This window comes from Streptomyces sp. NPDC107581, assembly GCF_055657175.1.
Window position 1 is genome coordinate 226129 of sequence record NZ_JBVKBH010000014.1, and the last position, 52448, is coordinate 278576.

General features: G+C 72.3%; 46 protein-coding genes and 1 rRNA gene (1 of these 47 running past the window's edge). 14 read left to right on the forward strand and 33 right to left on the reverse strand.

Features of this window, described 5'->3' with window-relative positions:
• A protein-coding gene (locus ACZ7P3_RS31440; RefSeq protein ID WP_472086796.1) for an ABC transporter substrate-binding protein crosses the window boundary here: on the forward strand, positions 1–660 show its 3' portion. Its footprint begins 288 nt before the window's first position; 660 of the gene's 948 nt are visible here — the last part of the coding sequence; its start codon lies beyond the left edge, outside the window; the stop codon is at positions 658–660.
• 130 nt (positions 661–790) lie between these two features.
• Here the strand turns inward: ACZ7P3_RS31440 and ACZ7P3_RS31445 are convergent, their stop codons facing one another.
• Positions 791–1972 (reverse strand): DUF5685 family protein, encoded by a 1182-nt coding sequence (locus ACZ7P3_RS31445; RefSeq protein WP_472086798.1) that lies wholly within the window; start codon positions 1970–1972, stop codon positions 791–793.
• Positions 1973–2283: 311 nt separating this feature from the next.
• Here ACZ7P3_RS31445 and ACZ7P3_RS31450 point away from each other — a divergent pair, with 311 nt between their 5' ends.
• Positions 2284–2721, forward strand: a complete 438-nt coding sequence (locus ACZ7P3_RS31450; RefSeq protein WP_472086799.1) for a cell division protein SepF — start codon at positions 2284–2286, stop codon at positions 2719–2721.
• A gap of 46 nt (positions 2722–2767) precedes the next feature.
• Here the strand turns inward: ACZ7P3_RS31450 and ACZ7P3_RS31455 are convergent, their stop codons facing one another.
• The gene (locus ACZ7P3_RS31455) at positions 2768–3958 is read right to left on the reverse strand and encodes an acyl-CoA dehydrogenase family protein (protein ID WP_472086800.1); all 1191 of its coding nucleotides are present in this window, start codon (positions 3956–3958) and stop codon (positions 2768–2770) included.
• A gap of 103 nt (positions 3959–4061) precedes the next feature.
• Complete coding sequence (locus ACZ7P3_RS31460; RefSeq protein ID WP_472086802.1) at positions 4062–5681, reverse strand: MFS transporter; 1620 nt, start codon at positions 5679–5681, stop codon at positions 4062–4064.
• Positions 5682–5941: 260 nt separating this feature from the next.
• Here ACZ7P3_RS31460 and ACZ7P3_RS31465 point away from each other — a divergent pair, with 260 nt between their 5' ends.
• Both ACZ7P3_RS31465 and ACZ7P3_RS31470 read left to right on the forward strand, forming a co-directional pair.
• Positions 5942–7210, forward strand: a complete 1269-nt coding sequence (locus tag ACZ7P3_RS31465) for a mannosyltransferase family protein (protein ID WP_472086804.1) — start codon at positions 5942–5944, stop codon at positions 7208–7210.
• 239 nt (positions 7211–7449) lie between these two features.
• On the forward strand, positions 7450–8481 hold the full coding sequence (locus ACZ7P3_RS31470; protein WP_472086806.1) for a phosphatase PAP2 family protein: 1032 nt from the start codon (positions 7450–7452) through the stop codon (positions 8479–8481).
• Between the two features lie 110 nt (positions 8482–8591).
• Here the strand turns inward: ACZ7P3_RS31470 and ACZ7P3_RS31475 are convergent, their stop codons facing one another.
• Positions 8592–8807, reverse strand: a complete 216-nt coding sequence (locus ACZ7P3_RS31475) for an I78 family peptidase inhibitor (RefSeq protein ID WP_472086808.1) — start codon at positions 8805–8807, stop codon at positions 8592–8594.
• Positions 8808–9527: 720 nt separating this feature from the next.
• On the reverse strand, positions 9528–10229 hold the full coding sequence (locus ACZ7P3_RS31480; protein WP_472086809.1) for a transglycosylase family protein: 702 nt from the start codon (positions 10227–10229) through the stop codon (positions 9528–9530).
• A gap of 537 nt (positions 10230–10766) precedes the next feature.
• Between ACZ7P3_RS31480 and ACZ7P3_RS31485 the strand changes: the two genes are divergently transcribed.
• Together ACZ7P3_RS31485 and ACZ7P3_RS31490 are read left to right on the forward strand one after the other, a co-directional pair.
• Positions 10767–11561: a hypothetical protein gene (locus ACZ7P3_RS31485; RefSeq protein ID WP_472086810.1), complete on the forward strand. Its 795-nt coding sequence runs from the start codon at positions 10767–10769 to the stop codon at positions 11559–11561.
• Positions 11562–11713: 152 nt separating this feature from the next.
• Entirely contained in the window at positions 11714–12118 is a 405-nt protein-coding gene (locus ACZ7P3_RS31490) for a hypothetical protein (protein WP_472086812.1), read from the forward strand.
• Between the two features lie 167 nt (positions 12119–12285).
• Here the strand turns inward: ACZ7P3_RS31490 and der are convergent, their stop codons facing one another.
• The 5 genes from der to aroH form a co-directional block, all read right to left on the reverse strand.
• Positions 12286–13767, reverse strand: a complete 1482-nt coding sequence (gene der, locus ACZ7P3_RS31495; RefSeq protein ID WP_472086813.1) for a ribosome biogenesis GTPase Der — start codon at positions 13765–13767, stop codon at positions 12286–12288.
• A gap of 77 nt (positions 13768–13844) precedes the next feature.
• Positions 13845–14432 (reverse strand): lysophospholipid acyltransferase family protein, encoded by a 588-nt coding sequence (locus ACZ7P3_RS31500; protein ID WP_472086874.1) that lies wholly within the window; start codon positions 14430–14432, stop codon positions 13845–13847.
• Between the two features lie 53 nt (positions 14433–14485).
• On the reverse strand, positions 14486–15178 hold the full coding sequence (cmk, locus tag ACZ7P3_RS31505) for a (d)CMP kinase (RefSeq protein ID WP_472086815.1): 693 nt from the start codon (positions 15176–15178) through the stop codon (positions 14486–14488).
• 548 nt (positions 15179–15726) lie between these two features.
• Positions 15727–16812, reverse strand: coding sequence for a prephenate dehydrogenase (locus ACZ7P3_RS31510; RefSeq protein WP_472086817.1), 1086 nt, complete (start codon positions 16810–16812; stop codon positions 15727–15729).
• Positions 16809–17171, reverse strand: coding sequence for a chorismate mutase (gene aroH, locus ACZ7P3_RS31515; RefSeq protein WP_472086819.1), 363 nt, complete (start codon positions 17169–17171; stop codon positions 16809–16811). Before aroH ends, ACZ7P3_RS31510 begins: the two co-directional genes overlap by 4 nt.
• A gap of 148 nt (positions 17172–17319) precedes the next feature.
• On the opposite strand from aroH, the gene ACZ7P3_RS31520 reads away from it, so the two are divergent.
• On the forward strand, positions 17320–17718 hold the full coding sequence (locus ACZ7P3_RS31520; protein ID WP_472086821.1) for a Rieske (2Fe-2S) protein: 399 nt from the start codon (positions 17320–17322) through the stop codon (positions 17716–17718).
• 22 nt (positions 17719–17740) lie between these two features.
• Complete coding sequence (locus ACZ7P3_RS31525) at positions 17741–18529, forward strand: nucleotidyltransferase domain-containing protein (protein WP_472086823.1); 789 nt, start codon at positions 17741–17743, stop codon at positions 18527–18529.
• Here ACZ7P3_RS31525 and ACZ7P3_RS31530 read toward each other — a convergent pair.
• The 12 genes from ACZ7P3_RS31530 to ACZ7P3_RS31585 form a co-directional block, all read right to left on the reverse strand.
• Complete coding sequence (locus tag ACZ7P3_RS31530) at positions 18455–19204, reverse strand: nucleotidyltransferase domain-containing protein (protein WP_472086824.1); 750 nt, start codon at positions 19202–19204, stop codon at positions 18455–18457. The two genes, ACZ7P3_RS31525 and ACZ7P3_RS31530, sit on opposite strands and share 75 nt — an antisense overlap.
• A 4-nt stretch (positions 19205–19208) precedes the next feature.
• Positions 19209–20252 (reverse strand): ADP-ribosylglycohydrolase family protein, encoded by a 1044-nt coding sequence (locus ACZ7P3_RS31535; protein ID WP_472086825.1) that lies wholly within the window; start codon positions 20250–20252, stop codon positions 19209–19211.
• Positions 20249–20968, reverse strand: a complete 720-nt coding sequence (locus tag ACZ7P3_RS31540; RefSeq protein ID WP_472086826.1) for an NUDIX hydrolase — start codon at positions 20966–20968, stop codon at positions 20249–20251. Before ACZ7P3_RS31540 ends, ACZ7P3_RS31535 begins: the two co-directional genes overlap by 4 nt.
• A gap of 202 nt (positions 20969–21170) precedes the next feature.
• Complete coding sequence (locus ACZ7P3_RS31545) at positions 21171–22241, reverse strand: pseudouridine synthase (protein ID WP_472086828.1); 1071 nt, start codon at positions 22239–22241, stop codon at positions 21171–21173.
• A 12-nt stretch (positions 22242–22253) separates the two neighbouring features.
• Positions 22254–22904 carry an SMC-Scp complex subunit ScpB gene (gene scpB, locus ACZ7P3_RS31550; protein WP_472086830.1) on the reverse strand — a complete coding sequence of 217 codons (651 nt, stop codon included), beginning with the start codon at positions 22902–22904 and terminating at the stop codon, positions 22254–22256.
• Positions 22901–24250 carry a segregation and condensation protein A gene (locus ACZ7P3_RS31555; RefSeq protein WP_472086832.1) on the reverse strand — a complete coding sequence of 450 codons (1350 nt, stop codon included), beginning with the start codon at positions 24248–24250 and terminating at the stop codon, positions 22901–22903. Before ACZ7P3_RS31555 ends, scpB begins: the two co-directional genes overlap by 4 nt.
• 38 nt (positions 24251–24288) lie before the next feature.
• On the reverse strand, positions 24289–24861 hold the full coding sequence (locus tag ACZ7P3_RS31560) for a hypothetical protein (RefSeq protein WP_472086833.1): 573 nt from the start codon (positions 24859–24861) through the stop codon (positions 24289–24291).
• Positions 24846–25979 carry a ParA family protein gene (locus ACZ7P3_RS31565; RefSeq protein WP_472086835.1) on the reverse strand — a complete coding sequence of 378 codons (1134 nt, stop codon included), beginning with the start codon at positions 25977–25979 and terminating at the stop codon, positions 24846–24848. Before ACZ7P3_RS31565 ends, ACZ7P3_RS31560 begins: the two co-directional genes overlap by 16 nt.
• A 414-nt stretch (positions 25980–26393) precedes the next feature.
• On the reverse strand, positions 26394–27518 hold the full coding sequence (gene ald, locus ACZ7P3_RS31570; RefSeq protein WP_472086837.1) for an alanine dehydrogenase: 1125 nt from the start codon (positions 27516–27518) through the stop codon (positions 26394–26396).
• Positions 27519–27657: 139 nt separating this feature from the next.
• Positions 27658–29754 (reverse strand): tetratricopeptide repeat protein, encoded by a 2097-nt coding sequence (locus tag ACZ7P3_RS31575; RefSeq protein ID WP_472086839.1) that lies wholly within the window; start codon positions 29752–29754, stop codon positions 27658–27660.
• A 163-nt stretch (positions 29755–29917) separates the two neighbouring features.
• A complete protein-coding gene (locus tag ACZ7P3_RS31580; protein ID WP_472086840.1) occupies positions 29918–30544 on the reverse strand; it encodes an NUDIX domain-containing protein in 627 nt (208 codons plus the stop codon).
• Between the two features lie 117 nt (positions 30545–30661).
• On the reverse strand, positions 30662–32326 hold the full coding sequence (locus tag ACZ7P3_RS31585) for a CTP synthase (RefSeq protein ID WP_472086841.1): 1665 nt from the start codon (positions 32324–32326) through the stop codon (positions 30662–30664).
• A gap of 553 nt (positions 32327–32879) precedes the next feature.
• Here ACZ7P3_RS31585 and ACZ7P3_RS31590 point away from each other — a divergent pair.
• The 3 genes from ACZ7P3_RS31590 (at position 32880) to ACZ7P3_RS31600 (ending at position 38161) form a co-directional block, all read left to right on the forward strand.
• The gene (locus tag ACZ7P3_RS31590; RefSeq protein WP_472086875.1) at positions 32880–34682 is read left to right on the forward strand and encodes a glycoside hydrolase family 15 protein; all 1803 of its coding nucleotides are present in this window, start codon (positions 32880–32882) and stop codon (positions 34680–34682) included.
• 324 nt (positions 34683–35006) lie between these two features.
• Positions 35007–36425 carry an FAD-binding oxidoreductase gene (locus tag ACZ7P3_RS31595; RefSeq protein WP_472086842.1) on the forward strand — a complete coding sequence of 473 codons (1419 nt, stop codon included), beginning with the start codon at positions 35007–35009 and terminating at the stop codon, positions 36423–36425.
• Positions 36426–36475: 50 nt separating this feature from the next.
• Positions 36476–38161: a PucR family transcriptional regulator gene (locus ACZ7P3_RS31600; protein ID WP_472086844.1), complete on the forward strand. Its 1686-nt coding sequence runs from the start codon at positions 36476–36478 to the stop codon at positions 38159–38161.
• Between the two features lie 116 nt (positions 38162–38277).
• Here ACZ7P3_RS31600 and ACZ7P3_RS31605 read toward each other — a convergent pair whose 3' ends face one another.
• The 5 genes from ACZ7P3_RS31605 to ACZ7P3_RS31625 form a co-directional block, all read right to left on the reverse strand.
• A complete protein-coding gene (locus tag ACZ7P3_RS31605) occupies positions 38278–39414 on the reverse strand; it encodes a glycosyltransferase family 4 protein (protein WP_472086845.1) in 1137 nt (378 codons plus the stop codon).
• A gap of 516 nt (positions 39415–39930) precedes the next feature.
• Positions 39931–41673 carry a DNA repair protein RecN gene (gene recN, locus ACZ7P3_RS31610; protein WP_472086847.1) on the reverse strand — a complete coding sequence of 581 codons (1743 nt, stop codon included), beginning with the start codon at positions 41671–41673 and terminating at the stop codon, positions 39931–39933.
• Positions 41674–41712: 39 nt separating this feature from the next.
• The gene (locus ACZ7P3_RS31615) at positions 41713–42630 is read right to left on the reverse strand and encodes an NAD kinase (protein WP_472086849.1); all 918 of its coding nucleotides are present in this window, start codon (positions 42628–42630) and stop codon (positions 41713–41715) included.
• Positions 42627–43442, reverse strand: coding sequence for a TlyA family RNA methyltransferase (locus tag ACZ7P3_RS31620; protein ID WP_472086851.1), 816 nt, complete (start codon positions 43440–43442; stop codon positions 42627–42629). Before ACZ7P3_RS31620 ends, ACZ7P3_RS31615 begins: the two co-directional genes overlap by 4 nt.
• 7 nt (positions 43443–43449) lie before the next feature.
• Complete coding sequence (locus ACZ7P3_RS31625) at positions 43450–43725, reverse strand: hypothetical protein (RefSeq protein WP_472086853.1); 276 nt, start codon at positions 43723–43725, stop codon at positions 43450–43452.
• 42 nt (positions 43726–43767) lie between these two features.
• Between ACZ7P3_RS31625 and ACZ7P3_RS31630 the strand changes: the two genes are divergently transcribed.
• Complete coding sequence (locus ACZ7P3_RS31630) at positions 43768–44115, forward strand: SCP2 sterol-binding domain-containing protein (RefSeq protein ID WP_472086854.1); 348 nt, start codon at positions 43768–43770, stop codon at positions 44113–44115.
• Here the strand turns inward: ACZ7P3_RS31630 and ACZ7P3_RS31635 are convergent.
• From ACZ7P3_RS31635 to ACZ7P3_RS31650, 4 genes are all read right to left on the reverse strand, one after another.
• Positions 44099–44986 carry an ABC transporter ATP-binding protein gene (locus ACZ7P3_RS31635; protein WP_472086856.1) on the reverse strand — a complete coding sequence of 296 codons (888 nt, stop codon included), beginning with the start codon at positions 44984–44986 and terminating at the stop codon, positions 44099–44101. The two genes, ACZ7P3_RS31630 and ACZ7P3_RS31635, sit on opposite strands and share 17 nt — an antisense overlap.
• The gene (locus ACZ7P3_RS31640; RefSeq protein ID WP_472086858.1) at positions 44983–46029 is read right to left on the reverse strand and encodes a FecCD family ABC transporter permease; all 1047 of its coding nucleotides are present in this window, start codon (positions 46027–46029) and stop codon (positions 44983–44985) included. The genes ACZ7P3_RS31635 and ACZ7P3_RS31640 overlap by 4 nt, the downstream gene beginning before the upstream one ends.
• Complete coding sequence (locus ACZ7P3_RS31645; RefSeq protein WP_472086860.1) at positions 46026–47069, reverse strand: FecCD family ABC transporter permease; 1044 nt, start codon at positions 47067–47069, stop codon at positions 46026–46028. Before ACZ7P3_RS31645 ends, ACZ7P3_RS31640 begins: the two co-directional genes overlap by 4 nt.
• Before the next feature lie 425 nt (positions 47070–47494).
• Positions 47495–48523: an HAD hydrolase-like protein gene (locus tag ACZ7P3_RS31650; RefSeq protein ID WP_472086862.1), complete on the reverse strand. Its 1029-nt coding sequence runs from the start codon at positions 48521–48523 to the stop codon at positions 47495–47497.
• 73 nt (positions 48524–48596) lie between these two features.
• Between ACZ7P3_RS31650 and ACZ7P3_RS31655 the strand changes: the two genes are divergently transcribed.
• Positions 48597–49880: a DUF1015 domain-containing protein gene (locus ACZ7P3_RS31655; RefSeq protein ID WP_472086864.1), complete on the forward strand. Its 1284-nt coding sequence runs from the start codon at positions 48597–48599 to the stop codon at positions 49878–49880.
• Between the two features lie 93 nt (positions 49881–49973).
• Here ACZ7P3_RS31655 and ACZ7P3_RS31660 read toward each other — a convergent pair whose 3' ends face one another.
• The gene (locus tag ACZ7P3_RS31660; protein ID WP_472086877.1) at positions 49974–50948 is read right to left on the reverse strand and encodes a tetratricopeptide repeat protein; all 975 of its coding nucleotides are present in this window, start codon (positions 50946–50948) and stop codon (positions 49974–49976) included.
• Positions 50949–51077: 129 nt separating this feature from the next.
• Between ACZ7P3_RS31660 and ACZ7P3_RS31665 the strand changes: the two genes are divergently transcribed.
• Complete coding sequence (locus ACZ7P3_RS31665; protein WP_472086878.1) at positions 51078–52268, forward strand: hypothetical protein; 1191 nt, start codon at positions 51078–51080, stop codon at positions 52266–52268.
• A gap of 87 nt (positions 52269–52355) precedes the next feature.
• On the opposite strand, the gene rrf is transcribed toward ACZ7P3_RS31665, so the two are convergent.
• Positions 52356–52448, reverse strand: a 5S ribosomal RNA gene (gene rrf, locus ACZ7P3_RS31670); the annotation flags it as partial.

Sequence of the window (52448 nt, forward strand, 5' to 3'; positions counted from 1 at the left end):
GGCCAGGACGTCGACTTCACCCGGGCGGTCGGCAGGGTGCTCGGCCTCCGGCTGAAGGTGGAGCAGGCGAGCTTCGAGGCGATCCTGCCCGCCCTGGACAGCGGCAAGTACGACGTCGGCGCCAGCAACTTCGGCGTCACCGACGAGCGCCGCAGGACGATCGACTTCGTCACCTACGTCAACGACGGACAGGGCTTCGTCACCCGCAAGGACAGCAAGCTGTCCCGGATCACCGATCTGAGGCAGCTGTGCGGTCTGAACGTCGCGACCGGCGCCGGCACGACCTTCGAGGCCACCCTGGAGGAGAACAAGCACGTGTGCACCGAGGCCGGCAAGAAGGCGTACCGGGTGCAGACCTACGCCGAGTCGAGCGCGATCTGGTCCTCGGTGCAGCAGGGCCGCAGCGATGTCGTGATGTCCACGATCAACGGGCTGCGCTACGCGGTCGCCCACCAGCAGGGCCTGAAGTTCCTCGGCGCATACCACCGTCTGGACGTCGGCTTCGCCTTCAAGAAGGGCACCGAGCTGGCCCCGGCCTTCCAGGCGGCGGTGAACAGGCTGATCGCCGACGGCACGTACGACCGGATCCTGAAGAAGTGGGGCACGACGGGCTCGGCCGTCACCGAGTCCCGGATCTCTCCGCCCGAACGGAAGAACTGAGGAGCGCGGTCACAGCCCGCACGGCCGCAAACCCGCGTAATCACCGCCCGCACGGCCACAACCCTCGCGGTCACCGCTCGCACGGCCACAACCCTCGCGGTCACCGCTCGCACGGCCACCACCCGCGCGGTCACAGACCGCAGTCGCAGCACGAGCAGCATTCACAGCACTCGCAGCACTCGCAGGCCTCGCAGCACGACCAGTCGCAGTTGCAGTCACAGGTGCCGCAGCAGCCCTCGCGCTTCTTGCGCGACCAGGGGCCCTCGAACTCGTCGGCACAGCACACCTTGCAGGTGCAGCACAGGCCGAGGGCGGCGGCGCAGCCGGCCCAGAAGCCCCGCTTGTCCGGGTGCGGCGGCTTGACGTCGAAGGGGGTGCCGTACGGGTGCCCCGGCGCCCCCGGTGCGTGCTGCCCCGGGGGCGGCCCGAAGGAGGCCTCGGGCGCGTGTCCGCACGAGCGTGTGCCGAACGCCCGGTCCACGGAACGCCCCAGCTCGTGCACGAGCAGCAGATGGGTGAGCCTGCCGTCGGCGAACTCGGCCTCCCGCAGGGCGAGCCGGATGCCGTGCAGGGCGTCGTCGGCGAGCCTGCGGGCCTGCGCGAGGGAGGTGCCCGTGGCGGTGAGCGGGTTCCAGGCGCCCGACAGGGCATCGGCCTGCTGGTCCTCGACGGCGTCCAGGAGGTGCGCGAGCCGGCCGAAGAGACGGCCCGCCTCGGCCAGCGGCTCGGCGTTGCCCGGCCGCCCGGCCAGCACCGCGGTGTGCGCGAAGGCGGCCGCGGTGGCCGTCTCGGTCGGCTCGGTGACCGTCAGGATCGGCGTGCCGGGCCCGGCGAGGGTCTCGATGCCGGTCTGCCGGTCGACGGCGTCCACCAGGACGGCGGTGTCGAACCCGACCGCCGATCCGCTGTGGGCCCCGGCCCGGCCCCAGCTCGCGGCGACGCGGCGCGCCGCGGCCGCGACCGGCCGGTGGGCCAGCAGCCCGTCCCGGTCGGCGACATGGTCGCGCACCTTGGCGGAGGCGAGCACCAGTGAGACGGCGGCGGCGAGGCGCGCGCCCTCGCCCTGGGCGACGGACGCCGTCCGCATCCCGCGCAGCGCGCACGGACCGGCCGTCCGCCGGGATCCGCCCGTCGTGCCGAGCTGAGCATCCGTCAGAACCGATATGAGCAGCCCGTCATAGTTCGTCACGATGCGCGCGAACTGTCCGTGATCCCGGCGCAACGCGAGACACAACCCGCACAAGTGCGCCATCCACTCGGTCTTGAGACCCTCGGTGAGCCGGTGGGTGCACGGCCTGACGATTCCGAACATGATGATCCCCCGTGGAGTGCCGCGACGTTGAGCTGCGGCATCGTATCGGCCGACTGTCAGCTCGTATCAGCCCGTGCGTTCACCCGGACGCACCGTGCATCACCCATCCGCCAACGACAATCATATTTCACTCACAGTCAGCAGCCGTATGAGTCACGACCCTTGGGGCACAAGGACTCTCGACGGATCGTCTGTGCACCAGTACCGTCACAAACCCCCCGCGCGGCGTCTATCCGCTTGGCGCGCCGTCCGCATCATGGATGACCATAGGGATGCGGAAGCAAGAAGGACCGCTGTGAGAGGAGGCGTCCATGGGATCGGTACGCAAGGCGAGTGCGTGGCTCGGCCTCGTCGACGACAACGACGACGAGCGCTACTACGACGACGACTACTCCGAGGGCACCGAGTCCGGGAACGCATGGGTCACCGACCCCCGGGTGAAGGTGGCCACGGACACGGCCGAGGAGAAGGGTCACCGGATCGGCACGGTCACCCCGGACAGTTTCCGGGACGCCCGCGCCATCGGCGAGCTGTTCCGGGACGGTGTCCCGGTCATCATGAACCTCACGGCGATGGAGCCCTCCGACGCCAAGCGCGTGGTGGACTTCGCCGCCGGACTGACCTTCGGCCTGCGGGGCACGATCGAGCGGGTCGCGAACCGTGTCTTCCTGCTGACGCCCTCGAACACGGAGATCGTCAGCGGTGAGCCGGCGGCCCACCGCGAGGGCGGCTTCTTCAACCAGAGCTGAGGCAGGGCCGCTCGCCGGCCCTGCCCCGCTCATGAGCGGTGAGCGGTCAGCGGAAGGCGTCGAGCCCGGTGAGCGCCTTGCCCAGCACGAGCTGGTGCATCTCGACGGTGCCCTCGTAGGTGAGCACCGACTCCAGGTTGGTCGCGTGCCGCATGACGGGGTATTCGAGGGAGATCCCATTGGCACCGAGGATCGTCCGCGCCGTACGGCAGATCTCGATGGCCTCGCGGACGTTGTTGAGCTTGCCGAAGCTGACCTGCTCGGGGCGCAGGCGGCCGGCGTCCATCCGCCGCCCCAGATGGTGGGCGAGCAGGATCCCCTTGTGCAGTTCGACCGCCATGTCGGCGAGCTTGGCCTGGGTGAGCTGGAAGCCGCCGATGGGCCGCCCGAACTGCTCCCGCGTCCTCGCGTACTCCAGGGCCGTCTCGAAGCTGCTGCGCGCCGCGCCCATCGAGCCCCAGACGATGCCGTAGCGGGCGTGCGAGAGACAGCTGAGCGGTCCGCGCAGACCGGTGACCCCGGGAAGGACGGCGGCGGCGGGCAGCCGTACGTCGTCCAGGACGAGTTCGCTGGTCACGGAGGCGCGCAGGGACCACTTGTGCTTGATCTCGGGCGCCGAGAAGCCGGGCAGGCCGGTCGGTACGACGAACCCGCGGATCCCGTCCTCGGTCTGCGCCCAGACGACGGCCACCCCGGCCACCGACCCGTTGGTGATCCACATCTTGCGGCCGTTCAGCACCCAGTCGTCGCCGTCGCGCTTGGCGTGGGTGCGCATGGCGGCGGGGTCCGAGCCGTGGTCGGGCTCGGTGAGCCCGAAGCAGCCGATCACCTCGCCGGCGGCCATGCGGGGCAGCCACTCCCGCTTCTGCTCCTCGCTGCCGAACCGGTGGATCGCGTACATGGCGAGAGAGCCCTGCACGGAGACCAGGGAGCGGATGCCCGAGTCGGCGGCCTCCAGCTCGAGACAGGCGAGGCCGTACTGAACGGCCGTGGCACCGGCGCAGCCGTACCCGGTGAGGGACATGCCGAGCGCGCCGATGGCGCCCAGTTCACGCGCGAGTTCCCTGATGCCGGGCAGCTCGCCCTTCTCGTACCAGTCGGCGACGTACGGCAGGACGCGGTCGGCCGCCCAGCTGCGGACGGTGTCCCGGACGGCAAGGTCCTCGGGGTCCAGCAGGTCGTCGATCCCGAGCGGATCGGCGGCATCGAACGGGGGCAACTTCGCGGACGCGGACATGGAACACCCTCCGGCACACTGAGGCACAGTGAAAACTAGCAACGCTAGTTACGACTCTGCCGCCGACGTTACGGCGCAGTGTCCCGCACGTCCAGAGCCGGAGTCAGGCCGACACCCTCGGCTTGGCGGCCTCCCGCGGGGACGGCAGATCCACTTCGGTGCCCCGCTCCGCGCTCTCCTCGCCGCACTGCATCACCCGGGGCAGCCGCAGCGCCATCACGGCACCGAGCAGCAGCAGACCCGCGCTCACCAGCAGCGTGATGTGGAGCCCGTGCACGAAGGAGTCCCGCGCCGCCCGGCGCAGGGCGTCCCCGACGGGCCCGCCGAGCCGCCCGGCGACCTCGTAGGCCTCGCCGAGCGAATGCCCCGCCTCGTCCGACGCGCGCGAGGGCACACCCGGCACCGACGCGAGACCGGGCGCATAGGCCGCGTTCATCACGCTGCCGAGCAGCGCGATCCCGATGCCGGCGCCCAGCTGGTACGACGTCTCGCCGATCGCCGCCGCCCCGCCGGCCTGCTCGGCCGGAGCCTCGCTCAGCATCGACTCGTACGCCCCGAAGAGCGTGGTCTCCAGACCGAAGCCGAGCAGTACGAAGCCGAACAGCAGCAGGCCCGCGTCGTCGGTGCCGCCCATCGCCGTCAGGGTGACGACCGCCGCGGCCGTGAGACAGAAGCCGAAGCACACCATGCGGCGCGGTCCGAAGCGGCGCAGCATCCGCGCACCGGCCAGGCCGGCCGCCATCGCCGCGACGGTCAGGGGCAGCAGCCTCAGGCCCGTCGCCAGCGGCGACAGCCCGAGCACCAGCTGCAGGTACTGCGCCGCTATCAGCTCCAGGCCCACCAGCGCGAGCATCGCCAGCACGATGCAGCCCACCGAGGTGCTGAACGCCGGCCGCCGGAACATCCGCAGATCCACCAGCGGATGCGGGCGCCGCCTCTGGCGCCGTACGAAGAAGAGGAGCAGCGCCGCGCCCGCCAGCAGCGGCACCAGGGTGAACGGGCTCGCCACCGGCTCCCCGCCGCCGAGCCGCTTCACCCCGAGGACGACTCCGAACAGGCCGGCCGCCGCCGTCAGCGCGCCGATCACGTCCCACGGGCCGTCGCCGTCGCCGCGCGACTCGGGCAGCAGCATCCGCCCCACCGGCAGGCTGACCAGCATCAGGGGGATGTTGACCAAAAAGACCGCGCCCCACCAGAAGTGCTCCAGCAGGAAACCGCCGAGCAGCGGTCCGACCGCCGCGCCGACGGCGGCGACCGCGCTCCAGACACCGATGGCCAGCGCGCGCTCGCGCCGGTCCGGGAAGACCTGGCGGAGGATCGACAGGGTCGCGGGCATGATCATCGCGCCGCCGACGCCGAGCAGTGCGCGGGCGAGGATCAGCATCTCGGCGGTCTGCGAGAAAGCGGCCGCGGCGGAGGCGACACCGAAGAGGGCGTAGCCGAGCAGCAGGATGCGGCGGCGGCCGACCCGGTCGCCCAGCGTGCCGAAGAGGATCAGCAGCGAGGCGCAGACCAGCGGGTAGACGTCGACGATCCAGAGCAGTTCCATGGCGCCGGGCCTGAGGTCCTCGGTGACGGCGGGGACCGCCACGTGCAGCACGGTCGCGTCGAGGGCGACGAGCAGCAGACTCACACAGAGCACGACGAGGACGACCCAGCGGTTGGCACCGGCCCCGGCCGCCCGACGGCGCGGCCGAACGGCAGCCGTGGTCGTCCCGGACATGTACGTACCTCCCAGATGGTCCCTCGCGTGCAGCGGATCGGCGGGGTGGGGATTCCCCGTCGTACGGCCGGAGAGGAGCGGTGTCCCCGGCCCGCGCAAAGCCACGTGAGTGACTCGTCAGCGTACGCGAGTCCGTCGCGCGGACGCGTGGCGGACCTCTCACACGCAGGACCGAACCCGTGTGGCGTACGCCACTTCACCTGCTCTTGACCACGCCCCGGCCGGCGGTCCGGTTCCCCGCTCGGTCAATAATCGAGCCCGTGACCGATCTTGAAGCGCGCGTGGCCCCGCTCCGCGCCCCGACGCTGCGCCGGGCGGCTCCGGCCCTCCTCGGGTACGTGGCCGTCCGCGCCCTGGGCCTGGTCGTGCTGGCCGGGTGGAGCGCCGCGCGCGGCAGGAGCGCGTACACACTGCTGACCGCACGCTGGGACTCCCTCTGGTACACGCGGGTCGCCGAACTGGGCTACGGCTACGAGGTGCGGCTGCCGAACGGCGACGTCCATTCCAACCTGGCGTTCTTTCCGCTGCTGCCCTGGCTGGAGCGGCTGATGCACGCGGTCGCGCCGTTGTCGTACGCGGACGCCGGCTTCGTCGTCGCTCTGCTCGCCGCACTGGCGGCGGCCTGGGGGATCTTCGCGGTCGCGGACCACGTCCACGGCCGGCGGGCGGGGGTCTGCGCGGTGCTGCTGTGGGCGGTGCTGCCGGTCGGGATCGTGCAGTCGATGGCGTACAGCGAGTCCTTGTTCACGGCCCTGGCCGCGTGGTCGCTGTACGCGGTGCTGACCGGCCGGTGGGTGAGCGCAGGCGTTCTGGCGGCACTGGCCGGGCTGACCCGGCCCGTGGGGCTCGCCGTGGTCGCCGCGGTGTGGGTGGCGGGCATGACCTCGTTCGTGCGAGACAGAAGCACGCGGGGCGCGCACGCCGAGCGCGCCGTGGATACGAACGGCGCGCAAGAGACAACGAGCGCCTCTTCCTCGCCGCGAGGCGCACATGGAGCAACACGCGCCCCCTGGCTCACCACCAGCGCACCCGCCTGGCGCCGCGCCCTCGGCATGCTCCTCGCCCCCCTGGGCACCGCCGGCTATGTGCTCTGGGTGGGCCACCGCACCGGCAAGGGCCCGCTCGGGTATCTGGACGTACAGGCCGGCTGGCGCAACGGGTTCGACGGCGGATATGCCTTCGCCCGCTTCGTGGCCGACAAGTTCACGTCATTTCCGTCGGCCCTGGCCGGCGCGGGCCTGGTCGTCGGCGTCGCCCTGCTGATCTGGCTCTATGTGACCGGCGTGCGCCAGCATCAGCCCGTCGCGCTGCTGGTGTACACGGGCGTCGTACTCGCCCTCGCCCTGTGCGCGTCGAGCTACTTCGGATCGAAGCCGCGGCTGATGATGCCCGCCTTCCCGGTACTGTTCCCCCTCGCGCGCGCCCTCGCCCGGCTGCGGACGTCCAGATCAGTGCTGGTCACAGTGGGTGTGGCGGTGGCGACGGCGGCCTACGGGGCCTTCTGGCTGAACGGCTCCGGCCCCCCATGATCAACTCCGGCGCACCGGTGAGCACCCTCTGAATTCCGCCCCATGGTCCGGTGAACGAATTCATAAGTGCCATTAAACTGCCCCCACAACATGATCAAAGGAATTGCAGGAAGCAGGCTCACAGGATTGCGGAATCCCAGGAATTCGGACCGCGCCTGAGAGGTTTCCCACATCACATCGTCATCACAAAGCCGCTGTATCGACCGGGAACAGAGCTCACTCGCTGTAACGTCGATTGGGTGCGTACCGAACGAAACCTCACCCGGAGTCTGGACCGGGTGTTCGCCAGGCTGGACCGTGAGCCGGAACGACCGGCTCACATCGATGTGCCGCGGATGAGCCGGCACCGGGTCGTGCTGTTCACCGCGACCCTCGCCTTTTACCTGGCGATCGTCTGGTCCGTGGTGATCACCTCCTGGCTGGTCCGGCTCGACTGGCAGGTCATGTTCTTCCGGCCCTACCAGCAGTGGCCGGAGATCCACGCCTTCCTCGACTACTACGTGGTGCTCGGCCAGCGCGGCCCCACCGCCGTCATGGTCGCCGCCTGGCTCGGCTGGCGCTCCTGGCGGCAGCACACGCTCCGCCCGATGCTGACCCTGGCCACGTCACTGCTGCTGCTGAACATCACCGTCGGCGCCGCCAAGCTCGGCATGGGGCGGCTCGGTCCGCACTACGCGACCGTGATCGGCTCGAACGAGATGGGCCTGGGCGGCGATATATTTCCCAGCGGCCACACCGCCAACGCCGTGGTGACCTGGGGAATCCTGGCATATCTGGCCTCCACCCCGAGGGCGCGCCGCTGGCTGTCCGCGCTGTCCGCGCTCACCGCGCTCGGCGTCGGCCTGACCACCGTCTACCTCGGTACGCACTGGCTGAGCGATGTACTGCTGGGCTGGGCCGCGGGCCTGCTGATCCTGCTCGCCCTGCCCTGGTTCGAGCCGCTGATCGCCATGACCGAGACCGCGCTCTTCGACCTGCGCGACCGCTGGCGTGCCCGCCGCGGCCGTACGGTGCCGGCGCCGGCCGTCCCGGTCACCCCCGCACCGGTGCTGCTCAAGCCGCGTCCCGCGACCGCGGAGCGGTCCGCCCCGGCGCGCGAGCCGGTGTCGACGGTGCGCGCTTCGCGGCCCCCGATCCATCTGGCCCCGGGCCCGCACACGGCCCGTTCGGAGCGCACCCCGGTCACCCCGGCGGGCAGCCGGCGCCCGCCGCACGCCGACCGCCTGCCGCGCGGCACCTCCCAGCCGGCCCGTCCCCTGACGGGCGGCTGACGCTCCACCACGAACAGCGGGGTCCGGTACGCACAGCCCACCCCCGCAGCCACGGCGAAGGCCCCGCTCCCTCTTCCGGAGCGGGGCCTTCGCCGTCCACGCGTCGGGGCTCAGCCCTTCCAGGCGCGGGCCACCCGGCCGTCGCGCACCTCGAAGTTGAGCCGCCCGACCCGGTACTCCATGGTGATGATCGTGCCCGGCGGCAGCGACCGGACGGCCGACCACCCCCGCTGACGGGCGAGCCGCTCGGCGCTCGGCGCATCGAGGCCGACGTACCCGTCCGGACTGTCGTTGGGCTCCGCTGGCGGAGTGGGAATCGGTGCCATGCGGCCACGCTAGGCCGCATCGGGCGGCGACGGAAGCCGTAACCGGCCGCAGCCGCGGCCGGTCCCTCTCCGGTCACACTTCTGTCACAGGTTCCCGACACCTGTTTCCGGCTAACTCCCTCACACGTACGGGGGTTTCCGTACCGCTTGCCGGGGTAATCGAACAGCATTCCCGCGTGTCTGATTACCCCTCCGAATTACCCGGCCGAAAGCACCGGAGTGTCGATCGGTTCGAGCCGTGGGAGCGATTCCCGGCGGAATCCGGCACAGCGCCGCACGAGCTGACGACGCATAGGAATTTCACGGATTCTGCACACAACCGCCGTAGGTTCTCGGCCGGAGCACCCGCCCGGCACGCCGCACGACGCCGCGGGCCCCGCGGCCCGGGCCGGAGCGGCGTCGCGCCGCTCCCGCACCCCCCTATGACCTCGCTCGGTCCGGCGGGCTCCAGCACCTCTAAGGGGACGGCTGTCCTCTAAGGGGACGGCCGTCATCGCGACAGCACCTCGAAAGGGACGGCCGTCATCACGATGTGAACGGCCATCACCTCCAGGTCCGGCGCGCCGCCGCGCAGGATGCACGCCTGCACGCCGTCGGCCTCCCGCGTTCCCGAGGTCTCCGCCGCGGGGCCGAGCGCACCGGCGGACGCGGACAGCCGCTGTCCCTCGACGGGGACAGCGGCTGTGCGCTTCAGTCAGGTGACCGGCACCCGGAGCCCGCTCAGAGCACGAGGCGCTGGCCTGGCACGATCAGGTCCGGATCGTCGCCGATGACCTTCTTGTTGACGGCGTAGATCCGCTGCCAGGTGGTCCCGTGCCGGGCGGCGATGACGCTCAGGGTGTCGCCCTCGCGGACGGTGTAGTCGCCGCGGGACGCACTGCGGCCGGAGTGGGCGGCCGGGCGCTCCGGCGCCTTCGCCGGGGCGGACTTCTCCACAGCGGACTTCGCCGGAGCCGGCTTCGCCGGGGCGGACTTCGTCGTCACGCCGCCCTTCGCGGCGGTCGTACCGGACGAGCCGGCCGCCGGTGCGCCGCCGGAGGCTCCGGCGCGGGCCGAGCAGACCGGCCAGGCGCCCCAGCCCTGGGCGCCCTGGACCTTGGTGGCGACGGCGATCTGGGCGCTCCTGGAGGCCTGGGCGGCCGTCGGGGCGTAGGCGGTGCCGCCGTACGCGCGCCAGGTGCCGGCGGAGAACTGGAGCCCGCCGTAGTAGCCGTTGCCGGTGTTGATGTGCCAGTTGCCGCCGCTCTCGCACTGGGCGATGCGGTCCCACACTCCGTTGTCCGCCGCGGCGGCGTTGCCGCTCACGGCCAGCAGGCCCAGCGGGGCCAGCAGCGCCGCCCCGGCGAGGGCGGCCGTCGTACGGCCCTTGCGGGCGCCGTCCTGACGAGCGGTGTTGCGGGTGGTATCGGCACACTCGGACATGTAATTCCCTCTCCACGAACCCGGGCTCCCCCGGGCGAGGCGCGTTCCGCCGCGGATGACCGCGGTTCCTCGCGCCCGCCCCGTCCACCACGGCCGGTGCGGCGATCGTGCTGCCTGTGCCGGCCGGCGGACGTACCCGAGCGGTGCTCGTTGCACACGGCGGAGGAATGTAGAGAGGTCGAGCCGTCGATATCAACCAACTCGCCTTCGCTCCAGGCCAGTTAGCCGTTACCCGGGGTATCGTCGATTTTCGGACACCCCTTTCATGCATTGATTTCCTGATTTATCGACCACCCGCTGAGTCGATCTGTGACCCACTTCACCCATTCAAGTTCCTTGACAGCGTGCAGAGTTGACAGTGAGTGTCCGATTCCGTACCGGAGGTGACCGTGTGCGGTGGATGGTTCGATTCCGTTCCTCCCGGGGCGTGACCCCCACCACAGGACGCCCGTTGTCTTCTTCATGAGCCCGGAACCCCGGGGCTCAGGCGCCGGGAGCCACCCGGCCGACCCAGTACCGCATCCCGAGGGAGCCACCGTGCCGCGCATGCTCGACGTCAGTGACGCCGTACGCGCCGAGATCGGCGACGAAGAAGCCGACCGGCTGCTCGCCGGAGAGAACGCACCGGGCAGTTACGACTGCACCTCCTGCCGCACCCCGGGCGACTCCGAGCAGGAGCGCACCAGCACCGTCCTGTTCGTCGGCGACGAGACCGCCGTGCTCGCCTTCGCCCACGCCAGCTGCCTGCCCTCGCAGGTCGTCCAGGTCACCGAGGAGCAGTTGCAGGGCGCCGTCCGCTCCATCGGCGGCACCGGTGCCGACATGGCCGCCGGCGGCGAGCCGCACAAGGCCGTGCCCGAGCAGGCCGTGCTCGGTGTGACCAGCGGACTCGTCCTGGTCGAGGGTGAGCTGCACCCCGCGCTCGTCGTCGAGCCGACCGCGCCGATCGTGCGCCCGGGCTCCACCGGCACCGGCGACGACTTCCTTCCGCTGCTCATCGAGCAGGGCTTCATGCCGGTGCCCGAGCTGGCGTCCGTTCCGCCGGTGCTGCACGGCTGGTCGGTACTGGTCGCCATGGGCCAGCTGCACGCGGTGCTCCAGCCCGGCCCGGGCGGCGGTCAGCCGGTGGCCTGGTGGCAGGCGCACCAGCCGCTCCAGGTGACCGACAGCTGGCGGTCGGCGGCCAACAAGCACCAGCAGGTGCTGATGTTCGCGGCGCCGGTGGGGTCCATCGGACGCCAGCCCCGGGAGGACCTGCTCCGGGATGCGCTGGACAAGGCCGCGGCGAACGGGAAGCTGGTCGCGGCGGCGCTGCCGCTCGCGGGTACCTGAGACCGCCCGGGAGACGGGGACCGCGGACTGTCCGGCGGCCGTAGGGCGTGCATGGTGCGGCGCGCCCACACGGCGGAGCCGGACGGTGCTGCGGTCCTGCGCCCCTGCTCGTCCGACCGCATCCCTTTAAGGTTCCGGTCGTTTGGACATACGTGCACGCATACGACACTCCTGCCCGCCGGTCCGCCTTCTCCTCCGTTCCGTCCGCGCGGTCGGGGCAGGAGGGTGCCGGTGGGCCATCGGCCACGCCGATCTACGACATGCTCTACGCGGAGTGGGTCAGGACCTTCCGTACGCTGCCGGGCGACCGCAGCGGTGAGGAGGATATGGGCTTCACCGCCTTCGGAAGCCTCGGGAGCCTGTCCGACGGCACGGGCTCGTACGGCGGCCACCGTCCGGGTTCGTTCAGCAGCTCGTACAGCGCCTACAGCGCCGGGGCCTACAGCGCACGGCAGCAGTCGCAGTGGCAGCGGATCGGCACGCTCGGGCGCCACCACGAGACCGGGATGCACTACGTCCCGGCTGCGCTGCCGCCCGGTCCGCGCCGGGGCATGTGACCTACGGCGAAGGGCGGCCCCGTACCCCGGGGCCGCCCTTCGCCGTACAGCGACGACCGCGCTCTGCCGCCGCGCCGAGGCCCGCTGCTTCGCGCGTCCGCCTCTTGCGTCTGCTTCCTGCGTCCGCTTTCTTGCGTCCGCTTCCTGCGTCCGCCTTCTTGCGTCTACTACTTCTTCTTCGCGCCGCGCTTCTCGCGCACCCGCACCGAGATGTGGATCGGGGTGCCGTCGAAGCTGAACTCCTCGCGCAGGCGGCGCTCGATGAAGCGCCGGTAGCCCGCCTCGATGAAGCCGGAGGCGAAGAGGACGAACCGCGGGGGCTTGGTGCCGGCCTGGGTGCCGAAGAGGATGCGCGGCTGCTTGCCGCCCCGGACCGGGTGCGGGTGCGCCGAGACCAGCTCGCCGAGGAAGGCGTTCAGACGGCCCGTGGGGACACGCGTCTCCCAGCCCGCCAGCGCCGTCTCGATGGCCGGGACCAGCTTCTCCATGTGCCGCCCGGTCTGGGCCGAGACGTTGACACGGGGTGCCCAGGCGACCTGGCCCAGCTCGGTCTCGATCTCCCGCTCCAGGTAGTAGCGGCGCTCCTCGTCGAGGGTGTCCCACTTGTTGTAGGCGATGACCATCGCGCGGCCCGCCTCCACGGCCATGCTGATGATCCGCTGGTCCTGCACGGAGATGTTCTCGGAGGCGTCGATCAGGACGACCGCGACCTCGGCCTTCTCCACCGCGGCCGCGGTGCGCAGGGAGGCGTAGTAGTCGGCGCCCTGCTGGAGGTGGACGCGCTTGCGGATGCCGGCCGTGTCGACGAACTTCCACGTCACGCCGCCCAGCTCGATCAGCTCGTCGACCGGGTCGCGGGTGGTGCCCGCCAGCTCGTTGACGACCACGCGCTCCTCGCCTGCCACCTTGTTCAGCAGCGAGGACTTGCCGACGTTCGGGCGGCCGATGAGCGCGATGCGGCGCGGGCCGCCGACGGCGGTGCCGAAGGTCTGCTCGGGGGCGTCCGGCAGCGCCTCCAGGACGGCGTCGAGCATGTCGCCCGTGCCGCGGCCGTGCAGCGCCGACACCGGGTGGGGCTCGCCGAGGCCGAGGGACCACAGGTAGGCCGCGTCGGCCTCGCCGCTCGGGCCGTCGACCTTGTTGGCGGCCAGCACCACGGGCTTGCCGGCCTTGCGCAGCAGTCGTACGACCGCCTCGTCGGTGTCGGTGGCGCCGACCTTGGCGTCCACGACGAAGACGACCGCGTCGGCCGCCTCGATCGCGTACTCGGCCTGGGCGGCCACGGAGGCGTCGATACCGAGGACGTCCTGCTCCCAGCCGCCGGTGTCGACGACCTTGAAGCGGCGGCCCGCCCACTCGGCCTCGTAGGTGACGCGGTCGCGGGTGACGCCCGGCTTGTCCTCCACGACGGCCTCGCGGCGGCCGATGATGCGGTTCACGAGGGTCGACTTGCCGACATTGGGGCGGCCGACGACGGCGAGCACGGGCAGCGGACCGTGGCCCGCCGCCTCGATGGCGCCCTCGACGTCCTCGATGTCGAAGCCCTCTTCCGCGGCGAGCTCCATGAACTCCGCGTACTCGGCGTCGCCGAGCGCCCCGTGCTCGTGCTCGTGCGCGGCCGAGCCGTCGGGCTGGATGTGGTCGTTCATGAAGTCCGTACCTCGTCGTTCATTGTGGTGATCGGTGGAACGGCCCGCCGTGGGCTGATCCACTACTCAAGTGTCGCCTAGCGCCCGGTCAGGCGCCTGGCGTTTTCCAGGTGGCTGGCGAGCTGCTTCTGGATGCGCTCGGTCGCCTCGTCCAGCGCCCGGCGCGTACGCCGCCCGCTCCCGTCGCCCGCCTCGAACGGGTCGCCGAAGACGACGTCGACGCGGGAGCGCAGCGGAGGCAGCGCCTTTATCAACCGTCCCGGCCTGCCTGAGCTTCCCAGCACGGCCACGGGCACGATCGGCGCCCCGCTGCGGACCGCGAAGTAGGCGAGCCCGGCCCGCAGGGAGGCGAAGTCGCCCTCGCCCCGGGTGCCCTCCGGGAAGATGCCGAGCACTCCCCCGTCGTCCAGGATGCCGAGGGCCTCGGTGATCGCCGCGCGGTCGGCGGTCGTACGGTCCACCTTCAGCTGGCCGATGCCGGTCAGGAAGGCGCCCAGCGGGCCGATGAACGCCTCCTTCTTGATCAGGAAGTGCGTCGGCCGGGGTGACACGCCCATGACCATCGGGCCGTCGATGTTGTGCGAGTGGTTCACGGCGAGGATCGCCGGGCCGCTCGCGGGCAGCCTCCAGGCACCGAGCACGCGTGGCTTCCACAGCCCGTGCATCAGGCCGACACCGATGCGCCGCCCGACCTCGGCGCCCCGCTCGGACGGAAGGCTCACTTCCCGGCCCGCTTCTCCTCGACCAGGGTGACGACGCACTCGATGACCTGGGCGAGGGTGAGGTCGCTGGTGTCCACCTCGACCGCGTCGCCGGCCTTGGCGAGCGGGGAGGTCTTGCGGCTGGAGTCCGCCGCGTCCCGCTTGATCAGCGCCTCCCGGGTGGCGTGCACGTCCGCACCCTTCAGCTCGGCGCTGCGGCGGGCCGCACGGGCCTCCGGGGAGGCGGTGAGGAAGATCTTCAGGTCGGCGTCGGGCAGCACGGTCGTGCCGATGTCGCGGCCCTCGACCACGATGCCCTGCTCCGCGGCGGCGGCCAGCGAGCGCTGCAGCTCGGTGATCCGGGTGCGCACCTCGGGCACGGCGCTGACCGCGCTGACCTTGGAGGTGACGTCCTGGGTACGGATCGGGCCGGCCACGTCGACGCCGTCGACCACGATGGTCGGGCCGGACGGGTCGGTGCCGGAGACGATCTCCGGCTTGCCGGCGACGGCGGCCACGGCGGTCGGGTCCTCCAGGTCGATGCCGTTGGTGACCATCCACCAGGTGATCGCCCGGTACTGGGCTCCGGTGTCCAGGTAGCTCAGGCCGAGCTGCGCGGCCACGGCCTTCGACGTGCTCGACTTGCCCGTGCCGGAGGGGCCGTCGATCGCGACGATCACGGGCTTGACGGTCGGGTCGCCGTTTTCCACGGGGGGACACCTTCCTGGTGCGGTGCGGGGAGCGGGGTGCGGGGAGCGAGAGCGCCCTGCACAAGGTTACTGGGTACGGGTCACTCGTCCGGACGCGCCGGACCGGCAGCCCACCCGGCCCCCGAGGACGGGTCCCCAGAGAATCCAGCCCACCCGGCACCCGAGCACAGGTCCCAGAGAGTCCAGCCCGCCCGGCGTTCGAGGACGAGACCCGGAAGATCCAGCCCACCCCAGCGTGCGAGGGCAGGTCCTGGAAAAGCCGGCCTGCCCCAGCGTGCGAGGACAGGCCCCGGAAAATCCAGCCTGCCCCAGCGTGCGAGGACAGGCCCCGGAAAATCCAGCCCGCCCGGCGTTCCAGGCCAGGGCCGGGAAAATCCAGCCCGCCCGACGTTTGAGGACCAGGCCCCGGAAAATCCAGCCCGCCCGGCGTTCCAGGCCGGGGCCCGGAAAATCCAGCCCGTCCGGCGTTTGAGGACGAGGCCCGCAGGGCCGATGCGGGGGGCCGGGGGCGGCAGCCCCCGGGACGGCCACGGCAGCGCGCGGGGGCTCTACTGCCGCAGCGCCCACCCCCGCTCCCGCAGCGCAGCACCCAGCACCGGCACCGCCTTCGGCTCCACCATCAACTGCACCAGACCGGCCTGCTGCCCCGTCGCATGCTCGATGCGCACGTCCTCGATGTTGACCCCGGCCTGTCCCGCGTCCGCGAAGATCCGGGCCAGCTGTCCGGGCTGGTCGTCGATCAGGACCGCCACGACCTCGTAGGCCCGCGGTGCGGACCCGTGCTTGCCGGGCACCCGCACTTGTCCCGCGTTCCCGCGCCGCAGCACGTCCTCGATGCCGACGCCGCCCTCGCGCCGCTTGTCCTCGTCGGCGGACTGCAGGGCGCGCAGGGCGCGCACGGTCTCGTCCAGGTCCGCGGAGACGTCCGTGAGGAGGTCGGCGACCGGGCCGGGGTTGGCGGAGAGGATGTCGATCCACATGCCCGGTTCGGAGGCGGCGATCCGGGTCACGTCCCGGATGCCCTGCCCGCACAGCCGTACGGCGGCCTCCTCGGCGTTCTCCAGGCGGGCGGCGACCATGCTGGAGACCAGGTGGGGCATGTGCGAGACGAGGGCCACGGCACGGTCGTGGGCGTCGGCGTCCATGACGACCGGCACGGCCCGGCAGTGCGAGACCAGTTCCAGGGCGAGATTGAGCACCTCGGTGTCGGTGTCCCGGGTCGGGGTGAGCACCCAGGGGCGGCCCTCGAAGAGGTCGCCGGTGGCGGCCAGCGGGCCGGACTTCTCGCGGCCGGACATGGGGTGGCTGCCGATGTAGCAGGACAGGTCCAGGCCGCGGGCCTCCAGCTCGCGGCGCGGGCCGCCCTTGACGCTGGCCACGTCGACGTAGCCGCGGGCCACGCCCCGGGCCATGGCGTCCGCGAGGAGGGCGGCCACGTGGGCGGGCGGGGCCGCGACGATCGCGAGGTCCACCGGGCCCCCGGGGGCCTCGTCGGTGCCGGCGCCGAGCGCGGCGGCCGTACGGGCCTGTGCGGGGTCGTGGTCGCTGAGGTGGACGGTGACGCCGCGCTGGGACAGGGCGAGCGCGGCGGAGGTGCCGATGAGCCCGGTGCCGATGACGAGTGCGGTCCTCACTGGGCGATGTCCTTGCGCAGGGCGGCGGCGGCGCCGAGGTAGACGTGGGCGATCTCGGCGCGCGGCCGGTCCGACTCGATGTGGGCGAGGACCCGGACGACCCGGGGCATCGCGCCCGCGATGTCCAGCTCCTGGGCGCAGATCAGGGGTACGTCGACGATGCCGAGCTTGCGCGCGGCGGCCGCCGGGAAGTCGCTGTGCAGGTCGGGGGTGGCCGTGAACCAGATGCTGATCAGGTCGTCCGCGGTGAGCCCGTTCCGCTCCAGGACGGCGGTGAGCAGGGCGCCCACCTGCTCGTCCATGTGACCGGCCTCGTCCCGCTCCAGTTGGACGGCCCCCCGGACCGCTCGTACCGCCACGGCGCTGCTCCTTGCTGAGATGCGTATCGGCTTGGTCCGTCCAGCGTAGTCAGCCCGCGCCGTCCGGGCGTGCGGCGCCCGACCGCTGAGACAGTACACAGATTCTGGTATTTCCCCTTTGGCCACCATGTGCGTTCGGAGTGATGACATGACCCGGAACTCGACACGCCGCACGGTTCTCGCGACGGGCGCGGCCGCGCTCGCCGTCGGATGCGTGGGCTGCGGCGCCGGCGAGAGCGGGGCCGCTCCCGCCTCGGGCGGGAAGGAACTGGCGAAGACCGGCGACATCCCGGAGGGCGGCGGCAAGGTCTTCCCGGCGCAGAAGGTCGTGGTCACCCAGCCGAAGAAGGGCGACTTCAAGGCCTTCTCGGCGATCTGCACGCACCAGGGGTGCACGGTGAGCCGGGTGGCGGACGGCACCATCGACTGTCCGTGCCACGGCAGCAGGTACCGCATCGCGGACGGCTCCGTCGCGCGCGGTCCGGCGCCCAGGCCGCTGCCCCCCGAGACGATCGAGGTGAAGGGAAATTCGATCCGCCTGGCGTGAGCGGCCCGCGTACGCTCCGGGCATGCAGCCCGGGACCCTTGAGAGTTCGGCGAATCCGGAGAATCCGGCCGATCCGGCGCATCTCGTACGCGACCACACGGTCTACGCCTGCGTCATGGGCTCGCGGGCGTTCGGCCTGGCCACGGAGACCAGCGACACCGACCGGCGGGGCGTCTTCCTCGCCCCCACTCCCCTGTTCTGGCGGTTCGAGAAGCCGCCGACGCATGTGGAGGGTCCGGGCGAGGAGCGGTTCTCCTGGGAGCTGGAGCGGTTCTGCGAGCTGGCGCTGCGCGGCAACCCGAACATCCTGGAGTGTCTGCACTCCCCGCTGGTGGAGCACATGGACGGGACCGGGCGCGAGCTGCTGTCCCTGCGGGCCTCGTTCCTGTCCCGGCAGGTCCACGGCACCTTCACCCGCTACGCCCTCGGCCAGCGCCGCAAGCTCGACGCCGATGTCCGTACGACGGGTGCCCCGCGCTGGAAGCACGCGATGCACCTGCTGCGTCTGCTGATGAGCGCCCGGGATCTGCTGCGCACCGGGGAGCTGCGGATCGACGTCGGCGACCAGCGGGAGCCGCTGCTGGCGGTGAAGCGGGGCGAGGTCTCCTGGACGCGGGCCGAGGCGTGGATGGCCCGTCTCGCGGCCGAGACCGAGGAGGCACTGCGCCGCACCCCGCTGCCGCCGGAACCGGACCACGCGGGCGTGGCCGACTTCGTCTTCCGGACGCGGCGCGCCTCAGCCCTCCAGTCGGAGCCGGACCACCAGGTCGTGCAGGGCGTCGTGGGCGGTGGGCGCCTCGGGCAGGGCTGAGGCGGCCTGCGCCTCGTCGAGCTGGGCGTGCAGCCGCTCCACGTCGGCCTCCGCGCGCGCGTGGTCGAGGTCGGCGGTGCCGTGCTCGCGCTCCGCCTTGGCGGCTATCAGCTCGGGCAGATAGCCGGGCGCGGCCACCTGGTCCAGGAGCGTGGGCAGATGGGCCTGGACCTCGCCGCTGCGCATGAGGTGGATGCCGGTGAGCAGCACACGGAACGTGTAGAGCAGCGGCTTGAGTTCGCCGGTCTTCTCGAACAGCCGCCACTGGGTCACCGCGAAGCCCCGGTAGTGGTGGGCGTGGTGGCCGGTGAGGACGCCCGGCACGAGCGCGGTCAGCTCCCGGTGCGCGTCGGTGGTGTGCGCGACCAGCGGGGAGAGCAGCTGCTCCAGCACATAGCCGTTGCGCCGGAGCATCAGCCGTACGAACTTGCGCAGGTCGTGGGTGACGAGGTCCATCTCGACGCCGAACCGCACCCAGGCCCGCGACCGCGTCTCCTCCGGCTCGTGCAGCCCGAGCAGGTCGGCGGCGGGCAGCAGGTGGACGCCGCGCAGGTCCAGGTCGGAGTCCTCGGAGGGAAAGCCGTACAGGTGGGCTCCGGAGACGGTGGCGAACAGCAGGGGGTGGGGCTGTTCGGCGATCACGGGGGCCAGGTCCAGGTCGAGGTCGTCGATCATGCGCCTAAGCGTCCCAGAGCGCTCCCAGCGTCAACAGGTCCCCCCGGTACTCGATCCGGTCGGCCCACTCGGCCGGCCAGGCGTCCGCGCCGTGCCGGGCGCCCGCGAAGGCCCCGGTGAGGCAGGCGATCGAGTCCGAGTCGCCCGAGGAGCAGGCGGCGCGGCGCAGGGCGGTGACGGGCTCGTCGGGCAGGAGCAGGAAGCACAGCAGTCCGGTGGCGAAGGCCTCCTCGGCGATCCAGCCCTCGCCCGTGGCCAGGCAGGGGTCGCTCTCCGCGGAGACGGTGCGCACGGCCTCCTGCAGGCGGCCGAGGATCTCCAGGCACTCGTCCCAGCCGCGTGCGATGAAGTGCTCCGGGCCGGGGTCCTGGGAGCGGGTCCACAGGTCGCCGAGCCAGGTGTGGTGGTAGCGGGTGCGGTTGTCGTGGGCGTACGCGCGCAGCTGTCCGACGAGTGCGGCCGGATCGGTGCCCTGGGCGAGCAGGCGGACGGCGCGGGCGGTGAGGTCGGAGGCGGCCAGCGCGGTGGGGTGTCCATGGGTGAGCGCGGACTGCAACTGGGCGGCGCCGGCGCGCTGTTCGTCGCTCAGGCCGGGCGCGAGCCCGATGGGGGCGACGCGCATGTTGGCGCCGCAGCCCTTGGAGCCGACCTGGCTGGCGTCCTGCCAGCTCCGGCCCTCGTCCTGGAGCAGGTCGCAGGCGGTCAGGCAGGTGCGGCCGGGGGCGCGGTTGTTCTCGGGCGACCGGTACCAGTCCACGAACTCCTCGCGCAGCGGCCGGGCCAGCGGACTCGGCGCGAGTGACCCGCGGTCCATGGCCGTCCGCAGCGCACGGCCGACGGCGAGGGTCATCTGCGTGTCGTCGGAGACGAAGGCGCGCGCGGGCAGCTCCATCTCCCGCCAGGGCCCGCACTTGGCGAGGATCGAGGGCACGTCGTTGAACTCGGTGGGGAAGCCCAGGGCGTCCCCGAGGGCCAGGCCGATGAGGGTTCCGGTGGCGGCGCGCTTGCTCGTGCCGACGGTGGTCGTGCGGGGCTGGATGACGGTCATGCGGGGCGTCCTTCCCGGGACGGGCGGAGCAGGGGCGGGTGCAGGGCGGTGGCGGTGCCCGCACGGTAGAGCGCGGCCGGCTTGCCGCGGCCGCCGGTGAGCCGGGCGGCGCCGGGAACGGGTTCCACGAAGCCGGGCGTGGCGAGCACTTTGCGGCGGAAGTTGGGGCGGTCCAGGGCCCTGCCCCACACGGTCTCGTAGACCCGCTGGAGCTCACCGAGGGTGAACTCGGGCGGGCAGAAGGCCGTGGCCGCACAGCCGTTCTCCAGCTGGGCGCCGATCCGGTCGTGGGCGTCGGCGAGGATCCGGTCGTGGTCGAAGGCGAGCGGTCCGGCGGAGCCGTACGGCAGCCAGCGGGCCTGGGCCGCGTCACCGCCGCCGCGCGGCTCGGGGGGCTCGGGAAGCAGCGCGGTGAAGGCGACGGAGACGACCCGCATCCGGGGGTCGCGGTCCGGTCCGCTGTAGGTGCGCAGCTGCTCCAGGTGCAGTCCGGAGACGTCGGCCAGGCCGGTCTCCTCGGCGAGTTCGCGCCGGGCTGCCGTCTCCGCCGACTCGTCGGGCAGCAGGAAGCCGCCGGGCAGCGCCCAGTGGCCGGCGTACGGCTCCTGCCCGCGCTCGACCAGCAGCACGTGCAGGGCGTCCGCGCGCAGGGTGAGGACGGCGAGGTCGACGGTGACGGCGAAGGGTTCGTACGCGTACTTGTCGTAGCCCTGCACCTCCGGCCGCCCCCTTCATGTCCCCGACGCCCTCATGGGCTCGCCGTCCAGCCGCCCACTCGACTAATAGTCACTACGACTATAAAGAGCGGGATCGTGGTCCGCAAGCCCTCAGCGGCCCCTGGAGTGCCGTTCCCGCAGACGACGACGGCCGGCCCCGGGACACCCGGGACCGGCCGTCAGAGCGGCGTACAGACCTCTCCTAGAGGTCGACCTCCTGCATCAGCATCCCGACCTCGGTGTTGGACAGGCGGCGCAGCCAGCCCGACTTCTGGTCGCCCAGGGTGATCGGGCCGAAGGAGGTGCGCACCAGCTTCTCGACCGGGAAGCCGGCCTCGGCGAGCATGCGGCGCACGATGTGCTTGCGGCCCTCGTGCAGGGTCACCTCGACCAGGTAGTTCTTGCCGGTCTGCTCGACCACCCGGAAGTGGTCCGCGCGCGCGTAGCCGTCCTCCAGCTGGATGCCGTCCTTGAGGCGCTTGCCGAGATCGCGCGGGATCGGGCCCACGATGGCGGCGAGGTAGGTCTTCTTCACGCCGTACTTGGGGTGCGTGAGGCGGTGCGCCAGCTCACCGTGGTTGGTGAGCAGGATGACGCCCTCGGTCTCGGTGTCGAGCCGGCCCACGTGGAAGAGCCGGGTCTCGCGGTTGGTGACGTAGTCGCCGAGGCACTGGCGCCCGTCGGGGTCCTCCATCGTGGAGACGACTCCGGCGGGCTTGTTGAGCGAGAAGAACTGGTACGACTGCGTCGCGACCGTCAGGCCGTCGACCTTGACCTCGTCCTTCTCCGGGTCGACGCGCCGGCCCTGCTCCAGCACGATCTCGCCGTTGATCTCGACGCGGGCCTGCTCGATCAGCTCCTCGCAGGCGCGCCGGGAGCCGTAGCCCGCGCGCGCGAGGACCTTCTGCAGCCGCTCGCCCTCCTGCTCGGCACCCGGGAAGGTCTTGGGGAGCTTGACGTCCTTCTTCCCGGCGTACCGCTCGCGGTTGCGCTCCTCGGCCCGGGCCTCGTACTCACGCGAGCGGGCAGGGGCGGTACGGCCGCGCCCGGTGCCCTGCTGGGGCTGCTTGGGGCCCCCCTTGGCGCCGCCGCGGGCCGCGCCGCCGCGCCCGGACTTGGGGCCGTCCTTGGTCGCGCCGGGGCCCACGTCGTAGCGGCGCTCCTCGGGGCGGGGCTTGCTGGGACGGCCCTGCCCCTGGCGCTCGTCCCTGTTGTTGCCTGCGCCGCGGTGGTTACCGCGCCCGCCGCTCTTTCCGCTGCCGCTGCTTCGCATCAAAGTTCCGTCTTAGTCGTCTGCGTCCTGCCCGCCGGGCGCGTCGGGCGCGTCCGGGTCGAACGACGGGACTCCCTCCTGGGTCTCCGCCTCGATCGCCTCCGCCTCCGGGAGGAAGGGCGCGAGCTCCGGAAGCTCGTCCAGGCCCCGCAGGCCCATCCGCTCCAGGAAGTAGTTCGTCGTCCTGTACAGGATCGCACCTGTTTCGGGTTCCGCGCCCGCCTCCTCGACCAGACCGCGCTGCAGCAGGGTGCGCATCACACCGTCACAGTTGACTCCGCGCACGGCGGAGACGCGGCTGCGGCTGACCGGCTGGCGGTAGGCGACGACCGCGAGGGTCTCCAGCGCCGCCTGGGTGAGGCGGGCGGTCTGGCCGTCCAGCACGAGCCGCTCGACGGCGGGCGCGTACTCGGCACGGGTGTAGAAGCGCCAGCCGCCCGCGACGAAGCGCAGCTCGAAGCCGCGCCCCTGCACGGTGTACTCGTCGGCCAGCTCGCGCAGCGCGTCCGCGATCTGCCGCTTCGGCCGCTCCAGGATCTTGGCCAGGTGCTCTTCCGTCGCGGGCTCGTCCACGACCATGAGGACCGCTTCCAGGGCGGGCTTGAGGTCCAGGCCGGCCACGGTACGGAGCCCCGCCGGGAGTTCCGCGGTCTCCTCGCTCATACCGTCTCCTCCTCCTTCTCGGGCCCCTCGGGCTTTTCGGGCTTCCCGGCCTTTTCAGGCAGCTCGGGCGGCCGGTCGAACTCGTCGGTGACCATGGGCGCCGCGTCCCCGTCCCCGCCGGTCCAGCGCACGAGCAGCTCCCCGAGCGCGGTCTCCTGCTCCAGGGCCACGGCCTTCTCGCGGTACAGCTCCAGCAGGGCGAGGAAACGGGCCACGACGGTGAGGGTGTCGTCGGTGTCCTCGACGAGCGCGCTGAAGGCGGCCTCGCCGAGCTCCTTGAGGCGCCGGACCACGATCTGCGCCTGCTCCTGCACGCTGACCAGTGGTGCGTGGATGTGGTCGACGTACACCTGCGGCTTGGCCCTGGGCTGCATCGCCTTGACGGCGAGCTTGGCGAACCCCTCGGGGCCGATGCTGATGACGACCTCGGGCAGCAGCTCGGCATGGTGGGGTTCGAGGCCGACGGTACGGGGGTAACGGCGGGCCTCGTCGTCGAGGCGCCGGGTGAAGATGTCGGCGATCTGCTTGTACGCGCGGTACTGGAGCAGCCGCGCGAACAGCAGGTCACGGGCCTCCAGCAGGGCCAGGTCGGCCTCGTCCTCGACCTCGGCGGTGGGCAGCAGCCGGGCCGCCTTGAGGTCGAGCAGGGTGGCGGCGACGACCAGGAACTCGGTCGTCTGGTCCAGGTCCCAGTCCGGCCCCATGGCCCGGATGTGCGCCATGAACTCGTCGGTGACCTTGGAGAGGGCGACCTCGGTGACGTCCAGCTTGTGCTTCGAGATCAGCTGGAGGAGCAGGTCGAAGGGTCCTTCGAAGTTGGCGAGCCGGACCTTGAAGACGCCGTCGGCGGGTGACTCGGCCGCACCGCCGGACTCGGTACCGGGGGCGGGGGCGTGTGCGGCAGCCGACCGACGGGACTCGCCGGGGGGCTCCGGCTCCACGGCGGCAGACGGCGGCAGGTCGCCCGGGACTTCCGGGTCCACAGCGGCAGACCGAGGGAGGCCGCCCGGCACTTCCGGTTCCGCGGGTCCGGGCCCGACGGGCCCGGGTTCGGCGGACTCCGGCTCCTCGGGCTCCGGCTCGGCGGACTCCGGCGCCACACGCTCGGGTTCGGCGGACTCCGGCTCCTCGGGCTCCGGCTCCGCGAGTTCGGGCTCCGCGGGCTCCGGGTCGGCAGGTGGCGGCTCGGCATACGGCGGCTCGGCAGGCCCGCGCTCGGCAGGCCCGCGCTCGGCAAGCACAGCGTCGGCCTGCACGGGACCGGCCGGCGCAGCCCCTGGTCCCCGTCCCAGCGCACGTCTGCGGCCGGCGCCTGGGCCGGGGACGGGAGCGTCGTTCGAGGTCATCGCCGTCGCAGGCTACCGCTTACCGCCCGCGAGGCCGGCTAGCGACCCCGCAGCCGCCGTACCAGGATGCTCGCGTCCCCACGGGACTCCAGGTCGGCCAGGACCACGGCGACCGCCTCGCGGACGATGCGGCCGCGGTCGACGGCGAGCCCGTGCTCGCCTCTCAGGACCAGCCGAGCGTGCTCGAGGTCCATGAGTTCCTCGGCGGACACGTACACCGTGATCTTCTCGTCGTGCCGCTCGCGCCCGCTGGGCCGCCGGGCCGCGGCCCGTCCGCGCTTGCGCGGCTGCGCGGCCGCCTCGGAGGCGGCAGAACCTTCCTGCGCCGCCTGGCGCCGTGCCGGGCGCGTGCGGGACTCACCGGCCTCGGCCGGCTCCGTCCCGACCGCCGCCGCATGCTCCGCACCCTCGCCGTCCCCGCCCTGGGCGGGTACCGACGGCGGCGCGTCCTCCGCCGCGGCGGCCGCGGCCGCCGGGTCGCTCTCTCCCGCGGGAGCCGGCACCCGGGCCTCACCGTTGGCCGGGCGCCGGGGCGTGGACGGCTGGAGCGCCATCCCCCCCGTCGTACGGAACAGTTCGTCGGCCCCGGGCAGACTCACTCGGCGTGACACCGGGCGAGCACCTCCCTGGCGAGCTGGCGATAGGCGGCGGCACCGACGGAGTTGGAGGCGTACGTGGTGATCGGCTCACCGGCGACCGTGGTCTCCGGGAAGCGGACCGTGCGCCCGATGACCGTGTGGTAGACGTGGTCGTCGAACGCCTCGACGACACGCGCGAGCACCTCACGGCTGTGCACGGTGCGCGAGTCGTACATCGTGGCGAGGATGCCGTCCAGTTCCAGCTCGGGGTTGAGCCGCTCCTGGACCTTCTCGATGGTCTCGGTCAGCAGGGCCACACCGCGCAGGGCGAAGAACTCGCACTCCAGCGGCACGATCACCTTGTGCGCGGCCGTCAGCGCGTTGACGGTGAGCAGGCCGAGCGAGGGCTGACAGTCGATCACGATGTAGTCGTAGTCGGGCAGCAGCGGCTTGAGCGCCCGCTGGAGCGTCGACTCGCGCGCGACCTCGGAGACCAGCTGGACCTCGGCGGCCGACAGGTCGATGTTGGAGGGCAGCAGGTCCATGTTGGGGACCGCCGTCTTCAGCAGGACCTCGTCCGCGGACATGCCCCGCTCCATGAGCAGGTTGTAGACGGTGAGGTCGAGCTCCATCGGGTTGACGCCGAGACCCACCGACAGCGCGCCCTGCGGGTCGAAGTCCACGAGCAGTACGCGCCGGCCGTACTCCGCGAGGGCGGCACCCAGGTTGATGGTCGACGTCGTCTTGCCGACGCCGCCCTTCTGGTTGCACATCGCGATGATCGTCGCGGGGCCGTGACTGGTCAGCGGACCCGGGATCGGGAAGTACGGCAGCGGGCGTCCGGTCGGGCCGATGCGCTCACGGCGCTGGCGTGCAGCGTCGGGGGCGAGCGTGGCCGCGTACTCCGGGTCGGGCTCGTATTCGGCGTCGGGGTCGTAGAAGTGCCCCTCGGGCAGTTCGTCGTAGTCGGCGAAGTGGTTGTGGGGCGCGCCACTTCCGTCGCCGGCCATGGCGTTCACGTGATGGCCATCCATGCTCTGGTGTGCTGTCCGGGCGGTCTGCGGTCCCGGACTCTGGTGGGCTGCGAAGGTGCGCACAGCTACGGAGCCGACAGCCTCGAATCCCGCGGGGCCATGGCCCCGTACAGGCATTCCTGGTTGACCACCCCCGGGAGAAAATGTCGACTCATTCACAAGTCGTCTTACCTCCTTGGTGACCAGGGAACTTCTAGACAAGGTCAGCGTGGCACCATGCCGACGGTTGGCGACTCTATGGCGTGTCGGCGGTCCGCAGCAACACAATCCGCCGGACCCGGCAGGATGTGTCGGCAATGAAACATCCCTCTGTCAAGGGCGTACGGCCGTCGCACAGCAGGTTTCACCGGTGTGCGAATCGGTCGAAGGGTTACGTTCGAGGCGAGTTGACCGAGAGTCGCAAAGTGACCATACACACATCCGGCCGGACCTTGTCGGGCAAGGTCCGGCCGGATGTGTGCTGTTGACGATCTGTGTTGACGTATCGCCTTTTACCTGTCGGTGACTTAGCGACACGCCAGGCCGGAGGGGTCAGCCGAGCAGGGACTCCAGCTCCACGCTCTCCAGACCGTGGGCCTCGGCGACCTCCTTGTAAACGACCTTGCCGTCGTGGGTGTTGAGACCCTTGGCGAGCGAGGCGTCGCGGCGCAGCGCCTCGACCCAGCCGTTGTTGGCCAGCGAGACGATGTACGGCAGCGTGGCGTTGGTGAGCGCGTTGGTGGAGGTGTTCGGCACCGCACCCGGCATGTTGGCGACGCAGTAGAAGACCGAGTTGTGGACCCGGAAGGTCGGCTCGGCGTGCGTGGTGGGACGCGAGTCCTCGAAGCAGCCGCCCTGGTCGATCGCGATGTCGACAAGAACACTTCCGGGCTTCATGCGGGACACCAGCTCGTTGGTGACCAGCTTGGGGGCCTTGGCGCCCGGGATGAGGACGGCGCCGATGACGAGGTCGGCGTCGAGGACGGCCTTCTCCAGCTCGAAGGAGTTGGACATGATGGCCTTGACCTTGCTGCCGAAGACCTTGTCGGCCTCGCGCAGCTTGTTGATGTCGCGGTCGAGCAGGGTCACGTCGAAGCCCATGCCGACGGCGATCTGGGTGGCGTTCCAGCCGGAGACGCCGCCGCCGATGACGACGACCTTGGCCGGGGTCACACCCGGGACGCCGCCCGGCAGCACGCCTCGGCCGCCGGCCGGACGCATCAGGTGGTAGGCGCCGACCTGCGGGGCCAGACGGCCCGCGACCTCGGACATCGGGGCGAGCAGCGGCAGCGCGCGGTTCGGCAGCTCGACGGTCTCGTAGGCGATGGCCGTGGTGCCGGACTCGATGAGCGCGTCCGTGCACTCCTTGGACGCGGCCAGGTGCAGGTAGGTGAAGAGGATCTGGTCCTTGCGGAGGCGGTGGTACTCCTCCGCGATGGGTTCCTTGACCTTCAGCAGCAGGTCGGCGGCGGCCCAGACCTCGTCCGCGGTCTCCAGGATCTGGGCACCGGCGGCCACGTACTCGTTGTCCGTGATCGAGGAGCCGAGACCAGCGGCCCGCTCGACGACGACCTGGTGGCCGTTGCGCACCAGCTCATGCACACCGGCGGGGGTGATGGCCACCCGGAACTCGTTGTTCTTGACCTCGCGGGGGATGCCGACCTTCACGTCGATCACGGTCCTTGGCTCAGAGGGTATGGGGGGTGCAATACAAGACATACCCAGGCATGCGGGGGCATACCGGGAGACACCGCAGGAGAATGTGCGGCAGAGCCAGTTTAATGAAGGTGTTCCGACTGTCTAGCCTTTCATTGCATCAATCTTCGTCGGATGCACTACGGATTTCGCAGGCGTCGGGGTCGGATTCCGGACCGGATCCCTCCTCCGGGGCCTCCGCGACCCCCTCATCCCCCTCGTCGTCCTCCTCGCGCAGCATGCGCTCCGCCACCGAGCGGTGCAGGTGGGCGGACGTGGGATCGCCGAGCCGTTCCAGGGTGTCGGCGAGCCGGAGCTGCAGCGCGGCCTGCAGTCTGACCTCCTCGGCGCGCCGGGCCCACTCCACCGCCTCCTGGCAGGTGCGCAGCGATTCCTCGGGCCGTCCCGCGTACTCCTGGACCCGGGCCACTTCGCTCAACGCCCGCGCATGGGCGGGGACATCACCGTTCTTGCGGTACCCGGCGGCGGCCGCCCGCCAGTTCCTGAGCGCCTCGCCGTAGCGGCCCGCGTAGGTGTGCGCGGTGGCGATGCGGCCGTAGAGCCGGGCGGCCTCCGCGCGCTCGCCCCGGGCCAGCCGCTCGGCGAGGGCCCGGCCGAACCAGTCCGCGGCCCGGTCGTAGTCCCCCAGCTCCTGGTGGGCACCGCCTACGGATTCCATCGCGCGGCGGGTCGCATAGGGGTCGTTCGCTTCGCGTGCGGCGTCCAGGGCGGTCCGGTAGCGGGCCAGCGCGGCCCGGGTGCGGCCGGTCTGCGCGTCCAGATCGCCCAGGTTCAGCAGCGCCGCGGCCTTCTCCCGGTGCAGTCCGCGCCGCTCGGCGACGTCGAGGACCAGGCCGTGGACGCCGTACAGGTCGGGGGCGGCCGCCTGGGTGCCGAAGTGCGCCGCCATGGCCCTGACCAGCTGGGACATCAGCCGGCGGGCGAGGGTGTCCAGCTCCCCGTCGGCCACGGCCAGACGGACGGCGGCGAGCAGGGCGGGCCTGCGCACCCGCAGCCACTCGGCGGCCGCGCGCGGGGTGGGGAAGCGCAGCGCCGGCGGCGTCTCCTGCAGCTTCTCCCGGGCCTGCGGGCTGTCCGTCTCGGTGATGGCCCGGCAGGACTGCAGCAGCCGTACGGTCCGCTCCAGCATGCGGGCCCGGGCCAGCTGCAGCTCGGCCGGGCGTTCCTGGCTCTCTGCACGGGCGTGCAGCAGCGGGTGCAGACAGCCGGGGACGTCGTACTCGGGCAGCGGGGAGTCCACGGCACGCAGCAGACCGAGGGCGACGAACTCGTCCAGCGCGCCGCGGGCGGCATCCACCGAGCAGCCGGCCAGGGCCGAGGCGGTGTGCGGGTCGATCAGGCCGGCCGGGGCGAGGGCGAGCAGTCGCAGTATCCGGGCGGCGGGGCCGGGCAGCTCGTCGTAGACGAGCCGGAAGACGCGGGCGAGAGGTGTGCCGTCGGCGCCCTCGTCGGTGTCCGAGCGCAGCCGCTTGGCGAGGTCGGAGACGGCCGCCTGGGGCCGGGAGGCGAGCCAGCCGCCGGCCAGGGTGAGCGCGGCCGGATGCCCCTGGCAGGCCTCGGCCAGGCTCTCGGCGGCGCGCGGGTCGACGGTGATGCGCACGGAGCCGGTGTAGCGGGTGAGGAGTTCCAGCGCCGACTTGGTGTCGAGGCCGCCCAGGGTGCAGGGGCGGACGTCGGCGATGCCGGTGAGCGGACCGTCGGAGACCGCGACCACCAGGCAGTCCGGGGCCTGCGGCAGCAGCGCGTCGACCTGCTCGGCGCCGGCCGCGTCGTCCAGCAGGAGCAGGATGCGCCGCTCGGCGAGAGCCGCGCGCAGCGCCTCGGTCAGGTCGTCCTCGCCGGCTCCGGCGGCAGCCTGCACCTCCAGCGCCGACAGCAGCTCCCGGGCGGCGCGCTCGATCGGCACCGGGGTGCCGTCGGGTTCGCTGAGCCGGGCCCGCAGCACCCCGTCGGGGTAACGCTCGGCGACCTGACGTACGAGTTCCCGGGCGAGGGCGGTCCGGCCGGAACCGGGGCGGCCCGCGATGAGGAGCACGCGCGCGCGGGGGGCCTTGCGGCCGGAGAGGGTGTCCAGGCCCGCGCGCTCGATGTCGGCGCGCAGCTCCTTCAACTCCCGTGTGCGGCCGAGGAAATGGGCCTGTACGGCTGGAGACGCCGACAGCCGCAGGTCGTCTGTGTCCACCACCTGATCCGTCACGGGCCACACTCCCGTCCCACCGCACGCGCGAGCCCGCCGGGTCCTTCCGGTACGGGCGTTCCCAGAGCCTAGTTCACGCTCTGCGACGTTCCGTGAGGAGCGCGGCGGGCACATCCCCCGATCGGATCAGGCGATCGTCACACCAATGTGCGAACGGATGGGTTCAGGACGTGAACGGACGCGCGGGCCAGGGCGCGTCGGCCGGGCGCAGGGAGTCCAGGCCGTCCCCGCCGCGCGCGGCGACCAGGGAGAGGACGCCCACGACGAGGCAGTTGTTGTGCACATCACCGGCGAGCACCCGGCGCACCAGGTCGCCGACCGGCACGCGCGCGTACTCCATGTCGGTCTCCTCGTGCTCCGTCTCGAAGCGCTCGCCCTCCGCCTCGGAGAGATCCCGGGCGAGGAAGATCCGGACGGCCTCGTCACAGCCGCCGGGGGTGGTGTACACGTCGGTCAGCACCCGCCAGTCCTCGGCCTTGACGTGCGCCTCCTCGTACAGCTCGCGCTGGGCGGCGTGCAGCGGGTTCTCGCCGGGCACGTCGAGCAGACCGGCCGGGATCTCCCACAGCTTGTGCCGCACCGGGTGGCGGTACTGGTTGATGAGCAGGACCCGGTCCTCCTCGTCCAGGGCGAGGACGGCGACCGAGCCGGGGTGCACCTGGTAGTCGCGGCGGACCACCGAGCCGTCGGGCATGACCACCTCGTCCGTGCGCACCGAGGTCTTGTTGCCCACGAAGGGGGTGTCCGTCGAGCGGATCTCCCACTCCTCGGGGGTGTCCTTGATCGTCATGCCCTGTCCTTCCACACGCGCCCTGTCCTTCCACATGCCTTGAAACAGGCCGGCCGCCTGAAACCGGGGTGCTCACCTTGTGAAGGCAGGCACCCCGGCCACCGTACGACCGGTGTGTTACTTGGAGTTCTTCCGCGCGGCGACCGTCCGCTGGACCGCCGCCTTCACCAGGCCGGCGAAGAGCGGGTGCGGGCGGGTCGGCCGCGAGCGCAGCTCGGGGTGCGCCTGGGTGGCGACCAGGTAGGGGTGGGCGTCGCGCGGGTACTCGACGTACTCGACGAGCTTGCCGTCCGGCGAGGTGCCCGAGAAGAGGATGCCCGCCTTCTTCTCCAGCTCCGCGCGGTAGGCGTTGTTCACCTCGTAGCGGTGGCGGTGGCGCTCCTCGACGTACTCCTTGCCGTCGTAGACCTCGCGCACGATGGAGCCCTCGGCCAGCTTCGCCGGGTACATGCCGAGCCGCATGGTGCCGCCCATGTCGCCCTCACCGGCGACGATGTCCATCTGCTCGGCCATGGTGGAGATGACCGGGTGGCCGGTGGCCGGGTCGAACTCGGTGGAGTTGGCGTCCGGGATGTCCGCGAGGTTGCGCGCGGCCTCGATCACGATGCACTGCAGGCCGAGGCAGAGGCCGAGCAGCGGGATCCTGTTCTCGCGGGCGAAGCGGATGGCGCCGACCTTGCCGAGCACACCGCGGTCGCCGAAGCCGCCGGGGATGCAGATGCCGTCGACGTCGCCGAGCTGGGCCTTGGCGCCGGCCGGGGTCTTGCAGTCGTCCGAGGTGACCCACTTGATCTTGACACGGGCCTTGTTGGCGAAGCCGCCCGCGCGCAGCGCCTCGGTCACCGACAGATAGGCGTCGGGCAGGTCGATGTACTTGCCGACCAGCGCGAGGGTGATCTCGTGGTCGGGGTTGTGGACGCGGTCGAGCAGGTCGTCCCAGGTCGTCCAGTCCACGTCCCGGAAGGGCAGGTCGAGCTTGCGGACGACGTAGGCGTCCAGGCCCTCGGTGTGCACGACCTTCGGGATGTCGTAGATCGAGCGGGCGTCGGGGCAGGCGACGACGGCGGCCTCGTCCACGTCGCACATCAGCGAGATCTTGCGCTTGATCGCGGTGGGCACCTCGCGGTCGCAGCGCAGCACGATCGCGTCGGGCTGGATGCCGATGTTGCGCAGGGCGGCGACGGAGTGCTGGGTCGGCTTGGTCTTCAGCTCGCCGGACGGGCCGATGTACGGCAGCAGCGAGATGTGGACGACGAAGACGTTGTCCCGGCCGACCTCGTGGCGGACCTGGCGGACGGTCTCCAGGAACGGCAGCGACTCGATGTCGCCGACCGTGCCGCCGACCTCGGTGATGACGACGTCCACCTCGTCGGTGGCCATGCGCCGGATGCGGTGCTTGATCTCGTTGGTGATGTGCGGGATCACCTGGACCGTGTCGCCCAGGTACTCGCCGCGCCGCTCCTTGGCGATCACGGTCGAGTACACCTGACCGGTGGTGACGTTGGCCGAGCCGTCCAGGTCGCGGTCGAGGAAACGCTCGTAGTGGCCGATGTCCAGGTCGGTCTCGGCGCCGTCGTTGGTGACGAACACCTCACCGTGCTGGAAGGGGTTCATCGTGCCCGGGTCGACGTTCAGGTACGGGTCGAGCTTCTGCATCACGACGCGCAGGCCGCGGGCCTTGAGCAGCATGCCCAGGCTGGAGGCGGTGAGGCCCTTGCCGAGCGAGGAGGCGACACCCCCGGTGACGAAGATGTGCTTGGTCGTCGTGGATTTGGGCGTCATGGCCAAGAGGGGGCTCCCGTGGTCGCTGTCTGTGATGCGGTGCGGCTGCCTGCCGGAGATTTCTGTGCTTTCTCGCGGAGGAGTCGTCGCTGCGGTTCGGGGGTTTTTCGCCCACCGGTCCACGGGCTACCAGCGTAACAGCGCCTCGGCGTGCTGGCTCCCGGCCACGCTCCGCGCTCACGCCGACACGGAACACTCGGCGCATCCGTCACATGCGACGACACAGACGCGCACCGGACACACGGGTTTCATCCGCTGGTCACTCGTTCGGCCCACACGGGTTGCCCGGAGCGGCACGCAGATCATCTACGTGCGTCGTATCCTGCTCGGACACTCGCTGCCGAGCCCGGCCGGAACGACGGCAACACCCCCGCCTGCATCACCCGGAACAACGAGAGCGCGGCAGTTCGTTGAGCAAGGACTGCCGTGTTGCCTCAGGGCTCGGCGGGCTGCTTTGCTTCACCGCTCAACGACGCACAACAACGACCCCTTGACCGCACTAGCGACAGCCCCCCTGCGCGGGGGTGACGTGGCCGTTCGACTGGAGTTGCACGTGGCCGGGCGCATCGAAGATTACGCACTCATCGGAGACATGCAGACCGCGGCACTGGTCTGCCGGGACGGCACAGTCGACTGGCTGTGCCTGCCCCGCTTCGACTCGCATGCCATCTTCGCCGGCCTGCTGGGCACCGAGGAGCACGGCTTCTGGCGGCTCGGCCCGGCGCACGCGGCCGACTCACCGCCGCCCGCGGCCGCCCGGCGGACCTACCGGGGCGACTCGCTGGTCCTGGAATCGGAGTGGGACACCCCGCGCGGCACCGTGCGGGTGACCGATTTCATGCCCCCGCGTGACGGCGCCCCGCAGCTGATCCGGATCGTGGAGGGCGTCACCGGCCGGGTGCCGATGCGCTCGGCGCTCAGGATGCGGTTCTCCTACGGCCGGGTGGTGCCCTGGGTGCACAAGCACGAGGGCCGTACGGTGGCGGTGGCCGGCCCCGACTCGGTGTGGTTCGACACGGAGGCCGAGACCTACGGCAAGGCGCTGACGACCTACGCCGACTTCACGGTCGCCCCGGGTGACCGGATCGCGTTCACGATCTCGTGGGAGCCCTCGCACAAGCAGCCGCCCGCGCTGCCGGAGCCGGAGCAGTCGCTGCAGGCGACGGAGGACTTCTGGCGGGAGTGGGTCGAGCACTGCACGTACCACGGCCCCTACCGCGAGGCGGTGGTCCGCTCGCTGATCACCCTGAAGGCGCTGACGTACGCCCCCACCGGCGGCATCGTCGCGGCCCCGACCACCTCGCTGCCCGAGGACATCGGCGGCGTCCGCAACTGGGACTACCGCTACACCTGGCTGCGGGACGCGGCGATCACCCTGTCCTCCCTGCTGCGCACCGGTTACCGCGAGGAGGCCCGCGCCTGGCGCGAGTGGCTGCTCCGCGCGGTCGCGGGCGACCCCGAGAACCTGCAGATCATGTACGGGATCGCCGGCGAGCGCGAGCTGGGCGAGGCCGAGCTGGACTGGCTCCCCGGCTACGAGGCCTCCGCCCCGGTCCGGGTGGGCAACGGCGCGGCCCACCAGCTCCAGCTGGACGTGTACGGCGAGGTCACCGAGGCCCTGCACCTGGCGCACATGACGGGCCTGGCCCGCAACGACTACGCCTCCCTGCTCCAGCTGAAGCTGATCCGCTACCTGGAGGACCACTGGCAGGAGCCGGACGAGGGCATCTGGGAGGTGCGCGGCCCGCGCCGGCACTTCGTGCACTCGAAGGTGATGGCCTGGGTGGCGGTCGACCGCACCATCAAGCTGATCGAGTCCGGGGACGCGGACGGCCCGCTGGAGCGCTGGAAGGAACTGCGCGACGACATCCACCGGGACGTGTGCGAGAAGGGCTACGACCAGGAGCGCAACACGTTCACCCAGTCCTACGGCTCCAAGGAGCTGGACGCCTCGCTGCTGCTGATCCCGCAGATGGGCTTCCTGCCCCCGGACGACAAGCGGGTGATCGGCACCATCGAGGCCATCCAGCGCGAGCTGTCCACCACGGACGGGTTCATCCTGCGCTACCCGACCGAGGGCAAGGACGAGGGCGTCGACGGCCTGCCCGGCGACGAGGGCGCCTTCCTGGCCTGCTCGTTCTGGATGGCGGACGACCTGGCGATGATCGGCCGGGTGGACGAGGCCCGCAAGCTGTTCGAGAAGCTCCTCGCGCTGCGCAACGACCTCGGCCTGCTCGCCGAGGAGTGGGACCCGCGCCTGCAGCGCCAGGTCGGCAACTTCCCGCAGGCCTTCAGCCACGTCCCGCTGATCGACACCGCACTGCGGCTGACGGCCTCGGGCGCCTACGGCGGCTGAGGCTGTGGGATCTCACATCCCGTGTCGGAATCTCACGGCCGCTGCCGGATCGCTGTCGGATGCGACACCGGCCGTGAGACCACCCAGGTCAGAGGATCGGCTGCCCGAGCCGCCCAGCGCGGACGGCCGAGCAGACGACACGGACGTGAGACTCCAGCATCCGACGCGTCGTGAGACAGCAGACGAAGCCGCAGGGCATGAGGGCGGCATCCGACACGAGCGACGAGAACCTACAGAGGCACGGGCCGGGTCCCTCCGGCGGATCATGCCGGAAGGCCCCTAGGCTGGAGGCGCTCGGGGGTGTCCCTTCCGGAAGGGGATGCCATGGCCCGGTCCAAGGCGGGCACGGCCCTCGCTGCACTGCGCGAGGATCTGTCCGGCGCCGTGTTCGCCCCCGGGGATCCGGGCTACGACCAGGCCCGGGCCGCCTTCAGCGCGCTGCCCGAGCGGCGGCCGGCCGTGATCGCGCAGTGCGCGGACGAGGCCGACGTGGTCCGGGCCGTGTGCTTCGGCAGGGACCTGGACCTGCGGATCGCGGTGCGCGGCGGCGGGCACGGTCTGGCAGGTGCCCTGGTCGACGGGGCGCTCGTGGTGGACCTGCGCCGGATGCGCCGGGTGACCGTCGACCCGGCGGCCGGGGCCGTCCGTGCCGAGGGCGGCGCCACGGTCGGCGACGTGGACCGGGCCGCCCGGCGCCACGGCCTCACGGCGGGCGGGGCCCGCGCCCCGGGCGTCGGCATCGGCGGCTTCGTACTGGCCGCAGGCATCGGACGGCTGGACCGCGTCATCGGCCTCGCCGTCGACGGCCTCCTCGGCGTGGAGCTGGTGACCGCCGGTGCCGAGCGGGTACGGGCCGGTGCCCGGGAGCACCCGGAACTGTTCTGGGCGCTGCACGGCGGCGGCGGCAATTTCGGTATCGCCACCGCGCTCACCCTGCGGCTGCACCGGCTGCCGGAGATCTCCCCGGTGCTGCTGCTGTGCCCGCCCCGGTGCGGCCCCGCCGTGATCCGTGCCTTCCGCGAGGTCGTCCGGACCGGCCCCGACCGGGTGGGCGGCACCGTGACACAGCTGAGCACCGACCGGCCGGTGTGCGCCGTGCTCCTGACCTGCGCGGGCGGCGAGGCGGAGCTGCGCAGACTGGCCGCACCGCTGCTGGCGCTGCCGCACGAGGCAGAGGTGTGGGGCGCGCAGGCCTGGAGCGCGGATGCGTGGGGTTCGAAGGCGTGGGGCGTGCAAGCGTGGGGCTCGGAGGGGTGGGACGCGCGGGCGGGCGCGGAAGCGCGGCGTCTGCCGGGGGCGCCGTCCGGGCTGAGGGCCCACTGGTCGGCGGAGTGCCTGGCGTCGCTGCCCGATGAGCCGGTGGACGCCTTCTGCACCCGCGCGGAGGACCGTCCCGTCCCGGCCCTGTCACGGCTCAGCCTCTTCCCGCTCGGCGGCGCGGTCGCCGCCGGGCCCGCCGGATACCCGGTGCCGTACCGGGACGCCTCCTGGGTGGTGCACCCCTTCGCCTGCTGGGCCGACCCGGCCGGCGACGAGCGGGCCCTCGCCTGGGTGCGGGACGCCCGGGCCGACGTCCGGCCCTGGAGCACGGGCGCCGTCTGTCTCGGTCTGGTCGGCGACGAAGGCCCCGAGCGGGTGCGTGCGGGCCTGGGCGCCCAGAACCTGCTGCGGCTGGAGAAGGTGAAGCGGGCCTACGACCCCGACAACGTGTTCCGCTTCAACCACAACATCCGGCCCGTGTAGCCGGGGGCGCAGGCTGTCGTCCAGGGGTTTGCGCAGGTAGCGTCCGCTGCATGGACAGCGGTACGGAGAGCAGATTCGCCACTCAGGGCGCCGGGATCACCGTTCAGCGGGCGCTGGAGCTGCCGGGGCTGCGCAGCGGACTCCCGGAGATCGTGGCGGGCGCCGACCGGCTGGGGCGCACCGTGCGCTGGGTGCACGCGGGCGAGGTGCCGAACATCGCCTCGTTGCTCAAGGGCGGTGAGCTGCTGCTGACCACCGGCTACGGACTCGGCACCCGCCCGGCCGAGCAGCGGGCGTTCGTGCGCACGCTCGCCGAACGCGGCATCGCGGCCCTGGTGGTGGAGCTGGGCCCGCGCTTCACCCGGCTGCCGGCCGCGCTGGTGGACACCGCGCGCAGCGCGGGGCTGCCGCTGGTGCAGCTGCACCGTGAGGTGCCGTTCGTGACCGTCACCGAGGAGATCCACACCGAGATCGTCAATGGGCACTACGCGCTGCTCCAGCGGGCCGAGGAGGTGCACCGGCGGTGTACCGAGGCACTGCTGGGCGGGGGCGGGGTGCCGCAGGTGCTGGGCATCCTGGCCGACTTCAGCGCCAACCCGGTGTTCCTGGAGACGGCGGACGGCCGCCTGCTGTACGCCGCCGGTTCCGGACCCGAGGGCGCGGATCCGCTACAGGTGTGGGAGGGGCTGCGCGGTCCGCACAAGGACGCTCCGCCGCCGGCCGGTTCGGTGCTCGTCGACGTGCCCGGCGGCGGCCCCGGCCCCGGCCCCGGGGCCGGGGCCGGGGCCGGGGCCGGGGCCGGGGCCGGGTCGGTGCGGGCCCGGCTGGTGCTGCTGCCGGTGCGTTCGCCGCTGGCCCCGGTGCACCGGATCGCCGCCGAGCGGGCCGCGGGCATCCTGGCCGTGGTGCTGATGCAGGCCCGGCAGGAGGAGGAGCTGGCGGCGCGCGGCCGCGGCGACTTCCTCACCGACCTGGCCGAGGGCCGGATCACGGCGGAGGACGCGCCGGCCCAGGCCCGGGTCCTCGGCTTCAAGCCCGGCAACAGCCCGCTGCTGCCCGTGGTGATGCGCGTCGGGGACTCCCTGTCCCCCGGCGGCAGCTGGGCGGTGCTGGCACGCGCGGTCGCCGAGGAGCTGGCCTCGGTCGGAGTGCCGGTGCTGCTGGGCGTCCGGCCGGTCGAGGGCCGGGTCCCGGTGCTGCTGGGGCTGCGTTCGGAGTCGGAGCGGTCGGCGGTCGCGGACCGGGTGGCGGCGGCGCTGCGGGCGGGCGTCGAGCGGGCCGGGATGCAGCGGCCGGGCGCCCCGCCGCCGGTCGTGGTGGTCGGGGTGGCCGGCGGCTGGGCGGCCGCGTCGGCCGGACTGCGGCACGCGGCGGAGACGGCGGCGGCGGCACAGGGCCTGACCGACCGCCCCTGGTACGACGCCCGCCGCCTGGACATCGACCTCCTTCTGTGGCGGCTGCGCGACCACCCGGACCTGGCGGCCTTCGTGGACCGCGCGATCGGCCCGCTGCGCGATCACGACCACCGTTCCAAGCCGCCGCTGCTGCCCACTCTGGAGACCTATCTGGCGCACGCGGGCCGCAAGGCGGAGACCGCCCGCGAGCTGCATCTCAACCGCCAGACCCTGTACAACCGGCTCGCCCGCATCGGAGAGTTGCTGGGCACCGACCTCGACGACCCGCAGACGGTCCTGGCATTGAGCCTCGCCCTGCGAGCACGCAGACACGTGACCTAGACGAGGAGAGCCCGGGCCGAGGAGCCAAGGCGAAAGACCCGGGTGAAGGGCAAGGCAACGGGCCCGGGCGAAGGGAACGGGCCCGAGCGAAGGGCTTCGAGGCACGGGGCGACCGTCTACGCAAGAGGCGTCGGCTGGGTCAACTCGTCGTAGACGCTGAGGACTTGGGCGACGGTCTCGTCCTCGGTCGGCCAGGTCGCGGCCTGTCGTACGCCCCGCTCGCGCAGCTCCTCGCGCCGCTCCGGATCCGCGAGCAGCCGTACGACGGTGTCCGCGAGCGTCTCCGCGTCGCCGTACGGGACGAGTTCGGCCGCGTCGCCCACCATGTCGGGGATGCCGCCGACGGCGGTCGCGACGAGCGGCACGCGCGCGTACAGGGCTTCCTGGGCGAGCACGGACCGCGACTCCCAGCTGCTGGTCAGCAGCGCCAGATCGGCGGCCGCGAGCAGCTCGGACACGTCCTCGCGCCGTCCGATGAGCCTCACCGGCAGCCCTTCGTCCTCGATCCGCCGCTGCAGTTCGGACCGCAGCGGCCCCTCCCCCGCGACGGCGACCAGCGGTACGGGGTCGAGGTCCCGCCAGGCCCGGGCCGCGTCCAGCAGGACGTCGTAGCCGCGCTGCCGGTCGAGGGAACCGACGGCCAGGAGCAACGGGCGTCCGGTGGCGCCGAGTTCGGCGCGGAGCTTGGGCCGCTGCGGGTCCGGGTCGTCCAGATCGACGGGGCGTCGCCGGCCGGGCAGGGTCACCGCCGCGAGCCGGGCGTCCCGTGCCCCCGTGCGGCGCGCCCGGTCGACCAGGTCGGAGGTGGTGCCGAGGACCACGACGGCCGTCCTCACCACGCGCCGCTCCAGCAGCCCCAGCAGATGCGCCCGCGCGCCCTCCGCACGGGCGCGGTTGTGCCAGGTGACCACGAGCGGGGTGCGGCGCCCGCTGAGCGCGAGCACGGCACGGAAGGAGGCGTGCAGCCCATGGGCGTGCACCAGGTCGGCGTCCGTGCAGGCGGCCCGGAGTGCGGCCACGGAGGCCGGATCGCTGCTGCGCGGGACGTGCACGTGGTCGGCGCCGACCCCGGTGAAGTCGTAGGCGCGGTCGGCCTCGACGGGGGCGCACACCGTGACCCGGACGCCCCGGGCGACGAGCCCCTCGGTCAGGGAGCGAACGTGCGCACTGCTGCCGGCGTTGCCCCCGCCCAGCACCTGCACGGTGCGCAGCGACGACTGGCCGTGCGGTGCGTTGCTGCTCACGGGGCTCACGGGGCCGGGGCTCCTGATTCGGCGCGGGGCGGTCACGGAGAAACGTACAGAAGGTAGCGGGCGGAGGGGACGGACGGACGTGCCGCGCGCCTCCCGCGCGGGCTGTGTTCGACGCGCTGCCCGCACTGTGCTCGACCCGCCACCCACCCAGCGTTCTCCGCCAAGCATGCCAGGACGTACGGCCGTTCCGGGAACTCCGGGGAGGCGCACAGCGCGGCGGGCCGGAGCAGTGCGCCGGAGCACGTCACCCACAAGGGTGAGAAGAAGCCCGGGGAACTCCGCCGAAGTCCGCCGGGCCCGAACGGCCTGTGCACCCGTATCCCGAGGTCGGACGCCCGCAGCGCCCGGCCCCTGACCCTTGCCCGGTCCCCCGCGCACCCGCCCGCCGCGAGCAGGACGGCGCGCGGGCCGTCCCACGCGCCCCTGTCACACAACCACGCCGATGCCCGGCCCCTCCCCGCCCCGGGCACGCAACCACCCCGACACCGAGCCCCGTCCCGAGGCCCGGGGCGCCGCCTAGAGATCGGCCCTGGCCGTCGCCAGGAGCTCCTCCGCGTGTGCGCGCGCCGTCTCCGAGTCCTCCTGGCCGGCGAGCATCCGGGACAGTTCGCGCACCCGCTCCTCGCCCTCCAGCACCTTCACACCGGAGCGGGTGACCGAGCCGTCGTTGGTCTTCTCGACCAGCAGCTGCCGGTCGGCGAAGGCGGCGACCTGCGGAAGGTGGGTGACGACCACGACCTGCGCGGTCCTGGCGAGCTTGGCCAGGCGCCGCCCGATCTCCACCGCGGCCTTGCCGCCGACACCGGCGTCGACCTCGTCGAAGAGGTACGTCGGCACGGGGTCCGTTCCCGCGAACACGACCTCCACGGCCAGCATCACGCGGGACAGCTCACCGCCGGAGGCACCCTTGGCGATGGGCCGCGGCGGGGCGCCCGGGTGCGGGGCGAGCAGCAGCTCGACCTCGTCCACGCCGAAGGACCCGTAGGCGACGGTACGCCCACCGACCTCGACGCCCTCGGGATCCTCGGTCTGCCGGATGTCGAAGGACACGCGCGCGTGGGGCATCGCCAGCGAGGCCAGCTCCGCGGTCACGGCGGCGGCGAACCGCTCGGCGGCCTCCGTGCGCGCGTCCGTCAGTGCCTGTGCCAGCCCGCCCAGTCCGGTGCGCAGTGCGTCCCGCTCGGCGGTCAGCTCGTCGATCCGCTCGTCGTCGCCGTCCAGCTCGGTCAGGCGTGCGGCGCTCTGCTCGGCCCAGGCGAGGACGGCGTCGATGTCGTTGCCGTACTTGCGCGTCAGGCCGTTGAGGGCGGCCCGGCGCTCCTCCACGGCGGCCAGCCGCAGCGGATCGGCGTCCAGGTCGTCGGCGTAGCCGGCCAGCTCGCCGGCCACGTCACCGAGCAGGATCCCGATCTCACCGATCCGGTCGGCGAGGGAGGACAGTGCCGGATCGTGGGAGCGGACGGCCTCCAGAGCCCGGTGTGCGCCCGCGACGAGGGTCGAGGCGTCGATCCCCTCGGGGTCCTCGGGATTGCCCGCGAGAGCCGCGTGTGCGGCGGTGGCGGCGGACGACAGCGCCTCGGCGTGCCCGAGCCGCTCCGCCTCCTCGGCCAGCTCTGCGTCCTCTCCGGCCCTCGGTTCGACGGCGGCGATCTCGTCGAGCCCGTAGCGGAGCATGTCGGCTTCCTGGGCGCGCTCACGGGCGCGCGTGACGATCTCCTCCAGCTCGACGGAGACGGCCCGCAGCCGGCGGTAGGCCTCGGTGTACTTGGCGAGCGGCACGGCGACCGCGTCCCCGGCGTACCGGTCGAGCGCCTGCCGCTGCCGGGACAGCTTCAGCAGTCCCTGCTGGTCGGTCTGCCCGTGCACGGCCACCAGGTCGTCGGCCAGCTCGGCCAGCAGGCCCACGGGCACGCTGCGTCCGCCGAGGTGCGCCCGCGAGCGGCCCTCGGCGGAAACGGTACGGCTGACCAGCAGGACCCCGTCGTCCAGTTCGGCCCCGGCCTCCTCTGCGCGTACGAGGGCGGCGGCGTCGCGGGGGACGGCGATCCGCCCCTCCACGACCGCCTTCTCGGCCCCGATCCGCACGAGTGCCGGGTCCGCCCGCCCACCGAGCAGCAGTCCCAGGCTGGTGACCACCATGGTCTTGCCCGCACCTGTCTCGCCGGTGACGGCGGTGAACCCCGGCGACAGCTCGACGACGGCATCGTCGATGACCCCGAGCGACCGTATCCGCATCTCCTCCAACACGGAACAGACCATACGAGGTCCGGGGCGGCGAGCGCACATGGCCCGCCCTTGTCACTCCGCCGAGTGGTGCGGCGCCCCCCGCCATCCCGTGGTCGGCAGCGCAAACTTCGCCACGAGCCGGTCGGTGAAGGACGAATGGTGCAACCTGGCCAGCCGCACCGGCACGGCCCCCCGCCGCACCTCCACCCGCGCCCCCGGCGGCAGCTCGACGGTCCGCCGTCCGTCGCACCACAGCACACCCGGCGGGATGTGCGGCAGCACCTCCACCGCGAGCACCGAGTCCGGCGACGTCACCAGCGGCTTGGCGAACAGGGCATGCGCGCTGATCGGCACCATCAGCAGTGCCTCCACCTCCGGCCACACCACCGGTCCCCCGGCGGAGAACGCGTACGCCGTGGACCCGGTGGGCGTCGACAGGACGACGCCGTCACATCCGAAGCCCGTCACAGGGCGCCCGTCGATCTCCAGCACGACTTCCAGCAGCTTCTCGGCGCCGGCCTTCTGCACGGCCGCCTCGTTCAGCGCCCAGTCCGTGTGCACGATGTCCCCGTTGCGGTGCACGACGACATCGACGGTCATCCGCTCCTCGACCTCGTAGGACCGCGCCACCACCCGGTCGACCACCCGATCGAGGTCGTCGCGTTCGGCCTCGGCGAGGAATCCGACACGCCCGAGGTTGACGCCGAGCATCGGCACCCCGGAGGCCCGCGCGAACTCGGCGCCGCGCAGCAGCGTGCCGTCGCCGCCGAGCACGATCAGCAGCTCGCAGCCGTCCAGGCACTGCGGTGTCGCCTCCTTGACGAGTTGCACCTCGTCGGGCAACGGCAGGTCGCGCGCCTCCTCCTCCAGCACCCGCACCCCGATGCCGGACCGCAGCAGCCCCTTGACCACCAGCTCCGCGCTGCGGATCGCCGCGGGACGCCCGGTGTGGGCGAGCAGGAAAACAGTACGCGCTCGGTTCTGTGTCAACGCGGCCCCTCCGCCACTGCACGGTCAACGTCTGCCGGGTCCAGTTCGGGGGCGCCGGCCCGCAGCCAGAGAAAGTACTCGACATTGCCCGAGGGACCGGGCAGCGGACTGGCGGTGACTCCCCGCACCCCGAGCCCCAGCTCCCAGGCCTTCTCGGCCACCCCGCGCACGGCCTCCGCCCGCAGCTGCGGACTCCGTACGACACCCCCGCTGCCCAGCCGTTCCTTCCCCACTTCGAACTGCGGCTTGACCATCATCACCAGATCGGCGTCCGGCTTCACGCACCGCTTCAGGGCGGGCAGCACCAGCCCGAGCGGGATGAAGGACAGATCGCCCACGACAAGATCCACAGGTTCCCCATCGATCGCCTCAAGCGTCAACTCGCGTACGTTCGTACGGTCCTTGACGGTGACGCGTTCATCGCTCTGGAGAGACCACGCGAGCTGGCCGTAGCCGACGTCCACGGCGACGACGTGCGCGGCGCCCGCGCGCAGCAGGACATCGGTGAAGCCGCCGGTGGAGGCGCCGGCGTCCAGTGCGCGCCGGCCCTCGACCACGAGCCCCTGCGGCACGAACGCCTCCAGCGCGCCGGCGAGCTTGTGGCCGCCCCGGGAGACGTAGTCGGGATCGCCGCCGTCGGCCTGGACGACGATCGCCGCGGCGGTCTCCACCTGCGTGGCCGGTTTGGTCGCCACGGTCCTGCCGACGGTGACCCGCCCGGCGGCGATCAGCTGGCTGGCGTGCTCGCGCGAGCGCGCGAGCTTCCGGCGGACCAGCTCGGCGTCCAGACGGCGGCGTGCGACTCCTGCCACGTTCGGTTCAGCTCCTGTTCCCGTACGACGTCGGGGGCGCCGGACGTTCCGGGCGGGCGTCGAGCGCGGTGAGCGCGTCGCGCAGCCCCCGGTGTACATCCTCGTACACCTCGACGTGTCCGCCGGTGGCGAGGTGGTCGGTGTCGGCCAGCCGCTCCAGCTGGGCGTCGACGTCGGCGTGACCGGTGGGGGTGCGCGGGACGTCCAGGGGGGCCGGGGCGGCGGGGCAGTACTCGGGATCGGCCGCGGTGACGATCTCGGCCTCGGACACGGACTCGCTCATGCCCAGACGCTACCCCGAACCGCTGGGGTACCGTCGTGCGCGATGGCCACGATCGAGGAGTGCCGCGCAGCACTGGGAAAGCTCTCGGACAACATGCAGGGCGCCGAGGGCGACGTCCGCGCGGCGGCCGCCCTGGACCGCTCGGTGAGCTGTCACATCACCGATCTGAACGTCACCTTCGGCGGCCGGCTGACCGGCGGCCGGATCGAGGTGGACGAGACCCGGCCCGGACCGCCGCGCGAGAAGGCGCAGATCAGACTCGCCATGGCCGGGGACGACCTGGTGGCGCTGGTGGGCGGCGAGTTGAACTTCGCCACCGCCTGGGGCTCGGGCCGGGTGAAGCTGGAGGCGAGCCTGCTGGACCTGTTCCGGCTCAGGAAGCTGCTGTAGCGGCGCCTTCCCGGACGGCGGTGCGTGTCTTCCTGGCCGCCGGCACCACCAGCGGCGTGCCGGTCTCGGGGTCGTCGATGACCTGGCAGCGCAGCCCGAAGACCTCCTCGACCAGCTCGGCCGTCACGATGTCGTTCGGGGCGCCCTCGGCGATCACCCGGCCGGCGCGCAGCGCGATGAGATGGGTGGCGTACCGGGCCGCGTGGTTGAGGTCGTGCAGGACGGCGACCAGAGTGCGGCCCTGGGTCTCGTGCAGTTCCGCGCACAGGTCGAGCACGTCGATCTGGTGCTGGATGTCCAGGTAGGTGGTCGGCTCGTCCAGGAGCAGCAGCGGGGTCTGCTGGGCGAGCGCCATGGCGATCCACACCCGCTGCCGCTGGCCGCCGGACAGTTCGTCCACGTACCGGTCGGCGAGTTCGGCGACGCCCGTCTGCGCCATGGACTCCTGCACGACCCGCTCGTCCTCGGCGGACCACTGCCGCAGGATGCCCTGGTGCGGGTAGCGGCCGCGGCCCACGAGGTCGGCGACGGTGATCCCGTCGGGCGCGACGGACGACTGCGGCAGCAGACCGAGCGTGCGGGCGACCTTCTTCGCGGGCATCGACTGGATGACCTGCCCGTCGAGCAGCACCCGGCCCTGGCTGGGCCTGAGCATCCGGGACAGGGCCCGCAGGAGCGTCGACTTGCCGCACGCGTTCGGCCCGACGATCACCGTGAAGGAGTTGTCGGGGATCTCCACCGACAGCTCTTCGGCGATGACACGCTGGTCGTAGGCGAGGGTGACGTGCTCGGCGGACAGACGGTTCACAGTGCTCCTTCGGGTGTTCTCGATCGCTGAGCCGTTCGCCCGCGGCGTTCCCGAGCCGCTCATATCCGGCCCGCCCTGCGCTCGGTGACCAGCAGCCAGAGCAGATAGCCGCCGCCCAGGACGCCGGTGACCACGCCCACGGGCAGCTGGTCGGCGCCGAAGGCGCGCTGCGAGGCCCAGTCGGCGGCGACCAGCAGGGTGGCGCCCATGCACAGGGAGGGCACCAGGTTCGGCCCGGGCGAGCGGGTCAGGCGCCGGGCCAGCTGCGGGGCGGTGAGCGCCACGAAGCTGACGGGTCCCGCGGCGGCGGTGGCGGCCGCGGTCAGCAGGACGGCGCAGACCATCAGCACCAGCCGTACGCGCTGCACGCGCACCCCGAGGGCGCCCGCGACGTCGTCGCCCATCTCCATCATCCTCAGGCCCCGTGCGTTGACGAGGACCAGCGGGACGAGGACGGCGCACAGCCACAGCAGCGGCCAGACCTGGTCCCAGTCACGGCCGTTGAGGGAGCCGGTCATCCACACCACCGCGCGGGCCGCGTCGACCAGGTCCGCCTTGGTCAGCAGATAGCCGTTGACCGCCGTGACGATCGCGGAGACGCCGATGCCGACGAGGACCAGCCGGTATCCGTGCACGCCCTGCTTCCAGGCGAGGAGATAGATGGCCAGTCCGGTCACCAGGCCGCCGATCAGCGCACCCACGGTGACCTGGGCGGCGCTGCCGGACATCAGCACGATCACGACCAGCGCGCCCGCCGTCGAACCCTGCGAGAGACCCAGGACGTCCGGGCTGCCCAGCGGATTGCGGGAGACGGACTGGAAGAGCGCGCCGCCCAGGCCCAGCGAGGCACCGACCAGCAGGCCGACCAGGACCCGCGGCAGCCGCAGCTCGTTGACGATGAAGTCCTGGTACGCCGTGCCGTTTCCGGCGAGCGTGTCGATGACGTCGGAGGCCGGGATCTTCGCGTCGCCGGTGCCGATCAGCGCCACACCGGCGGCGCACGCGGCGGCCAGCAGCAGGACGACGACGATCAGCGCGCGCACGTCCAGGCGCAGGGAGAGCCCGCCGGGCGTGCGTACGGCACGGCTTCGGGAGAGTGTCTTCACAGCTGGGCCGTCCTCCGCCGTCGTACGAGAAAGATGAAGACCGGGCCGCCGATGATCGCGGTGACGATGCCGACCTGGAGCTCCGAGGGGCGGGCGACGACCCGGCCGACGACGTCCGCGCCGAGCAGCAGCGCCGGCGACAGGACGGTCGCGTACGGCAGGATCCAGCGCAGGTCGGGGCCGGTGAAGGAGCGCACGACGTGCGGGACCATCAGACCGACGAAGACGATCGGACCGCAGGCCGCGGTCGCGGCACCGCACAGCACGGTGGCGGCCAGCATGGCGAGCGCCCGGGTGCGGCCCAAGTGGGCTCCGAGGGCGCGGGCGGTGTCGTCGCCCATCGCCACGGCGTTCAGCGGCCGGGCCAGTGCGAGTGCGAGAACCGTGCCGACCGCGAGGAAGGGAAGCACCTGCACGATGGTCGAGTTCGTGGCCGAGGCCAGTGAACCCACCGTCCAGAAGCGCATCCTGCCCAGCGCCGCGTCGTCCATGATCATCACGGCCTGGAGGTAGCCGTAGAGGGCGGCGCTGATGGCCGTACCGGCGAGTGCCAGCCGCACCGGGGTGGCGCCCCGGCTGCCGCCGAGGAACCAGACCAGCGCGCCGACCGCCGCCGCACCGGCGAAGGCGAACCACACATAGCCGGTCAGGCTGGTGACGCCGAAGTAGGTGATGGCCGTGACGACGGCGGCCGAGGCGCCGGCGTTGATGCCGAGCAGGCCGGGGTCGGCCAGCGGATTGCGGGTGAGCGCCTGGAGCACGGCCCCGGACAGGCCGAGCGCGGCACCGGCCAGCAGACCGAGCACCGTGCGCGCGAGCCGCTCGTCGACGACGACGTCGCCGTAGGTCCCGGTGTCGTGGAACAGGCCGTGCCAGACCTGGTCCGGCGACAACGCTTTCGCCCCGATCGCGATACTCGCCGCGGCGACGAGCACCAGGATCGCGACAGAGAGGAGGAGCCCAAGGGCCCGCACCGCCCGACGGGTTGGGGGCGCGGGGGCGGTCTCCGCGCGTTCTTCCGGAGGACTGTCGACCAACACGAGGTTAGGTTAGCCTACCCTCCCATCCGATCTCGATCCCACCGCGGCAAACGGTCCGCCCCGAGGCGCGGTACCCATGGCCGAAGGCGGCGACGCTCGGAGCCCGGAGCGCCGTGCGTCTGAGCCCGAGCCGGCGCACCTGGAGCTCGGACCGCCGCGCATCGCAACCCGAGCCGCCACACCCGCAACCTGGACCACCGCGCATCGCAACCCGAGCCACCGCACCCGCAACCTGGACCACCGCGCATCGGAACCCGAGCCGCCGCGCCCGGACCGTCGTACCCCGAGCCCGAGCCGCCGTGTGTCGGAGCCTGGACCGCCGCGCCCAGAGTCCGAGCCGCCGTACGCGGAGCCCGGGCCGCCATGACCGGAGCCAGGACCGCCTGCTCAGAGTCCGGAGCGCCGTGCTGGAGCCCCGCTCGCGCTCAGAGGCCGAGCCGCGCCAGTGCCTTGGCTGCGTCCAGGTCGCAGGAACCGTCCCCGGCCGCGGTCCAGGCCGCCGCGCACAGCGCCCGCAGCCCGTCCGGGGCCTCGCCGTCGCCCTCCAGCTCCAGCCGTTCGGCCCCGGCGGTCGCCGTCCAGCCCCCGCAGCGGAAGTCTTCACCCTCCTGGGTGATCTCCGGCTGACCGGTCAGCAGCCCGCGCAGATCGGCATCCACGTACGTCGGCCGGTGCTGCGGCGGCGCGGCGAGCAGCTGGGGGCCGTCCGTGACACCGGTCAGCACCAGCAGCGAGTCGACCTGGCCGTTGAACGCGCCCTCGATGTCCGTGTCCAGCCGGTCCCCGACCACCAATGGCCGCTTCGCGCCCGTGCGCAGGATCGTCTCCCGGTGCATCGGCGGCAGCGGCTTGCCCGCCACCTGCGGCTCCGCACCGGTCGCGATCCGCACGACCTCCACGGCCGCTCCGTTGCCCGGCGCGATGCCCCGTCCGCTGGGAATCGTCAGGTCGGTGTTGGACGCGAACCACGGCACCCCACGCGCCACGGCGTACGACGCCTCGGCGAACCGCCCCCACGTCAGGTCCGGCCCGCCATACCCCTGCACCACTGCCGCCGGATCGTCGTCCGCCGACTCCACCGGGGTCAGGCCCCGCTCGCGCAGCGCCACCCGCAGCCCTTCACCGCCGATCACCAGCACCCGCGCACCGTCCGGCACCTGCTCGCTGATCAGCCGCGCGACCGCCTGCGCCGAGGTGATGACGTCCTCAGGGCCCGTCGGTATGCCCAGCTCCGTCAGGTGCCCCGCCACCACATCCGGCGTCCGCAGAGCGTTGTTGGTGACGTAGGCCAGATGCATCCCGCCCGCACGGGCACGGTCCAGCGAGCCGACGGCATGCGCGATCGCGTTCCCACCCGCGTACACCACTCCGTCCAGGTCCAGCAGCGCCGTGTCGTACGCCTCGCTGAGGGGCTGTCCACTGCCCTCGGGCCTCGTCCTGACGCCCTGGCTCATTTCGCATCGCTCCTCGTTCGACCGTCTTTCCCCCGATCATCCCGCACACCACTGACACACGTACGATGCCGGGATGAACACTGCAGGTCACTCGGAAGCAACGGTGCGCCGAGGCCTGGAACTCACGCCGTTCCGAGGCCTCCGATACGACCCCGACCGGGTCGGCAGCCTCGCCTCCGTCACCTCCCCGCCCTATGACGTCGTCGTACGCCCGGACGGTCTCCACCACCTCCAATCGGCCGATCCGTACAACATCGTCCGGCTGATTCTTCCCCAGGCCGACACGCCGACCGCCCGCAACGAGCAGGCTGCCGACACCCTGCGCCGCTGGCTCGCCGAGGGCGTCATGACCACCGACCCGGAACCTGCCCTGTACGTGTACGAGCAGCGGGACGGCGGCGGACTGCTCCAGCGCGGTGTCATCGGCGCTCTACGCGTGTCAGACCCCGCGGAAGGCGTGGTGCTGCCGCACGAGGACGTCATGCCGCCGGTGGTCGCCGACCGCGCCGCCCTGATGCGTGCCACCCGCGCCAATCTGGAACCCCTGCTGCTGACCTACCACGGCAACGGCACGGCGGCCGGGGTGATCGAGCGCACGGCGGAGCAGCCCCCGCTGCTGGCCACCACCACCGAGGACGGCTTCCACCACAGCCTGTGGTCGGTCACCGATCCCGCCGAGGTGGCCCTCGTCCAGTCCGACCTGGCCCACCACCAGGCCCTCATCGCCGACGGCCACCACCGCTGGGCCACCTACCGGCAGCTGCGCGCGGAGCATCCCTCCCCCAGCCCCTGGGACCACGGCCTGGTCCTCCTGGTCGACACCGCCCGCTACCCCCTGCGCGTGCGCGCCATCCACCGCCTGCTGCACGGCCTGCCGGTCGCCGAGGCGCTGGCCGCCCTGGACGGCCGGTTCCGGGTGCAGCACCTGACGACGGCGCTGCCCAAGGCCCTGGAGGCGCTGGCGGACGCGACCTGTACGGGCAACGCCTTCCTGCTGGCCGGGGACGGCGCCTTCCACCTGATCGACCGGCCGGACCCGGATCTGCTGGCCCGGACGATCCCCGAGGACCGCCCGGCCGCCTGGCGCTCCCTGGACGCCACTGTCCTGCACGCCACGCTCCTCGAGCACGTCTGGCACGTCCCCGAGGACTCCCCCGCCCACATCGCCTACATCCACGACACGGCCGCCACGGTCGCCAAGGCGGAGCGGGACGGCGGCACGGCCGTCCTGATGCACCCGGTCCGCGAGGACGTCGTCCGCGATCTGGCCCGTCAGGGTGTGACGATGCCCCGCAAGTCGACGTCGTTCGGCCCCAAGCCGGCGTCGGGACTGGTGCTGCGGGCACTGGAGCTCTGAGCCCCGGGACCAGACCCGGGCATGCGAAAGGGCGGGATCGCTGGGATCCCGCCCTTTGTCACGTGGTCACCGTCACCCGGTCACCGGCTCACGTCAGTCCTTGTCGTCCTGTGCGTGGTCGCCCGTGGAGCCGGCGCCCCCTTCGCGCTCGCTCTCGTTCCCGGCCTCGACCTCGGCCTCGGCCTCGGCAACGCCATCGACGTCTGCCACGTCATCGACGGCTACGGCGTCTGCCTGGTCCTCGGCAGCTACGGCGTCCACGTCGTCCTCGGCAGCTGCCTCGTCCTCGACCTCTGCCGCATCCTCGACGTGAGCCGCGGTCGTGCCCTCGGTCTCGTCCACGACGTCTGCCGCGTCCTCGGCGTCAGCCGCGGTCGTTCCCTCGGTCTCGTCCAGGGCGTCGACGAAGTCCACGCCGTCCAGCTCGGCGAGCCGGTCGGAGGCGTCCGTGCTGCCGTCCCGGTCCGCCTCGACGGCCTTCGCGAACCACTCACGCGCCTCGCCCTCCCGGCCGACAGCCAGCAGGGCGTCGGCGTAGGCGTAGCGCAGGCGCGCGGTCCACGGCTGGACCGAGTTGGAGGCCAGCTCGGGGCTCTGCAGGGTCACGATGGCGGCGTCCAGCTGCTCCATGTCCCGCCGGGCGCCGGCGGCGACGAGCCGCATCTCGACCTGCCCGGCCTTGTCCAGCTTGTGGACCTCGGGAGCGCCGGCCATGTCCAGCGCCTTCTCCGGGCGCCCGAGTCCGCGCTCGCAGTCGGCCATCACCGGCCACAGCTCCACGCTGCCGCTCATGCGCCGTGCGGCGCGGAACTCGGCGAGGGCCTCGGAGTACTTCTGGCTGGCGTACGCGGCGAAACCGGCGGCCTCGCGCACGGCGGCCACGCGGGACGCCAGGCGCAGGGCCACCCTGGAGTAGCCGTACGCGCCCTCGGGGTCCTCGTCGATGAGCCGGGCGACCATCACCAGGTTCTTGGCGACGTCCTCGGCGAGCGTCTTGGGCAGGCTCTGCAGCTCCTGCCGGACGTCCTTGTCGATCTCGTCGCCGGTGACGTCCTCCGGGATCGGCAGCCGCTTGATGGGCTCCCGGTCCCGGTCACGCTCGTCACGGAAGCGGCCACCGCCGGTACGGCGGTCGTCACGACGGTCGTCCCGGCCGTCACGTCCCCGGAAGCCACCGGGCCGACCACCGCGGTCGTCATGGCGGGGCCCACGGCCACCTCGGTCGTCCCGGCCCCGGAATCCGCCGCGCTCACCACGGCTGTCGTCCCGCCGGAAACCTCCACGGTCCTCACCCCGACGGTCGTCGCGCCGGTCGTCACGGCGGTCGTCGCGCCGGAACGCGGGACGGTCGCCACCGCGGTCATCACGGCGGTCGTCACGACGGTCGTCGCGGCGGAACGCGGGGCGGTCGCCCCCACGGTCGTCACGGCGAAAGCCGCCGCGGTTGTCGTCACGCCGGAAGGCGGGACGGTCGCCACCGCGGTCGTCGCGGCGGTCATCACGACGGTCGTCGCGCCGGAAGGCGGGGCGGTCGCCACGGTCGTCCCGACGCGGCCCACGGTCGCGGTCGTCACGCTGGAACGCCGGACGGGAACCACGGTCACCATCACGCCGGTCGTCCCGACGGAAGCCCCCACGGTCACCACGATCGCCATAGCCCCCACGGTCACCACGATCGCCGTAACCACCACCACGGCGATCATCACGACGCTCGCCGCCACGGTCATCACGCCGGTCATCACGACGGAAACCACCACGGTCACCGCCGCGGTCATCACGACGGTCGCCGCCGCGGTCATCACGACGGTCGTCACGGCGGAAACCGCCGCGGTTGTCGTCACGCCGGAAGGCGGGACGGTCGCCACCGCGGTCGTCGCGGCGGTCATCACGACGGTCGTCGCGCCGGAAGGCGGGGCGGTCGCCACGGTCGTCCCGACGCGGCCCACGGTCGCGGTCGTCACGCTGGAACGCCGGACGGGAACCACGGTCACCATCACGCCGGTCGTCCCGACGGAAGCCCTCACGGTCACCACGATCGCCGTAACCACCACCACGGCGATCATCACGACGCTCGCCGCCGCGGTCATCACGCCGGTCATCACGACGGAAACCCCCGCGGTCGCCACCGCGGTCATCACGACGGTCACCGCCGCGGTCATCACGACGGTCACCGCCGCGGTCATCACGACGGTCGTCACGGCGGAAACCGCCACGGTTGTCGTCACGCCGGCCATAACCGCCCCGGTCGTTGCGGTCGTTGCGGTCGTTGTCGCGACGGAAGCCGCCACGGTCACCGCGGTAGCCGCCGCGATCGCCGCGGTCACCACTGTCCCGTCGCCGCTGGTCGCGCTCCGGACGGTCCTCGGGCGAGTTGGTGGACATGGGTGACTCCTGTCTTCGGTACCGCAAGCATTGTAAAAACAAAAGGACCCCTGGTCCCAGCTGAACGCTGGGACCAGGGGTCCTCCAAAGATTGTTCGGCGGCGTCCTACTCTCCCACAGGGTCCCCCCTGCAGTACCATCGGCGCTGTGAGGCTTAGCTTCCGGGTTCGGAATGTAACCGGGCGT

Bases quoted from the DNA above. Each gene is read 5' to 3' on its own strand.
- ACZ7P3_RS31445 (WP_472086798.1), bottom strand. From the start codon at position 1,972: ATGTTCGGAATCGTCAGGCCGTGCACCCACCGGCTCACCGAGGGTCTC.
- ACZ7P3_RS31450 (WP_472086799.1), top strand. From the start codon at position 2,284: ATGGGATCGGTACGCAAGGCGAGTGCGTGGCTCGGCCTCGTCGACGAC.
- ACZ7P3_RS31455 (WP_472086800.1), bottom strand. From the start codon at position 3,958: ATGTCCGCGTCCGCGAAGTTGCCCCCGTTCGATGCCGCCGATCCGCTC.
- ACZ7P3_RS31460 (WP_472086802.1), bottom strand. From the start codon at position 5,681: ATGTCCGGGACGACCACGGCTGCCGTTCGGCCGCGCCGTCGGGCGGCC.
- ACZ7P3_RS31475 (WP_472086808.1), bottom strand. From the start codon at position 8,807: ATGGCACCGATTCCCACTCCGCCAGCGGAGCCCAACGACAGTCCGGAC.
- ACZ7P3_RS31480 (WP_472086809.1), bottom strand. From the start codon at position 10,229: ATGTCCGAGTGTGCCGATACCACCCGCAACACCGCTCGTCAGGACGGC.
- der (WP_472086813.1), bottom strand. From the start codon at position 13,767: ATGAACGACCACATCCAGCCCGACGGCTCGGCCGCGCACGAGCACGAG.
- ACZ7P3_RS31500 (WP_472086874.1), bottom strand. From the start codon at position 14,432: ATGCACGGGCTGTGGAAGCCACGCGTGCTCGGTGCCTGGAGGCTGCCC.
- ACZ7P3_RS31520 (WP_472086821.1), top strand. From the start codon at position 17,320: ATGACCCGGAACTCGACACGCCGCACGGTTCTCGCGACGGGCGCGGCC.
- ACZ7P3_RS31525 (WP_472086823.1), top strand. From the start codon at position 17,741: ATGCAGCCCGGGACCCTTGAGAGTTCGGCGAATCCGGAGAATCCGGCC.
- ACZ7P3_RS31530 (WP_472086824.1), bottom strand. From the start codon at position 19,204: ATGATCGACGACCTCGACCTGGACCTGGCCCCCGTGATCGCCGAACAG.
- ACZ7P3_RS31535 (WP_472086825.1), bottom strand. From the start codon at position 20,252: ATGACCGTCATCCAGCCCCGCACGACCACCGTCGGCACGAGCAAGCGC.
- ACZ7P3_RS31545 (WP_472086828.1), bottom strand. From the start codon at position 22,241: ATGCGAAGCAGCGGCAGCGGAAAGAGCGGCGGGCGCGGTAACCACCGC.
- scpB (WP_472086830.1), bottom strand. From the start codon at position 22,904: ATGAGCGAGGAGACCGCGGAACTCCCGGCGGGGCTCCGTACCGTGGCC.
- ACZ7P3_RS31555 (WP_472086832.1), bottom strand. From the start codon at position 24,250: ATGACCTCGAACGACGCTCCCGTCCCCGGCCCAGGCGCCGGCCGCAGA.
- ACZ7P3_RS31565 (WP_472086835.1), bottom strand. From the start codon at position 25,979: ATGCCTGTACGGGGCCATGGCCCCGCGGGATTCGAGGCTGTCGGCTCC.
- ACZ7P3_RS31580 (WP_472086840.1), bottom strand. From the start codon at position 30,544: ATGACGATCAAGGACACCCCCGAGGAGTGGGAGATCCGCTCGACGGAC.
- ACZ7P3_RS31585 (WP_472086841.1), bottom strand. From the start codon at position 32,326: ATGACGCCCAAATCCACGACGACCAAGCACATCTTCGTCACCGGGGGT.
- ACZ7P3_RS31595 (WP_472086842.1), top strand. From the start codon at position 35,007: ATGGCCCGGTCCAAGGCGGGCACGGCCCTCGCTGCACTGCGCGAGGAT.
- ACZ7P3_RS31600 (WP_472086844.1), top strand. From the start codon at position 36,476: ATGGACAGCGGTACGGAGAGCAGATTCGCCACTCAGGGCGCCGGGATC.
- recN (WP_472086847.1), bottom strand. From the start codon at position 41,673: ATGGTCTGTTCCGTGTTGGAGGAGATGCGGATACGGTCGCTCGGGGTC.
- ACZ7P3_RS31625 (WP_472086853.1), bottom strand. From the start codon at position 43,725: ATGAGCGAGTCCGTGTCCGAGGCCGAGATCGTCACCGCGGCCGATCCC.
- ACZ7P3_RS31630 (WP_472086854.1), top strand. From the start codon at position 43,768: ATGGCCACGATCGAGGAGTGCCGCGCAGCACTGGGAAAGCTCTCGGAC.
- ACZ7P3_RS31635 (WP_472086856.1), bottom strand. From the start codon at position 44,986: ATGAGCGGCTCGGGAACGCCGCGGGCGAACGGCTCAGCGATCGAGAAC.
- ACZ7P3_RS31650 (WP_472086862.1), bottom strand. From the start codon at position 48,523: ATGAGCCAGGGCGTCAGGACGAGGCCCGAGGGCAGTGGACAGCCCCTC.
- ACZ7P3_RS31655 (WP_472086864.1), top strand. From the start codon at position 48,597: ATGAACACTGCAGGTCACTCGGAAGCAACGGTGCGCCGAGGCCTGGAA.
- ACZ7P3_RS31665 (WP_472086878.1), top strand. From the start codon at position 51,078: ATGGCGGGGCCCACGGCCACCTCGGTCGTCCCGGCCCCGGAATCCGCC.